The sequence below is a fragment of the Comamonas suwonensis genome (assembly GCF_012844455.2).
GTDB classification, from domain to species: domain Bacteria; phylum Pseudomonadota; class Gammaproteobacteria; order Burkholderiales; family Burkholderiaceae_C; genus Comamonas; species Comamonas suwonensis.
The window spans coordinates 1-57,671 of sequence record NZ_JABBCQ020000010.1 but is presented as its reverse complement, the minus strand read 5'-3'; the positions used below and the strand labels follow the sequence as shown (position 1 = coordinate 57,671).

Genomic DNA, 57,671 nt, shown 5'->3' with positions numbered 1-57,671 from the left:
AGGCTGCCAAGGCAGGCATTGTCTGGCGCGGTGCTTCGGCGCTAATGGGGCCTTGGGGCATTGCGGTCGCCGCGCTTACGCCCGAGATCCTGGGTTTGGGCAGTGCCTTGGGCGAGCAGGCTGCCAAGTGGATGGGCTACGGCAAGGCGATCGAGGAGGCAGAGCGCCAGATGCGTGTGGCCGATGAGGCTGCCAAGGTGCGCGCCGAAAGTGTCCGCAGAAACAATGCCTTGATGGAGGAGGCGCGCAGCCGTCAATTTGACCTGGGTAAGGAATCTAGGGGCTTGGCCTCCAAGTTTGACCAGCTGCGTCAAAGCGGCGACAGCGCTGCTGATGCCATTGCCAAGATCGGCAAGGATTTTGATCTGTCCAATGCGGCGGGCATCCGTTCGGCTACGGCAGTACTCGACAAGCTGGCCGCTGACGGCAAGCTCTCGGCCAGCGAGCTGCAGACGGCATGGGCGCAGGCTCTGGACGGTAAGGACCTCGCCAAGTTCGAGATCCTTGCGCGTCAGGCCTTTGCCAGTGCTGGGCAGGAGGCGAGCAAGCTGCGTGTGCAGATCGAGGAGGCTATCAGCAAGGGTGCGTCTCCCGAGGTTATCAAGGCGATGCAGGATCGCCTGGAGGGCGCGATGGCCGCAGCGGGCCGCGAGACTGAGCGCGTCGCCCAGATGATGGATCAGACCCTGCGTGAGGCTGTGCGCCGCACGGGCCTAGATTTCACGGATCTGCAAGGGCGCATGACCACGGCGTCGCGCTCGGTCCTCAACGACCTCGATGTCGTCATCAATGGCCTGGGCAGGCTCAAGGACCAGGGCGTCGACACGGGACGCGTGCTGGAGGCCAGCTTTGTCAAGGCGCTCGACACTGCGGACAGTCAACAGGCCGTGGAAGAGGTCACGCACCGGATCGAGGAGCTGCGCGGCAAGCTGGGTGAGCGTGTGGCTGATGGCCTGCTGGACCAGGCCAAGACCAAGATCGATGCGCTCAAGGACGCGGCAGACAAAGCCAAGCCGGGTATCAACAGCCTCAAGGAAGCCCTGGCTCAGCTGGGCGTGAAGACCGATCAATCCTTCAAGGACGTCGCTGCCAAGTCCAAGGAGGCCTTTGACATCGTTGCCGGCAGCGGTACGGCCAGCGCCCGCGAGCTGGGCGATGCGTTCAAGAAGGCTGCCGACGACGCGATCGCCGCGAATAAAGGCGTGGCACCCGAGTGGGTCAAATCGCAAGCCACCGTGCGTGGCTGGCGTGTGGAGGTCGACCAGGCTGGCAAAGCCACGCTGGTGAGCGTGAACGACTCCAAGCGTGCCCTGGATGACTTGAACGGCAGCACCCACAACGTCGGGCGCGGCTTTGCGGGCATGAAAGAGCAGGCTGTCTCGGCGTTGCAATCCATGGGCATCGAGGCTGAGCGAGTTTCAGAGAAGGTCCAGAAGCTCGTGCAGGACGGGCAGATGCTGGCTGCCGCTTTCCAGCAGCGCCAGGACAACTGGAATGCGGAGCTGGAAGGCTCGAAGTACATGAACCGGGGCAAGACCAATCCCGTTGATGCTGTGCCCTCATTCAGCAGCAGGGAAGAGGGCGAGGCCTGGTGGGCGGCCTGGCAGCAGCAGTACGCCAAGGACAACCCGTTTTCTGTGAAAAGCGGTGGTCAGCTCGGCAATTACATGCACGACATGACCAAGTTTGAGTTTGATGCAGAGATGCGCCAGGTCGAGCAGCGCGAGGCCATGGAAAAGGCGCGCAAGAAAGCCGAATCCAGTCAGCCCAGCGGCGGTGGATCTGGAGGCGGCACGGGTGGTACTGGCGGTGCAGGTGGCGGTACAGGGTCTGGTGGCGGTTCTAACGGTGGTGCATCTGGCGGCTCCAGCGGAGGGCAGCAGATCGATCGCATCGTCAATCTGTACTTCGGCAGCGCGCCGGCCAATCCGGTGCCGACCAATCAGACCGGCCAAAACTCGCTGGAGGCCATGGGCCGCGAGTGGGTGCGGATCATGGAGCAACAACGGAGCCAGACCGGCAACTGACTATGAGCGATCGAATCATTTTGACATCGGGCGGTGTGGCTTTGGACCTGCCGCCCGATTTGATTTGGGTGGACGAACTGACGGCCTCCAATGTGGTCCAGCGCAGCAAGCGCAGCGCTTTTGGCACGCTGATCATCAGCGCCATGCAGTTGCAAGGCGGCCAGCGCAGCAAGCGCAGCGCTTTTGGCACGCTGATCATCAGCGCCATGCAGTTGCAAGGCGGCCAGCGCATCACCCTGCAGGGCGAGGGCGGCAGCGCCTGGATAGAGCGCCGCGCTCTCAAACAGATCAAGCAATGGGGCAATGTGCCCGGCTTGCGTCTGGAGCTGGATATCCGGGGTGAAACCTTCAGCGTGGTCTTTGACCATGGTGATGCCGACGAGACGCGAGCGCTCGGCATGCAATCCGTCATTGACTTCAGCGACAAGCAGGACGACGACTATTACGGCAGCCTGGTGCTGCGCTTTCTGGAAGCAGGCGAACAATGAGTATCAAACAAGGCGACATCCAGCTGCATGCCAGCCGAGTCATGGACGATGTACCTGAGGGCGGCGGCGGGCCGTCCACGGTCGTGATCGAGTCCGGTCAAGAGAACGCCATCATGCCGGACATCTCCGAGATGGACCGCGCCCTGGGTCGCGCCAACATGCGTCAACTGTCTGTAGGCGTGGACACCGACGACCGCGACACCTACCAGGGCAGCAATGTCATCGTGGCAAAGCCTCCCGAAGATCCCAATATCTCCATCACCCTGTTTGCCACGGGCGGCGTCTATGACACCCGCGCCCAGGCGCAGGCCCGGCTGGAGGCTTACCTCAACAAAGGGCCGGAGTGGGCGGGCTACCTCTATGAGGATCACATCCAGGGCCAACGCGTCATTCAGATCTTCCAGCGCCCCGGCACCGAGCTTCCCGCCGTGGGCAAGACCCTGGTGCTGGTGGGCAATGAGGGGCTGGTCAACGAGCAGATTCAATATGTCCGCGCCATTCGCGTGACCAGCGTGGAGCGCTCCTTCACCTATGACACGGACAAAGACTACAAGGCAGTGATTGTCTCTGTCGAGATCTCGGATGCGCTGCGTTACGGCTTCATCGGTTCCCCGGCCAGCCGCCAGTTCACGCGCCAGGCCAACAGCGTCCGCTTGCGCGACACGGTGGTGGCAGATGCGGGCAGCTATGTGGGCGTCGCGCCTTTGAAGAAGGCTGCCGCCCTGGGCGATTTCACCATCATCGCCAAGACGATCATGACCCAGATCGTGCCCTCGGCCCAGAGTGAGACGCCTATCCCCGCGACCATTCCTTATGCAGCGGCAGGCTTTCCGATTTCTGCGGCTGAGGCCGTGACCTTTAGCACCGCTCAGACCTGGAACACCACCACCAGCCTGGCTCTGCCCGGTGGCTGCCTGCCGGGGTCTCTCTCCATCGTGGTGGGCGGAGTGACCTTGACCGACAAGGGTGGCATTCTGATGTCGGGCACCCAGCAGATCGGTCTGGTCGACTACGCCAACGGCGTCATTACTTCCAGCTCGGGCAACTATGACGGCAGCAAGACCATCAGCTACCGCCCGGCTGCTTACATGCAGCGCATGCCGCAGTCCAGCGAGATCCGCATCACGGCGGAGAACCGCAGCCAGAGCTATACGGGGTTTATCACGCCGCTGCCGGCTCGCGGCACGCTGAGCTTCAGCTATCGGGCGCAGGGCCGCTGGTATGTGCTCTCGGATGCCGGCGACGGCGCACTTCGTGGCACTGACTCTAGCTATGGCGCTGGCACCTATAGCGCTGAGACCGGTGGCTTTGTCATCACCCTGGGTGCTTTGCCCGATGTGGGCAGCTCCATCGTCCAGCACTGGGGCGTGCCCACGCAGGAAACCGTCCAGCCTGCCGCCGACCTGCTGATCAGCCAGACCATTGCGCTGGCTCTGCCTGCGGGCCAGGCGCTGTATCCGGGCGCCTTCTCCATCGCATGGATGGACGGCCAGACCCAGCGAACGGCTACAGCCACCGCAGCCTGGCAGCTGCAAGGCGATGCTACGGGAGAGGTGCGTGTCGGTCGCTCCGAAGTGCTGTTTGCGCCCAAGCTGCTGCCTGCCGTGGGCACGGTGCTCGATGTCACTGTCGACACGGCCCCTGCGGTCGAGGTCAACCTGCAGCACCCGTCCCGCAACGGCCAGGGCCGCCTGGCAGTCTCGGCGGGCCAGGGGGCATTGGTTCCCTATACGGTCGAGGTGGAGTGGAACACCCTGACCGATCAGGCCGTGCTGGGCCTTTATACCCGTGAGCAACTGAGAGAAATGGGCGTGACGCTGGTCGACCCCACCCAGATCGCTCGCGATGACGGCGCTGGCAAGCTGATGCTCAATGGCTTACAGGTCGGTACTGTGACCTATGCGACGGGCGCGGTGGACTTCAATCCCGATGTGGTCATCAAGATCCCGAAGCCGGTCTATTCGTCCAGCCAGGTCAGCGGTGGCGGCTTCTCGGGCGAGGTCGCCAAGTACCGCCTGAACTATGAGGGCATCGAGTACCTGAGCGCTCCCTCGATCTATCCCAACGATGAGAGCGGCTACGTCAAGATCCGGTTTCGCACCACGGGCAGCTCCACACGCCGCACGCTGCAGGTCACGTTTGCACCTGAGTTTGACCTGGTCACGGGCGTGCAGGCTCCAGTGGTTCCTGGCTCCGTGCTGCTCATGCCCGCCAGCGGTCAGCCATGGAGTGATGACGGCAGGGGTCTGATGCGGGTGCTGACGTCAGCCGGGTTTGTGACACGCGGCAGCATCAACTACGCCACGGGCCGCGTGGGCCTGACCTCGTGGACGCCTGGCAATGCCAACCAGCTGCGTCGAGCGGGGTGCACCACCACTTTGGGCGATGCCATTTCCAGCGCCTATGTGTTTCGCACGGCAGCAGCTCCTCTGCGTCCTGGTTCCCTTACGGTGCAGGTGCCCAGAGCTTCGGGTGGCTCGCAGAACGTCAGCGCAGGCATTGACGGCACCATCACGGCTCCCGGCGTGGTCGGTACGGTGGACTACGAAACTGGCCTGGTGCGTCTGGGCTTCGGTAGCTTGGTCGTGGCGGTGGGCAATGAAGCTGAGCCTTGGTATGACGCGGCCAATGTCCAGCCCGACGGCAAGATCTTTAAACCCCAGCCGGTGGTTGCGAGTGCTTTGCGCTATGCGGCGGTGGCCTATGCCTATCTGCCCATGAATGCCGACATCATTGGCATTGACCCAGTGCGCCTGCCCAGCGATGGCAAGGTGCCGATCTTTCGCTCAGGCTCGCTGTGCGTTGTGGGTCACACCAAGACAAGCAGCCAGCTGGTGGTGAGCAATGGCCAGATCATCAATCTGGCCCGTGTGCGCCTGTCCCGCGTGGTGGTGAGGGATGCGAACGGTAAGACCCTGAATACCGGCTACTCCGTCGACCTGGAGGCTGGGCTGCTCACCTTTACCGACGTGTCCGCCATAACCATGCCGGTGACGATTGAGGATCGCATTGAGGACATGGCCACGGCCACAGATGTGCAGATCTCGGGCGAGATCACCTTCAACCGGGCCTTGACCCACGACTACCCCAAGGACGGCAGCTATGTGTCCAGCGCGCTGCAGGCCAGCGACCGCCGAGCCCGTGTGAGCCTGGCATTTGCGCAAAAGACTTGGATCGACAACGCATGGTCTGACGCGCTTATGGGGCAAGAACCGCCCGCTAAGTACGACCAGGGCGTCTCGCCCATTGAGATCACCAACGGAGGCGGCAGTACCGAGCGCTGGGTGCTGGAGTTCACCTCGACCAGCCAATTCAGGGTGATTGGCGAGCATGTGGGCGTGATTGCTACAGGCGACATCAATGCGGTCTGCTCGCCGCTCAACCCGGCCACGGGCAAGCCTTATTTCACGATCGATCCGCTTGGCTGGGGCAGCGGCTGGGCGATCGGAAACATCCTGCGCATGAACACCGTGGGCGCGCTGTACCCATTCTGGGTTGTGCGCACGATCCAGCCAGGTCCAGAAAGCGGCATCGAGCACAACTTCTCAATTCTTGCGCGCGGCGATGTGAACCGCCCGCAGTCCAACTGATATTGAAATCTGGAGAGAGATATGGCATCTGTAGTCGATACCAGCGTCAAGCACGCATACAGCAGAATGACAGGCGCGCCTGCAATCAGTGCTACCGCAGGCGCTTTGCTTGGCGTGCTGCGCGCTTTCTTGGTCACGGGGTGGGGCCTGAAAGCTGTGGATTCAGCCATGATCAGTAATGGAGTCTGTCGACTGAATTTTGCTAGTGGCAAGAGCGCTGCAGAGTTTCACTCCGTGATTCTTATTGCTGGTGCTTCGCCCGCTGCGCTCAACGGCGAGCAGCGTATCACTGCAGTGGCGAGCGGTTGGGTGGAATTTAAAACGGATCTGCCAGATGGGTCGGTTACAGGCGCAATCAACTTCAAGATGGCCCCGCTGGGCTTTGAAGAAGCGTTCCCCGGCACGACAACAAAAGCAGTCTTTCGCTCGAAAGATGTTTCGGGAACCAGGGCATTCTTCCGAGTCGATGACTCCAATCCAACTGCAGCGCGGGTGCAGATGTACGAGTCCATGACAGACATCGACACGGGACTTGCTGTATCGCCGCTGACAGTCGCCGGCGGCTACTACTGGACGAAATCCCCGGTAGCTGCGTCAACCCCGCGCAACTGGCTGCTGATCGGGGATTCGCGTGGTTTCTATTTCGTAAATACACCATACAACGATTCGAGTATTACGGCGGTTACATGTGGTGGTTATGGTCTTGTTAGTCGGTACTTTGGCGACATCAAGAGTCATCGAAGTGGGGATGCATGGTGCGGTTTTCTGAGTGGTGCTTCAGTCGACACTTGGAACAGTATTCAAGGTTGCATCTTTCAAGATGACAGCTCTGCTGGTTCATCGCTGCAGCGTGCGTCAACAGGTCTGGGCGCGGGGCAGCAAACATCGCGCAATGTGCTGAGTGGTGGTATCTCGGGTTACCAAGGTCCGTTTGGCGCATTTCCAGCGCGCGCAAATAACGGCTTGCATCTGTCAGAAATTCCAATCTCGGACGCTGGCTGGTCTAGCGGTCCCCGAGGTGTGATGCCAGGCGCATATCACTGCCTACAAAGCGGTGTAGCGGCAGCCCTCGGTTTTGACATACGGTTTACAGATGGCCAGGGTGAGTTTTTGGGGAAGCAACTGTTGTCGATCAGCATTGGCTCTCCTTCCTCCATGAATAACGGCCTCGCATTTTTTGATGCAACAGATCCATGGAGGGTCGAATGAGCTACCGCATTCGATTGCAGGGTTTTGAAATCGAAGGCACTGGAGACTTGCACCTAGCCGCGTTGCAGTTGTTTGATGAGACTCTGGGCCGCATTGACCTCAATGCCAGCTTTTCCTGCAGCCACGCGCCCGTGGTCGGAGCACTCGCAAATCTACAGAATGAAGACCTTGCTCAAACCTGTGCGTTTGCAAGGGCAGATGTGCTGTCACCGGGTTTCTACATCGAGTATCTGTTTGCTGATGCAGTGCAGATTGGCGGAATCAAGTTGGGTCTGCTTGCGCCTGCTACATCGCCATGCAGGGTCACGATATACGGTGCGGGTGATCCGACCTGGAATATCAACGGAATCGATGTGTCGACTGAAGGTCTTGGGCCGCTGCTGGAGCGTGGTGATCCGTTCATAGAAATAGTGCCGGTACTGCTGTGGTCGGACGGCTCGGGCATTAGAGAGCGTAGCCCGTCAGCTGTTCGCACTTGGGTTGCGCAGGGGGCAGTGTCTGAGGTGGCGAGTGCTGACGCTGTCGATGGTCGCACGTTTCGATTCGCAGAAACAGGTTCATATCTCACAACCGCTGGCACCCCTGATCTGAATCTGTCGGGTAAAAACTGGACGATTGAGATGCGCTTTAAGACCAGTAAATTGGGCGAAATTGTCTTGATTGACAAATACCAAAGCTCTGGGACCTGGCAGTTGTCGCTTGTTGACGGGCTTCTCAAGTGGTACTTCGAGGGCTACTACGTCCTAGGTTCGAGAAACCTCGCGGACGGGAAATATCACGACATATTGGTTGAACGTCGTGGTAATGAGCTGGTGGCGTTTGTGGATGAAGATGCTCCGATCATTGCTTCATTTAGTCGCGTACTTGCAGACAACACGACTGCGTTGTCTATCGGAGCCCAGGTCGCAAGCCGTAATGGTGCTTATGACTTTATTGGCGATATCGACTATGTGCGCATTACCAACGGTGCAGCACGGGTGAGCCAAGCATTTGAGCCGCTCAGAAAAATTCCGCTTACAGGTGGAGGTCGTTTACGGCGTCCGCGAATTGGCACGCATGTCTCGCGCTCGCGGGTGGCATTGCAGAGCGAGGTGGTGCGAGGTTCGATGCAGGTGCATAACTACCGCGCCCTCAATCTGCTGGATGCTGAGTTCGGGGGGCGTGGCCGTATTTACGGCACGGTGTCACGCAAAACCACGTCCGCAAATGTGGCCGTAGCGCGCCGCGTGCGCCTGCATCGCAGCGTGGATGGCTACTTGGCCCGCGAGACCTGGAGCAAGGCCGATGGCTCCTATGAGTTTCGGGAAATCAACGCGCGCTACGAGTGGGATGTGATCGCCTGGGACCATGAGCTGCAGGAGTTCTCCACGGTGGCCAACAACCAGATGGCAGAGGTCATGCCATGAGCAATCTGCCCGAATTCGAGATCTCCGCAGCCCACGCTCTGGCCCGCCTGCAGGCCACACTGGCCTTTGCCGACTCCGGCCCAGACGCATCGCGCATTGCACTCTATGACGCCGCCGAGCAGCTGCTGGTGACACTGACCCTGACAAAGCCCTGCGGGCAGATCACCGAGCCGGGCCACCTGCTGCTGACCCAGGCCAATGGCGGCGGCGACATGATTCTGGTTAGCGGTCAGGCCGCCTCGGGCATCTGGAGCACCAGCGACGGCCAGCTCATCGGTCGCGGCCTGGTTACGGACGAGGCAGGAGCTGGGCACTTCAAGCTGCTGGGCAGCAACGGCACCCAGCTCTATGCGGGTGGCAAGGCCATCCTGGGCGAGACAAGGGTCGACTGATGGCCGCCGTCGACCTGATCTTTAACCGCGCCTTCAAGACCGGCAACCCGGTCGAGCTGGTGTTTGGCGATGATGGCGGCGGGCAGGTGCCCAATGCGGCCTTGGTCGTTGCCGCGCGCATGCCGGGTCTGCGGGTCCGGTCTTTGGTGCATGTACGCAAGGATCTGGTCGTAACTGGCCGTATGCCGGGTGTGCGCTGCAGTGCGGTCGTGCACTACAACACCGACACGCCCCGGCCTGTGGTGGCCGAGGTCGCCGCTCCAGCACAGCAGGCGCAGCCTGTGGTGCAGGGCTGGACGACGGGCTGGCAGGAAACCGATGCAATGCCTGCAGGCTGGATGTCGACCGCGCAGGACGCCAAGCCCTTGCAAGAGCAGTTCGGTGTTGCCTGGCAGGACGGCCAGCGGCAAGGGATGGCCATGCAGGGAAGGTTTCAGCAGGCGCGGCCTCTGCCTGGTGCAGCAACCCAGGCCCGCTGGCAAGAGGCTCAAGGCGTGCGCTTGGCTCTACAGGCTTCGGCCCAGGATGCCGCGCCCGTCCGGGCCGGTTGGGCAGTGCGGTTTCAGGAAAGCCTGCGCGATCGTCGCCGCATGCTGGAGGCAACGGCACAGGATGCGATGGGCCTGCAGTACCAGCTCACCACGAGTGCAGGCCCATCGGTGCCGCTGTATCGGGGATTTGAGGGGCGCTATCAGCAGGCCATGAGGCCGCCGGCGGGCAAGTCGCAGACCCAACCGCCCGAGCCGGAAAACCCAGGCTGTTATGAGCAGCTGGTGGGCGGCCCGATCAAGCTGGTGTTCTGTAAGTCCTGGTCTGCTTCGGCAGACCTTGTTTTTTACTGCTGCCAGTCCACGCCGGAGCCGGGTTCGCAGTTTGTCATTCCCCTATTGAAGGTCTACATGCTTGTCTATCAATCCAATGCAGTACTGCTGCCCTCCGGCGCTCCGGTGCCGCTGACGGGTGTGCGTATCGAGAGCGGTGATGATGGCTTCGGCTGGACGCTGTCTGCCTCTGGCCCTGTTGACCTGGTAGAACTTCTGGCTCCGCAGGGTGGGGTGCCCAAGCAGATCCGGCTCACCATCAACGGTATCGATTGGGTGTTCGCGGTCAAGCGGCCTGTGCGCTCGCGCAGCTTTGACGGCTGGCAGGCCTCCGTATCCGGCCAGAGCGTTACGTCCCTGATCGGTGAGAGCTTCTGGCGCTCCAAGGCCTGGAGCATCAGCAGCCAGATGTCTGTGCAGCAGATTGCCAGCGAGGCGCTGCAGAACACAGGCATTACGCTTGATTGGGCCGCTGAAGACTGGCAAGTGCCGGCTGCTGCCTGGTCGCACACGGGCACGCCACTGTCGGTCATCAAGCGCATTGCCGAGGCAGCCGGTGCCGTGGTTCGCAGTCATCGCACCGAGCCGGTGCTGCAGCTGGTGCCTGAGTACAAAGCACTGCCCTGGAGCTGGGCCACGGTGGTGCCGGATGTGGTCATGCCAGGGCAGATCATCGTGCAGGACACGCTGACGGATCTGGAGCAGGAGCTGCGCAATGCCGTCTATGTGTCTGGCTCCGCTGCGGGCGGCGTGGTGGGCCAGATTGTGCGCGCCGGCACCGCTGGCGATCTGCTGGCTGCCCAGATCACAGATCCGCTGATGACCGACGTGATCGCCGTGCGCCAGCGCGGCATCGTGCCGCTGGCCGACTCTGCATTGCGCTGGCGGCAGGAAGTCAGCGTGCCCCTGATCACGGGCGGCACGGCTCCGGGCTTGATCCTGCCTGGTTACTTGATTGAAGTGCAGGAGCCTGGCGAGACATGGCGCGGCCTGGTGCGCCATCTATCCCTGGACGAAAACATGCCCGAATTCACCCAAACCCTGACCGTGGACCGCTTTCAATGACTCCCATCAATCTGTATCTGCGCCTGCAGGCCCTGCAGCGGCAGTCTCCCAAGCTGTTTGCCACGGTCAAGGCCCTGGTCGGCAACCAGGCCCAGATCGAGTACCCCGGTGGTGTGCGGGTGATGGTCAGCAACCCTATCGCAGCCCCTGTCGACCAGGCGGTGTTTGTACGCGACGCGGAGATCGTGGAGCGCGCACCCAATCTCACCTATGTGAGGGCTGAGATCTAGCCGCATCGTTTTCGAGTTTTTAAGTGCCTGCCCGTGGCAACACCGGCAGGCTTTTTTGTGTCCGTAGAAGAGAGGAGGGGTTATGAACCCGATCAAGCGTTGGCGTTGGTGGGCAGTCCTGGTGCTGCCCGTGGTGGTGATTGTGCTCAATGCCATGGGACCGAATGGCTGGCGTGAGCCGGTGGTGCGGCTTCTGTGGTTGTCCTGGACGGCGGTTGCCGTGTCGATCGCGCTCTCGGCCAGCAAGGCCATGGCGGACTACGCCAACGGGCGTGAGGCCTGGCAGAAGTCGCTGGAGCATCCGATTGGTGCTGGGCTTTCCTTCCTGGCGCTGTGCCTGCTGCGCTCTGCCATGGTGATTGCGATCGTGTGGGCCAGCATGACGCAGTTTGCCAATGCGGCGGAGCCTGCCGGCATCCAGCGCGCCCGTGCGCTGGCCCCGATGGTGGTCAGCGAGATCGAGCAGCACTGGGCCGACATGCCCCGGCGCAGCTACTTGGGGGCGCTGATCGAGCAGGAGAGCTGCCCGAGCCTGTCGCATCGCATGTGCTGGAGCACCACGGCCCAGCTCAAGACCTCGCGCGAGGAGGGCGGTGGTCTGACCCAGTTCACGCGGGCCTGGACGGCTGCCGGCGCACTGCGCTTTGATGCGCTGGCCGAGGTGAAGCTCTTGGCCCCGAAGGCGCTGGAAGAATTGAGTTGGGAGACGGTTTACCAGCGCGCGGACCTTAATGTGCGTGCTGCGATCGTCAAGCTGCGCAACTGTGATGCAAACCTGACCAGGTTGACCCCTGGCCTTGATGATCTCACCCGCGTGGCGATGTGCGGCGCTGCCTACAACGGCGGCTGGGCGCATTTGCAGCAAGACCGCAAGCTCTGCGGCATGACACCTGGCTGCAACCCCAATAAATGGTTTGGTCATGTGGAGATGCACAGCGTCAAGAGCCGCGAGAAATGGCAGGGCTACGGTCAAAGCGCCTATGACGTGAACCGTGGTCATGTTCGCAACACGGTCCCGTTGCAGTCGCGGCGAGCCAAATACGTCGAGATGCTGGGGGTGTGATGCGCAACTACCTCAAGGCCAACGGCCTGCGCTGGCTGTGTTACGTGCTGGTGGGGCTGCTGGCCTGGCAGACCCTGCGCCTGCATTCTGAGCAGCGCGCTCATCAGGTGCTGCAGCTGGCCGTCGCCAATGCGGCCAAAGACCAGGCTCAGACAGGCCTCAAATCCGAAAAAGAAACTGGAAACCGAGAGCGGCAGCATGCCGCCGACACCCAGAAAGCAAGCGATGAATTCACGCAAAAACAACCTGGCCGCGATGCTCAGCTGCGCGCTGATCTCGATCGCGCTGAGCGCCTGCGGCTCGATGCCGAGCGACGGGCCGCAACCTATCGCGCGCAAGCCCAAGCCAACGCCGCTGCCGGCAGCGATCTTGCAGATCGACTTGAAGCCTACGACCGCCACATTGTCGAGGGCGTCGAAGTGGTTGCAAGACTCCGAGGCGATCTTGCAAGGCGAGACGACGAAGTAGTGCTGCTCAGCCGGCAAGTGCAGATCGAGCGCTCATTGACCGCCGACTGAAAAAAAGAACGGAGCGTCAGCGGAGGTGCGCTAACACCACCACTGACACCGAACCCACAGATCGCGCCTGTGTGCCCAGCCAAGGCCCCGTCCACCTGTACAGGCGGGGCGCAGTGTATCAACTCTGGAGCCCATCATGGCAAGCCCTATCATTCCGTGGATCGGCGGCAAGCGTCGCTTGGCAGACTTCATCATTCCTAGGTTTCCTGCTCACAAATGTTATTGCGAAGTGTTCGCTGGCGGTGCAGCCCTTTATTTCATGCGGCCCCTGCTGAGGTGGAAGTGATCAACGATGTCAATGGTGACCTGGTCAACCTCTACCGAGTGGTGCAGAAACACCTTGAGGAGTTTGTCCGACAATTTAAGTGGGCTTTGTCCAGCCGTGAGGTTTTCAAGTGGCTGCAGATCACCAGGCCGGAGACCTTGACGGACATCGAGCGCGCGGCTCGGTTCTACTATCTGCAGCAACAGTGCTTTGGAGGAAAAGTACAGGGCCAGTCTTGGGGGACGGCAACCACTACGGCGGCCCCGACGGTCAACCTGCTGCGGTTAGAGGAAGACCTTAGCGCCGCTCATCTTCGCCTGCATGGTGCGTACATCGAGCGCCTAGATTGGAAAGAGGTGATCAGGCGCTACGACCGCCCACACACTTTGTTCTATCTCGATCCGCCGTACTGGGAAACTGAAGGCTACGGCGTCCCGTTCGAGTGGGAGGAGTATCTGGCAATGGCAGAGATATTGCGGAATCTGCAAGGCAAAGCCGTCCTGAGCATCAACGACCATCCTGCAATCCGGGAATGCTTCAAAGACTTTCACGTTGAGGAGGTGCCGATCAACTATACGGTTGCCGGAGGAGGGAAGGCAGCGGCGCGTATGGAGTTGGTTTACAGCAGCTGGGATGTGAGTGCAGAGCCAGTGGGTTTGTTCTAAGCGCAGTCTAGATTGAGCGAAAGCCTAAAAGGTCTCCCTGGTGTTTGGGCACCGAGGAGGCCTTTTTTGTTGATGTACCCAAACCTAGGGTTCGCAATCCTCAGTGAGCCATAGCCTCATTTCTAGATATGGCGAGTAGTTGGAGAAATCAAAGACCTCGGGGGGGGGTCTTCAGGTACTCATCGAAAAGATGCATGGCCGCTCCTAGGATTGAAGTTGTTTTTTAGCGTTAAAGTGATTGATTTAGTTGAGAAAAAGGAGAAGTAAGGATGTCATCGATGGCTACGAGTCACGCGTGTCCGTTATTAGCGATAGATCGAAGGCTGGCAGCAGTTCATCGCTATTGGCATGAAGCGGAGAGTCATTACTTTGACCCAGACTTATTTCGCTCATCAATCCAGACTGCGATTCAAACTCTACGCACAGTCACGTTCCTAATACAAAGCCACAAACGGTTGTTTCAAAATTTCGACATTTGGTATGGGGCATGGCAAGAAAAACTTCGGCAAGACCCCTTAATGCGTTGGATGGTGGATGCTCGCAATATGATCGAGAAGCAAGGGGACTTAGAGACATTCAGCGTTATTAAGGCTGAAATTCTTGCGTCTTATTACGACGAAGGGCCAAGCTGGCAAGTACCCGCAGAGCTATTTGAAAGCAAGGGAATGTTGTTGCAAACCTCACTTACGACTGCAGAGGCGAGTCATGTGGGGAAACATGGAGTTCTACGTATTCAGCGTCGTTGGGTTGAGAACAGTTTGCCAGAACACGAGTTGCTTGATGCGCTAGCTATTGCCTACGGCCGTATAGATGGTTTGGTAAAGGATGCTCATGCAGTTTTGGGCCTTGATCCTTTCCACTTCAGCCATGCGACTATGCACTGCCAAGAACCTTTGCCGACTAACAGTGGTTGTTTATCCTGCATGCTCGCTTCAAGCCAAGTTCGCACACTTCATCTGCATATCGAGTCTGGAAGCCCGATGAAGTTCGGCTCCGTCAAAGTAGAAGCAACCCAAGAAGAATTGCAAGTTGCAGCGGATAAGTATGGGATTGATAAAGTCGCTTTTGAAGCTTTATCCAAAGGAAGTCTTGAGAACAAATTGGTGCAATTATTTGAAATAGCTAAAAAGATGATTGTTATCGATGGGCATCACGTACCAATGGTTATCTTCCTTAAAGATGGGGATGTGATTTATACAACGGAGCTTGCCTTCTCGAATAAAGCTTCTAAATATGTGCTGATGCGCCAGCTTGGCACAGACGCAGCCAAAATTAGTGCCGATGGCGTGATCATGATCTCAGAAGTTTGGTCTTACAAACGTGAGAAAGGGGCGCTTTGGAGTGATCCTTTGAATGATCCAAATAGAAAAGAACATCTGACAGCTAGTTTGATAACTAAATATGAGGACCCAGTGCGGTTGAGTGCTGAAATTCATCGTCAAGATGAGGAGGTTCATCTAGGTAAAACAGAGATTACCCGTAATGAAGTCCTTCCTTCATTTGCACCGTTTTATATCGCATGGGGTAGAGAGATACCTACTAAATGGATTGAAGCAACGCATGCATTCAAGGAGTAGTTACAAGATGAATTTATATTTTCTTTCATCGGAAAGGCTTATTTGTCGATGACAGCCACCCAGATAAAAGCTGTCTTCCATACCTCGATCTTGAAGAGAGCCAATCGCTGCACAGCAAGCATAAATTCTTATAGCTTCGACGAAAGTAATGGATCGCTCTTTGTGGCCCATGTTAGGCATTGACGTATACATGAAATCTCAGCGACCTGTCCTGTGAGCTGGGGTCTGCATTCCACGACGGGGTTTGCTCTGAAAGATTCTGAATAGTATTTCAGTCAAAGATAAGCCCCGATGCCTTGCGGTGTAGGGGCTTGTTTGCCGTTTACGGCTCAGTTCGCAGAGGCGTTTTCAGCTTGTGCTGTCCGTCCGATCAGTGGCTGGAAAGGTTAATTTACTGATGTAGTCCTACGATAGTGCTACGGATGACAGTAAATTTAAATTTATATTTTATTAATCAATAACTTGCAACTTTATAAAACCCATCCATCATTGGCGCCACGCTCATGCGCCACATGTTTGTAATTTGTTGATTTACTTGGATATTCGTGTTGCTCATAGCATGAAAATTGTGCTTTGGTGCCTTGATTGAGGCCTTCGTTTTGCCTGATTCTGCCTATAAGTGCCGCTCTCGGTGCTACATTGAGGCACCACGAATTTCAGGGTGCCTTGCATGGGAACAATCACTCAGCGTAAGAGAGCAGATGGCTCGATTTCATGCCGTGCACAGGTCCGTGTGCGGCAGGGCAGTGAATATCTTCATGGTGAGTCCAAGACCTTCACGAAGCGGGCTCTGGCGCAAGAGTGGATCCGTCGACGCGAGTTCGAGCTAGAGAAAGCAACGGCTAGCGGGGATCCAATCAAGGGCTACGTCACTCTCAAGCAGATACTGGAGGATTATGTCAGCGATGCAAAAGGCATCGTGGCATGGGGGCGGTCCAAGACGGCCGATATCGCCCGACTGCAGAAGGCCAAGCTGGCGCACCGGGATGCCCGGCATCTGCGTGCCATTGACTTTGTCGAGTATGCAAGGTGGCGACGTACCGAAGAGGAAGCCGGGCCGGCCACCGTACTCAATGACATCGTCTGGCTGCGCCAGGCCTGCCTGGGGTCTGTCACTCGCTATGGCATGAGCAAACTGGTGCAGGAACTGGATGCCGCCAAACAAGAGTTGCTGCGGCTGAAGGTCATTGCCAAGCCACGCTGGCGCATACGCCGCCTGAAGCCCGAGGAAGAGGCTGCGCTCAGTGAGTACTTTGGCAAGCAGGAGGCTCGCGCTTTTCCTATAACCATCGCAGTATCAGCTCAAGCTTCACGAGGGCTTGCAAGCTTTTGAACATCCCGGATCTGCGGCATGAAGCCATCAGTCGTTTGTTTGAGCGTGGCTACAGCATTGAGCAGGTGGCGCAGTTTTCGCTGCATGAGTCTTGGGCTTCTTTGAAGATCTACACGCACCTCGATCCAGCAGATGTCCCTGAGCTGACTTGAAGCGGTGAGGATGAAAAACATTAGCTGGTCATTGATGGCCGGTAATTTCCAAACAACTGCGTCTTGTTTGCGATCGTCGCTTCTCGACCCATTGTTGTCGTTCGTGCCTCGGTGGCCAATGTCTGCTGCACAGCGATAGCTGTCCGTCTTCATGCAACCGCTGAGGAAACAGTGGCTTTTTCGTGGGTTGAATGGCCGAACAAGGCTACGAGAGACGCGGCCATGAAAAAGATGATGGAAGACCCGCGAATGGATCCATCTAACCTTGGTAACCCGCCAATGCCATTCGATGGCAAACGTATGATCTTTGGGGGGTGAACATTAAGGCTTGAGCCGGATGTGTGGGGTAGGCGTCATTGACGCGCTGCAGCAATGCATTTACGGATTGAAGTAGAAAAATTGTGTTGTTGGCTACTCATGCTTAATTATTTAATGTAACTTACATAAATTAATTAGAGCGTCTCAAATCTTATTTGAAGCGCTCTCAGATCGATTTCCGGGACCACATCGCACATGGCTGGCGTCAGCCAGTAGATGTGACGATGACTTCTTTAATGCGGCCTTTGATGCGAGTGCGGCAGTTTTCATCAGGCCAATTGTCATTCGCACGTTGGCGCTGATGGCTGTACGCGAGCGTCCGCCAACTGGAATTACTAAGGTTCGGCAACAAGTTTGCTTAAAGCCATCGGTATCCAAGAGGACGAGCCAGAGGTGCTTGCCTCCATTTGAAAAAGGGAACGCTTTTCGGTCGCAGAGGGTACGCCAGTCTTTTCTTAACTGCCACCTCAAACAACTCGTGCTTATTTAGGCTAGACATCAACGTTTCCTGCACCTTGGAGCACACACGCTCGTAGATACGTGGAGCGGAGATCAAAACATTTCAAATCTTGAGAAGACAGTGCCACAGATCCTGCGCATGCAACTCAGGAACCGCCAGGGCCAAATAGCGCTCAAAGCTCTTTTAAATGCTTGGAGCAGTAGCGAAACACCTGAGTCCGCCAGAATATAGACATGGCTTTCAACGTTATCGCCTGGTCGATGAATATGGATTAGGTCGCTATATGGCAGCTCCCGCACCTTGAGGCAGGCTGGATGCGCCAAGTGCCCGGCTCCAGTGGGCTCGCGAGCAGCCGTATCAGTCCGTGTCAAGCTTTTTCAGTGGATCTCCCGTTTAATCAGTCAGACTGAGTGCATCGCTCACACTTTGATGATTTATTCGCTTAAGCCTCAGAAGGAGGCCGCTTACTGCTTCGTGAATGATAGCGTTCTACAAAAATGAAATAATGTCCGATTAGCGTTGCTTAATTAACAGCGTTGAGTGGAATATCAACCCGCTGATAGCAAACGGCAATGTAGTGATGCAGGCGCTGCTGTTCGTCACGTACTGCGGTTAAGGAAATCTGGTGACTATGGCTATCATGGCGCATGGTACAAGAGCCTTGCCAGTGACCGTTACGGCCAATTGCGGTCCAGATTTCACGCCACTGCCTGTCTTCCTCATCCTGAATAAACAGACTGACGAATTCCTTGTTCTTGGCACTTTTGCGGCTAAGACCGCTAATGCGTTCAAAAGCCGGGTTGATATCGACCACTTTGCGGTTGGCATCTAGCACCACCATACCTTCATAAGAATGGTCAAAAACAGTGGAAGCAATATGCAACTGGCGCTCTGTTCTTTTGCTATCAGACAAGTCAGTTAGCAGACCCACATAAATACGCTGTCCGCGTGCTTCGGCCTGACTTAATGCCAGACGCAGTGGAACCAAGGTGCCTTGCTTGTTCTGACCAAGTACTTCAGAAATTTTGTTTTTCAGAGGCTGAGCAGCATTGCGCTGACCTGCTTCATGCCGATCAAGATAATGATCATGCTGGCTGGAAAGTGCCCCAGGCATGAGCATTTTCACATTTTTCCCCAACACTTCCTCTGCAGTCCAACCGAAAATGGCTTCAGCCGCTGGGTTGTAATCGGTAACTCGGCCGTTGCTGTCAATGCAGATAATACCGTCAGCAGCCATATTGACCAAGGCGCTCAGGCGGGCCTCATTCATGTCCACTTTTTGCCAGTGCGTGCGGTAATGAATCAAAGCGTTTGCCTGTGCAATCAGGGCGCCAATCGCCAGAGTGATCAGGGCAATGGTCAGCGAAAGAATCAGTTTGTCATTGGTGGGGGGGATGCTGTGATTGCCGTGATCGGCAGTAACCCGCAGCGCCAGCATGGCGATGTAATGCATGCCTGCAATAGCGCCGCCCATGATGAGAGCTGCCAGTGTTTTTCTCAGCGTGGCGTGCTTGACGCTGAAACGCAGCAAGCCAAAATGCACCCAGAGTGCCAACGTAGCCAGCGCCACGCCCACCACCAGTGAAACGGCAAACCAGAAGGGGGAATATTGATATGGCGACTGCATGCGCATGGCTGCCATGCCGCTGTAATGCATGGTGGCAATTCCACCGCCCACAATTAATCCGCCAAGCATCAACTGTTTGGAGCTAAGTTCATTGCGTGACAGCAAGGTGAGGGCAACCGCTGAGGCCGCGATGCCGGGCAGTATGGAGAGAACTGTCAATAAAAGCTCGTAATGAACAAGGCCATGCAAAGAATAGGCCAGCATGCCAATGAAATGCATGGCCCAGATTCCGGTGCCCAGCGCCAGCGAGCCTCCCGCAATGGACCAGTAGCGTAGCTGCGGTGTAACGGCCAGACGTGCAAATGCCGCAAGGCGTAATGCTTGACCCGAAGCAATACAGCAAACAGCCAGGGAAAGCAAAACTAGAAAGGGATCGTGCTCGCCTTGTTGCAAGTGAGCATCAGAAGATGGAGTCCAAAAAAATTGTGCCTGCATGAATAGTCTTCTTGAAAGAATGAAAGCACATTCAGTTACTTTCCCTAGGATCGCACAAATTAGGTAATCCGATTTATTTAATTTGTAGGATTAATCCTAGACTGCCTTCAAAAACGTCTGCCAAAGACGATTGTTCACGAATAGAGGCGCACAAGCCGTTGCCTCATTTAAATCGCAGCTTCCAGGCCATTGGAAAAATGCTGCTTTACCGCGTTCATGGCAACTTGTGGCTTGCGTTGTATCAGCGCCAGCATGATGGCATCGTGCTCGGCCAGAGAATCTTCAATACGGCCTTGCTTAAATAGCGATTTGTGGCGGTTGAGTTTCATCACTTTTCGCAGGTCGGCCACGAGCTGATTGCGCCAGCGATTGTTGGCAATATCCAGAATCTGCATATGAAAGCTTTCGTTGAGTGCGAAAAAGCGTTCAGCGTTAGCCGTATGCAGTTTGAGTTCTTCGTGGGTTTGCTGCAGGCGCTGCAGCTCTTCGTCAGTGGCCTTGCCAGCGACTTCTGAGGCGGCATCCGCCTCCAGCAGGCTCAGCAGGTGGTAGACGTCCGAGATGTCCTTGCGCGAAACCTCCGTCACATAGGCACCGCGGCGCAATTTCATGGTCACCAGACCTTCAGCGGCAAGGACCTTCAGTGCTTCACGCAGGGGAGTGCGACTGATGCCGTATTCCTCGGCAATCTTGAGTTCGTCAATCCATGCGCCAGGTTCCAGTTCTTGCTGAAAGATGCGTTGGCGCAGCTGCTCAGCGACCTGTTCATATAGCGCGAGGGGTGTAAGCATTTTGGTCGTCATTACGGGCAATTATATGCGTAAGAATTTTGAATTTATAATTATGAATCATGTACACTTGCTGCAAATAGGTAGTTCACCGCAATCCCAACCTTCACTGCGCGCACCGCAGACGAGAGACAACATGAGCCAAGAGAACGCGAAACAGGGGCAACAAGAATTTGCAGCAGCAGATCTGCAAGCCTGGAACAAGGCTGCGAACAAGGTATCGCCAGGCGGTGATATCAACAACCTGAACTGGGTCACGCCTGACGGCATCACCGTCAAGCCCCTGTACACGGCTGAAGACACCGCAGACCTGCAGCACACCAACACGCTGCCGGGCTTTGCCCCCTACATTCGTGGACCACAGGCCACCATGTATGCAGGCCGCCCCTGGACGATTCGCCAGTACGCAGGCTTCTCGACCGCCGAAGAATCCAACGCCTTCTACCGCAAGGCGCTGGCTGCCGGTGGCCAAGGCGTATCCGTCGCTTTTGATCTGGCCACGCACCGTGGCTACGACTCTGACCATCCCCGCGTGACGGGCGACGTGGGCAAGGCGGGCGTCGCTATTGACTCGGTCGAAGACATGAAGATCTTGTTTGACCAGATTCCTCTGGACAAGGTTTCGGTCTCCATGACCATGAACGGCGCCGTGCTGCCCGTGCTGGCTGGCTACGTGGTGGCGGCGGAAGAGCAGGGCGTGTCGCAGGACCAACTGGCAGGAACGATTCAGAACGACATTCTGAAAGAGTTCATGGTGCGCAACACTTATATCTACCCGCCCAAGCCGTCGATGAAGATCATTGGCGACATCATCGAGTACACGAGCGCGAACATGCCCAAGTTCAACTCGATCTCGATTTCGGGCTACCACATGCAAGAAGCCGGCGCCAACCAGGCGCTCGAGCTGGCTTTCACGCTGGCCGATGGCAAAGAGTATGTGAAGACGGCCGTGGAAAAAGGCATGGATGTGGACGCATTCGCGGGCCGTCTGTCTTTCTTCTGGGCGATTGGCATGAACTTCTACCTGGAGATCGCCAAAATGCGCGCCGCCCGCCTTCTGTGGTGCCGCATCATGAAGGAAACCGGCGCCAAGAACCCCAAGAGCCTGATGCTGCGCACGCACTGCCAGACTTCGGGCTGGTCGCTGACCGAACAAGATCCCTACAACAACGTGGTGCGCACCACCATCGAAGCCATGGCCGCCGTGTTTGGCGGCACTCAGTCGCTGCACACCAATGCGCTCGATGAAGCCATTGCACTGCCCACCGAATTCTCGGCCCGCATTGCGCGCAACACCCAGCTCATCATTCAGGAAGAAACCCACATCACCAATGTGATCGACCCCTGGGCCGGTTCCTACATGATGGAAAAGCTGACCCAGGACATGGCCGACGCCGCGTGGAAGATCATTGAAGAAGTGGATGCCATGGGCGGCATGACGGCCGCCGTGGACAGCGGCTGGGCCAAGCTCAAGATCGAAGCCGCCGCTGCTGAAAAGCAGGCACGCATTGACTCCGGCAAGGAAGTCATTGTTGGCGTCAACAAGTACAAGCTGGCCAAGGAAGACGCTATCGAAATTCTGGATGTGGACAACGTCAAAGTCCGTGACAGCCAGATTGCCCGTTTGAATAGCATCAAGGCAAAACGCGATACAGCCCAAGTGGAACAAGCGCTGGCAGCTATCACTTCTGCAGCAGAGTCCGGTGAGGGCAATCTGCTGGATCTGGCCATCAAGGCCGTGCGCCTGCGCGCCACGGTGGGTGAAGTCTCCGATGCGATGGAAAAGGCCTTTGGCCGCCACCGCGCTGATACGCAAAAGGTGACCGGTGTGTACGCTGCCGCTTATGACTCCGCCGAAGGCTGGGACAAGCTCAAGGAAGAAATCAACGCCGCGGCTGAAACGCTGGGCCGTCGCCCCCGTGTGATGGTCGCCAAGCTGGGCCAGGACGGTCATGACCGTGGTGCCAAGGTGGTGGCCACCGCTTTTGCCGATCTGGGCTACGACGTGGACATGGGCCCGTTGTTCCAGACACCCGAAGAATGTGCTCGTCAGGCCATTGAAAATGACGTGCACGCCGTGGGTGTCTCCACACTGGCTGCGGGTCACAAGACTCTGGTGCCTGCCATCATTGCCGAGCTGAAGGCTCAGGGCGCGGACGACATCATCGTCTTCGTCGGTGGCGTGATTCCTGCGCAGGACTATGACTTCCTGTACAGCGCAGGCGTCAAGGGCGTCTACGGCCCCGGCACCCCCATTCCTGCCAGCGCCAAGGATGTGCTGGAGCAAATCAAGAAGGCCAACGGCATTTAAGCCCCGGCGTACTGATAGCAAAGGCGAACACGAAGTGACACCTGAGCAAATGCAAGACGGCATCCTGCACGGCAACGCTGCCGTGCAGCGCCGGGCGATGGCCAAGGCCATCACCTTGCTGGAATCCTCCCGCGCTGACCACCGTGAGCAGGCAGATGGCTTGCTCACGGCCCTGCTGCCGCACACGGGCAAGGCATTTCGCCTTGGCATCAGCGGCGTGCCGGGCGTTGGTAAATCGACGTTTATTGAAGCTCTGGGCCTGTACCTGATTGGCAAGGGCCTGCGCGTTGCGGTGCTGGCGATTGACCCATCGTCCTCGGTCTCTGGCGGCTCTATTCTTGGTGACAAGACCCGTATGGAGCACCTGTCCATGCGTATGGAAGCCTATATCCGCCCCAGTCCGTCCAGCGGGACTCTGGGCGGTGTGGCCGAGAAAACGCGTGAAGCCATGCTGGTCTGCGAAGCCGCAGGCTATGACGTGGTCATCATCGAGACCGTGGGCGTGGGCCAGAGCGAAATTGCCGTGCATGGCATGGCCGATATGTTCTGCGTGCTGCAGCTACCCAACGCAGGCGACGATCTGCAGGCCATCAAAAAAGGCGTGATGGAGCTGGCTGACCTGGTGGTCATCAACAAGGCCGACATCGATCCCAAAGCTGCCATGCGTGCGCAGGCACAAATTACCTCGAGCCTGCGTTTGCTGGGTATGCATGGCAACCCGGACCACGCCACGCATGGCGCGCTCTGGCAGCCACGTGTGATTCAGATCAGCGCCTTGCTGGGTAACGGGGTGGATGATTTCTGGGCGGCAGTGAGCAGCTTCAGAGACATGCAGACCGCCAACGGCCGCCTGCAACTGCGCCGCGAAAAGCAGTCGCTGGCCTGGATGTGGGAGCGCATTGACTTCGGCCTCAAGCAGGCGTTTCGCCAGCACCCGCAGGTCAAGGCCATGCTCCCCGTCCTTCAGGACGATGTGGCCGCTGGCCGTATTGCGGCTAGTACCGCAGCAAGAAATCTACTTCTAGCCCAAATGCAGTAGGCGCTAGTAGCTCTTATTACCATAGCATCGCACTACTACTTGCGAGACAAGCAACCCAAATCACGATAGAGGACAAGCATGCAAGACGATATCCTGAAGCAGCTAGAAGCCAAGCGAGAACTCGCGCGGCTGGGTGGGGGACAAAAGCGCATCGACGCACAGCACAAAAAGGGCAAGCTCACTGCGCGCGAACGCATTGAACTGCTGCTGGACGACGGCACGTTTGAAGAGTGGGACATGTTCGTGGAGCACCGCTGCACGGACTTCGGCATGGAAGAGACCAAAATTCCCGGCGACGGCGTAGTCACCGGCTACGGCATGATCAATGGCCGCCTGGTCTTTGTGTTCAGCCAGGACTTCACGGTGTTTGGTGGTGCCTTGTCCGAAACCCATGCCGAAAAAATCTGCAAGGTGATGGACCAGGCCATGAAGGTTGGCGCTCCTGTCATCGGTCTGAACGACTCCGGCGGTGCGCGTATTCAGGAAGGTGTGGCCTCTCTGGGCGGCTATGCTGACGTGTTCCAGAAGAACGTGCTGGCTTCGGGTGTGGTGCCACAAATCTCCATGATCATGGGCCCGTCAGCGGGTGGTGCGGTGTACTCGCCCGCCATGACCGACTTCATTTTCATGGTCAAGGACTCGAGCTACATGTTCGTGACCGGCCCTGAAGTCGTGAAGACCGTGACCCATGAAGAAGTCACGGCCGAAGAGCTGGGCGGTGCCATCACCCACACCACCAAGAGCGGTGTGGCCGACATGGCGTTCGACAACGACGTGGAAGCACTGATGATGCTGCGTCGCCTGTACAACTACCTGCCACTGAACAACAAGGAAAAGGCACCCGTGCGCGTGTCCACCGATCCGGTGAACCGTGCCGACATGTCGCTGGACACGCTGGTGCCCGACAACGCCAACAAGCCTTACGACATGAAGGAGCTGATCGCCAAGACCGTGGACGATGGCGACTTCTTCGAGCTGCAGCCCGAATACGCCAAGAACATCATCATCGGTTTTGCCCGCATGGCTGGCCAGACTGTGGGTATCGTGGCCAACCAGCCCCTGGTGCTGGCTGGTTGCCTGGACATCAAGTCTTCTATCAAGGCGGCGCGCTTTGTGCGCTTCTGCGATGCGTTCAACATCCCTGTGGTCACTTTTGTCGATGTGCCCGGCTTCATGCCCGGTACCAGCCAGGAGTACGGCGGCATCATCAAGCACGGCGCCAAGCTGCTGTATGCGTACGCGGAAGCCACGGTGCCGAAAATCACCGTCATTACTCGCAAGGCCTACGGCGGCGCGTACGACGTGATGGCTTCCAAGCATTTGCGCGGTGATGTGAATCTGGCGTGGCCTCACGCTGAAATCGCCGTGATGGGAGCCAAGGGCGCAGTGGAAATTATCTTCCGTGAAGATAAGAACGATCCTGTCAAGCTGGCCGCCCGCGAAGCGGAGTACAAAGAACGCTTTGCTAACCCCTTTGTTGCCGGCGCGCGTGGCTTTATCGACGACGTGATCCAGCCACATGAAACGCGCAAGCGTATCTGCCGCAGCCTTGAGATGCTGAAGAACAAGCAGCTCGAGAATCCGTGGCGCAAGCACGGCAACATCCCTTTGTGAAAGCGATGTAACTATGCGCCCGAACCTGCTTTTTCTGTTTGACCTGCGCAAGGATCAGCAGGAGCCATCCGTCATTGACGAGACGGTGCGTTCGGGCGCGCAATTTGGCGGCACCAACTTGTGGGTGCTGTTCTTCGCCATCCTGATCGCTTCGGTGGGGCTCAATACGAACTCCACTGCCGTGATCATCGGTGCCATGCTGATCTCGCCGCTGATGGGACCCATTGTGGGCATGGGCTACGGTGCGGCCGTGCAAGACCTGGGCTTGATCCGCATGGCGGGCAAGAACCTGGCCATCTTCGTGGTTCTGAGTTTGCTGACTTCGGTGCTGTACTTCACGCTCAGCCCGCTGGAGCAGCCCCAGTCCGAGCTGATGGCCCGCACTTTTCCCACGCTGTGGGATGTGCTAATTGCCGCTTTCGGCGGCGCGGCTGGCATGGTGGCGGTTACACGCCGCGGCTATTCCAACGTCGTGCCGGGCGTGGCGATTGCCACCGCGCTCATGCCCCCACTGTGCACCGCAGGCTTTGGCATTGCCCATGGCCGCTGGGACATGTTTGGCGGCGCCTTCTACCTGTTCATCATCAACAGCATGTTCATTGGCGCGTCCACCCTCGCGGTGGCCAAGCTGCTGCGTCTGCCGCGCCAGGGTGAACTTGACGAAGTGACGCGCAAGCGCCATCGGCTCATCATCGCGCTGGGCCTGACGGTGGTGCTGGTACCCAGCGTGTGGATGGGCTATCGCCTGGTGCAGCAAGAGGTGTTTGCCAGTGCCGCAGTCCGCGTGGCACGGGATCTGGAAGCAGAACCCAACAGCCATGTACTGATGCATGAGGTAGATGCGGGGGCACGTACGCTGCGCCTGATCGTGGTGGGCCGGACTGACGAAGCCCAGCTGCGCGAGCAGGTACAGCGCCGCATGCTCCGCGACGGGCAGGCCGATGTGACGGTGCTGGTGCGTGATGCCGGAGACGACTCCCTCAATGTCGAAAAGCTGCGCAGCGAGCTGGAGGAAGGCGTGAACAAGACGCTGGTCGAGCAGGTCAAGTCCATGGACGCGCAGCTCAAGGCCTTGCAGCAGGATGTGGCGGAAGCCAAGGCCTTGGACGAAAAACCGCCGGTCAAGGCGGTCGATGCCCTGGCGCTGCTTCAGGAAGTGCAAGCCCAGCAGCCGCTGGTCTGCGCGCTGACCCTGGCGCAAGGCGAGCGCTCGGACAATGCCAGCAATGCAGCCCAGCCAAGCACGGTGGTGGTATTGGATGTCGCCAACAACTTAAACACGCACGACAGGGACAGCCTGAGCCGCTGGCTTGGCGTGCGACTAGAAAAAACTGAAGTGCAGTTGATCGAGCGACTGGATTCCCGCTCGCTCAACGCTAGAGACAAAAACCGAAGGAAGCAGACAACATGTTCACCAAAATCCTGATTGCCAACCGCGGCGAAATCGCCTGCCGCGTGATCGCCACTGCCCGCAAGATGGGCATCAAGACCGTGGCCGTGTATTCGGACGCTGACAAGGATGCGCGCCATGTGAAGCTGGCCGACGAGGCCGTGCACATTGGTGCCGCTCCCAGCCGCGAGTCCTACCTAGTGGCGGACCGCATCATTGCGGCTGCCAAGAGCACGGGTGCACAAGCCATTCACCCAGGCTATGGCTTCCTCTCTGAAAACGAAGCTTTTGCCAAGCGCTGCGAAGACGAAGGCATTGCCTTCATCGGCCCCAAGGCCCACTCCATTGCCGCCATGGGCGACAAAATCGCGTCCAAGAAGCTGGCCAATGAAGCCCAGGTCAACACCATTCCCGGCTACAACGACGCCATCGCTGGCCCCGAGCAAGCGGTGGAAATCGCCAAGGGCATTGGCTACCCCGTGATGATCAAGGCTTCGGCCGGCGGCGGCGGCAAGGGCCTGCGGGTGGCGTTCAACGACAAGGAAGCCTTTGAAGGCTTTGCTTCTTGCCAGAACGAGGCGCGCAACAGCTTTGGCGACGACCGCATCTTTATTGAGAAGTTCGTCCAGGAGCCCCGCCACATTGAAATCCAGATTCTGGGCGACAGCCACGGCAACGTGGTGTACCTGAACGAGCGTGAGTGCTCCATTCAGCGTCGTCACCAGAAGGTGATCGAAGAGGCACCAAGCCCCTTCATCAGCGACGAAACCCGCAAAGCCATGGGCGAACAAGCGGTGCAACTGGCCAAGGCCGTGAAGTACCAGTCCGCCGGTACTGTGGAATTTGTGGTCGGCAAGGATCAGGACTTCTACTTCCTCGAAATGAACACGCGTCTGCAGGTGGAACATCCTGTGACCGAGTGCATTACCGGTCTGGATCTGGTCGAGCAGATGATCCGCGTGGCGGCCGGCGAAAAGCTGGCTTTTGGCCAGGCTGATGTGAAGCGTGACGGCTGGGCCATTGAGTGCCGTATCAACGCCGAAGACCCGTTCCGCAACTTCCTGCCTTCCACCGGTCGCCTGGTGCGCTTCCAGCCGCCAGAGCAGACCATGTGGCAAGGCGACACAGAGCATCTGCAAGGCGTGCGTGTGGATACCGGCGTCTATGACGGCGGCGAGATCCCCATGTTCTACGACTCGATGATCGCCAAGCTCATTGTGCACGGCAAGGATCGCAACGAGGCCATTGCCAAGGCGCGTGAAGCCCTGAATGGTTTTGCCATTCGCGGTATCAGCTCCAACATTCCCTTCCAGGCAGCGCTGCTGGCCCACCCCAAGTTTGTGACGGGTGAGTTCAACACGGGCTTCATCGCTGAGCACTACGCCCACGGTTTTCACGCCGAAGACGTGCCGCACGCCGATCCGGACTTCCTGGTCGCTCTGGCCATGTTCCGCAACCGTCGCTACCGTGCGCGTGCATCGACGATTACCGGTCAGATGCAAGGCCACCAGCTCCAAGTCGGTCAGCAGTACACCGCTGTGGTGCTGGGTGCCGAAGGCAACAACCAGTACGTGAGCGGCGAAGTCACCGACTTTGACGCGGAAGCCCGTGCGTGCAAGGTTGTTATCAATGGCAAGACCTATGAATTCCGCAGCAATGCCGACATTCGGGATCTGGTCGTGCGCGGCGTGTGCAATGGCAAGGATTTCACCTGCCAGATCGAGCGTGGCACGGCAAAGAACCCGCTGCTGTTGCGCATCATCCACAACGGCACGCAAGCCGATGTCATGGTGCTGTCGCCCAAGGGTGCCGAGATGCACAAGCTGATGCCTTACAAGGCTCCGCCGGATCTGTCCAAGTTCCTGCTCTCGCCCATGCCCGGCCTGTTGGTCGACGTGGCAGTGCAGCCTGGCCAGAAGGTGCAAGCTGGCGAAAAGCTGGCCGTGATTGAAGCCATGAAGATGGAAAACATCTTGTTCGCCGCGCAAGACGGCATCGTGGGCAAGATCAGCGCGACCAAGGGTGACTCGCTGGCGGTGGACGACATCATTCTGGAATTTGAATGATGCAAGGATTTCAGGGCCGATGGCCTGCGCCAGCAGGGCTGAACGCGCAGACGCTCATGCTCTGAAATGAAAGAGCCCGCATGGCTTTGGCTTTGCGGGCTTTTGTAATTCTTCAAGCCATATTGGCTTCAACCCTATATTCATCAATCGCTGGTAGCTATGACTTTGAAAGCAGATATCCTGGGTTACCCACCCCGCCGATTCATCCGCACGGTATTGGCGGTGGTGGGCGTGCTGCTGCTGGTCGATGCGCTGGTGCTGATGGCCATGGGTCACTTCAACATGGGTGTGGTACTGCCCGCCATCTTTGGTTCAACCGCTTTGTGGCTGAGCTGGAAATGGCAGTCAGTGCAAGTCTGGCGAGCCAGGAGACCCATGCATGCGCGCTTGTGGACTCTGGCCTGGACCGGTTTTGCCATCTGGCTGCTGAGTCTGCTGTGGTTCTGGAGCCGGCTTTTCACACTGGGGCTGGAGCCACAGCAGGTGCCGCCCGTTCAATCCATCGTGGTCTTGGGCAGCGGAACCTTGAACGGTCACCCCCGTCCCGTTCTGGCCGCGCGACTGGATACGGCTGCTGAGCTGGCAAAGCTGCAACCCACAGCCTTCATCGCCGTCTGCGGCGGTGTGGACTGGGGCGAGAAAGAGTCTGAAGCCGAGATCATGGCCCGCTATCTGCAGCAGCGCCACGGCATTGCGGCAGACCGGATGGTGCTGGAAAAACTCAGCACCAGCACCGAACTCAATATCCAGCTAAGCCGCCCCATGCTGGCAGAGCGCGGCGTGCCGGCAGATGCGCCCGTGGCCGTGGTCAGCAGTGACTTTCATCTGATGCGCGCCATGAATATCGCCAGTCGGCAGCATCTGCTTGAGGTCTACCCCGTGGCCGCACCCACACCGAGGGCAAGCCAGGATACGGCCAGTTTTGACTCATAAGCCTTTTGGTTATTAAAGGGCTGTCATTTATTCCTTCTTTTATCGCCAGAAGCCTGCTTATTTAACCTCTGGCGCTTCACCACCACGCTTTTTACGAGAAGATTTCTGCGTCGGTCTGAACTGCTCCACCAGTTCACGCAAGGTGCCAGCTTCGGCCTTGTGCTGTGCAACTGCCTGCAGGGGACCTCTCAGAAAACGGAAAATAAAGCACGTTAAGCCCATTGCAGACGCTAGATATTGACGAGCACGTCGGGGTTTGACTTATCTCTTGTTTGAGTTGCCTCTTGTGCTAAGATAGTAATCAATTACTATCTTACAAGGAGTGCTAGTGGACACCCATCCAAAGCATCTGCCGGCCGATGAACGTCGTGCCGTAACTGTCGAGTCCGTCGTGGCGCTTGCCGGTTCGCAAAACCCAAGCGAGATCACCACTGCGGCTATCGCTAAACACATGAACTTGACCCAGGGTGCGCTGTTTCGGCACTTCCCGAACAAGGAAGCCATTTGGCAGGCGGTCATGGAGTGGGTAGCAGAGCGCCTATTAGCCAGAATCGATCAATCCGCACAAGGAATCGAGTCGCCCTTGGCAGCCATGGAGGCGATGTTCATGAGCCATATCGAATTTGTTGCTGACCACCCAGGTGTACCAAGAATGATGTTTGGTGAGCTTCAGCGTGCCGAATCGACACCGGCCAAGCGCATGGTGCAAACCTTGATTCAGCGCTACGGCGAACGTTTGCATCGTCTCATCGAGAAAGGCAAGGCCAGCGGCGAGTTGTCTCCCTCGCTTGACAACGAGGCAGCGGCAACGCTGTTCATTGGCACGATCCAGGGCTTGGTCATGCAATCGCTGTTGGCGGGTGATGTAGAACGTATGCATCGCGATGCGCCGCGCGTCTTTGCAATTTATCGGCGTGGCATAAGGAGTACGCAATGAAAAAGTTGCCCTTGCAAGGCCGCACCCTGGCGTTGCTTGCCGTCATCATTCCTTTGCTGGTGCTCTTTGTTTATGTCGGTCTGCGATCAGGGCCGCTCGCCCCTGTCGCTGTGACGGTAACAAGCGTCGAGTCACGGGCTATCACGCCGGCGCTGTTCGGCATCGGCACGGTGGAGGCGCGTTACACCTACAAGATCGGCCCGACGTTTGCCGGGCGCGTCAAACGTCTGGATGTACATGTGGGAGACCAAGTCAAGGCCGGGCAGGTACTAGGTGAAATGGACCCGGTCGACCTCGATGATCGGGTGCGGTCACAGGAATCGGCATTCAAGCGTGCGGAAGCGGCTTTGCGCGAGGCTGAAGCCCGGCAAGCCTACGCGCAAACCCAGGCGCGCCGCTATGAGCAATTGTTTGCGGTGCGCTCGACCAGCGAGGAAATCGTCACCACCAAGCGGCAGGAACTGCAGATCGCCGATGCCGCCCTATCCGCCGCTCGGGAAGATATTGCCCGGGCACGCTCCGACCGCGAAGGACTCGTCGCGCAGCGGAGCAATCTGCGCCTGATCGCGCCGGTCGACGGTGTAGTCGCCGTGCGCGATGCCGATCCCGGCACGACCATCGTCGCAGGCCAGGCCGTGGTGGAAGTGATCGACCCCAAGAGTTTGTGGATCAATGTGCGCTTCGACCAGATCAGCGCATCGGGGCTGGCTGGGGGGCTGCCGGCTCGTATCGTCCTGCGTTCGCGTGGCGGCCAGACGTTGAATGGTCGCGTGCTGCGGGTGGAACCCAAGGCCGACGCGGTAACCGAGGAAACGCTCGCCAAGGTGACATTCGATAACAAACCAGAACCTTTGCCACCGGTGGGTGAACTGGGCGAAGTCACGGTTGACTTGCCGGCGCTCCCGGCCGCTCCACTGATCCCCAACTCTGCCGTCCAGCGTGAGGGCGACAAAGTCGGGGTCTGGCAAATCGTGGATGGTGATCTGCGTTTCTCCCCGGTCAAGCTCGGCACTTCCGACCTCAATGGTTACGTGCAGGTGCGCGAAGGGCTCAAGAATGGGGACCAGGTTGTGACCTATAGCGAAAAGGCACTGACGGCGCGCAGCCGCATCCATGTGGTCGACCACATCCCAGGAGTGTCACGATGATCAGCCTGGCCGGCCGCGACATTCTCCATGCCTGGGGAAAGTTCGTCTTCACTGGCATCGGTCTGGGTCTGCTGATCGGCGTCACCCTGGTCATGGCCGGGGTGTACCGGGGCATGGTGGACGACGGCAAGGCGCTGCTCGACAACAGTGGCGCCGACCTTTGGGTGGTGCAAAAGGACACTCTGGGTCCTTATGCGGAGTCGTCCAGCCTCAACGATGACGTGTATCGCGCCATCCTCGCCATGCCGGGAGTCGCCCAGGCAGCGAACGTGACCTACCTGACCATGCAGGTACGCAAGGGCGAGAGTGATGTACGCACCATGGTGGTCGGCATCGCGCCCGGCGCGTTGGGGGCTACACCCGGATGGCCTCCTTATCTCGTCGCTGGACGCCAGATCACGCGCAGTCACTACGAGGCGGTGGCCGACATCGCCACCGGCTTCAAACTGGGAGATCGTCTTGCCATTCGCCGAAATCATTACACCGTCGTTGGGCTTACACGGCGCATGGTGTCGTCCAGCGGCGACCCGATGGTATTCATTCCGCTCAAGGATGCCCAAGAGGCTCAGTTCCTCAAGGACAACGACGCCATTTGGCAAAGCCGGCGTCGCACCGAAGCCAACCCGGCTTTCAATCGACCCGGTGTTCCAGGTTTGCTGGATGCCGTGATTGCTTCACAGAGCACCAACGCGTTCGTCAATGCAGTACTGGTCACACTGAAACCTGGCCATACGCCGGACGAGGTTGCCGAATCCATCCGGCGCTGGAAGCGTTTGACGGTCTACACCCGGGCACAGATGGAAGACATCCTCGTCGGCAAGTTGATCGCCACCTCGGCCAAGCAGATCGGCATGTTCTTAGTGATTCTGGCCATCGTTAGCGCGGCCATCGTTGCCTTCATCATCTATTCGCTGACGATGGACAAAATCCGCGAGATCGCGGTGTTGAAGCTCATCGGCACACGCAACCGAACCATCGCCGCGATGATCATGCAGCAGGCGCTCGCCCTGGGCGTGATTGGTTTCGTGGTCGGCAAGATCACAGCCACTTTCTCAGCGCCCCTGTTTCCCAAGTACGTACTGTTGATGCCGTTCGACTCCATCGCCGGTTTTTTCGCCGTGCTCGTGATCTGCGTTCTAGCCAGCATCGTCGCCATTCGCATGGCACTCAAGGTCGATCCGGCCGAAGCCATTGGAGGTTGAGATGAGTGGCAAAGGCATTCGCATCGAAGGTTTGAGAAAACGTTATGGCGAGGGGGATACCGCGGTCGATGCCTTGAAAGGCGTGGACATGCAGGTGGCACCCGGCGAGGTGGTTGGCCTGATTGGCCCTTCCGGGTCCGGCAAGAGCACGCTGCTCAAATGTCTGGGCGCAGTGATTGATCCGACCGCAGGGCGCATGACGCTGGGTGATGAAGTGATCTACGACGATGGCTGGAAAGTCCGCGACTTGCGCGCCTTGCGGCGCGACAAGATCGGTTTCGTTTTCCAAGCACCATACCTGATTCCGTTTCTCGATGTCACCGACAACGTGGCGCTGCTGCCGATGCTTGCAGGCGTCGCGAATGGAGAGTCGCGCGCGAAGGCACTGGAATTGCTCACGGCGCTTGATGTGCAACACCGAGCTCGCGCGATGCCCTCGCAACTCTCCGGTGGCGAGCAGCAACGGGTTGCCATCGCGCGCGGATTGGTCAATCGTCCCCCGGTGATCCTGGCCGATGAACCCACTGCGCCGCTGGATTCCGAGCGCGCCATGGCTGTGATCCGCATCCTCAATGACATGGCTCGGAAGTTCGAGACCGCCATCATCGTCGTCACCCATGACGAAAAGATCATCCCCACTTTCAAGCGCATCTACCACATCCGCGACGGTGTGACCCATGAGGAAGCTGGCGAAGGGCGGGAGTTCGAATGAGAGAACGATTGAATTACAGGAGAATTTCATGACCCACCGCAAACACAGCCACGCATTTGGAACTATCACCCTGACCGTTACGGCCTGCCTGCTTTTATGGGGTTTTCAGTTGCCCGCTTGGGCTGGTGACGCTACCCAGATTGAGCCACTGGCGCTACGCAAGATCATGCAGGAACTCGGGCGCAACATGCCGGCTATTACCGGTGCGATTTCGCAGGAGGAATGGGTTCAGGTCGTTCAGCTCGCCCCAAAAGTTGCTGCACACCCCGAGCCACCGCTTACTGAAAAAATGCGCATCCTTGCTTACCTCGGCGCTGATGCGACCAAGTTCAGAAACTTTGACGCGCAGACTCACGAGGCGGCGCTGGCCATGAAGCTTGCTGCTGCGAGCAGCGACGGCAAGGCGGTGATCCAATCATTCGCCCACGTGCAGGACAGCTGCTTGGGCTGCCACCAAGCTTTCCGTAAACCTTTCGTGGAGCATTTTTATGGAGCACGCTAAAACATGCCAGCGCCCCATCAGCCTCGAAAGACGGCTTGCGGCAACTTACCTAGTAGCTGGTCTGGTCACCGCCGGTCTGGCCGGCTGCGCCGCCGGCCCTGATTTTCAGCGTCCCACCGCACCCGATGTGGCTCGCTACACTGCAACACCGGTAGCTGATAGAACCGCGTCCGCTCCCACGCAGTTCGGCGAAACACAACGTCTAGTCGAAGGGCTTCCGATCGAAACGCAATGGTGGCAAAGCTTGGGTTCATCCACACTCGACGGACTGATCAACGAAGCTTTCCATGTCAGCCCGACGCTGGCGAGCATCAGCGCCAATTTGCGACAGGCGCAGGAGCTTCTTGCCGCACAGGCGGGCTCGACGCAATATCCACAGGTAGATGTCGCACTGGGATCTCAGCGCCAGCAAATGAGTCCCAGTAGCCAAGGGTTGAGCGGAGACGCACGTCAATTCAGCCTCTACAACGCCAGCGTTGGCGTGCATTACAACCTCGATCTGGCTGGCGGCAACCGGCGCGCACTCGAAGCCTTGGCTGCTCGCGCCGACTACCGTCGCTTCGAACTGAATGCTGCGCGCCTGGCCCTTGCCGGCAACATGGCAACCGCTGCCATTACCCGAGCACGCCTCGCCGCGCAACTAGAAGCCACTACTGCCATTTTGCGCGTGCAGGATGAGCAACTGCGCCTAGCCCATGAACGCGTGCGTATCGGTCAGGCCTCACCTGATGAAGCGTTGAGCCTACAAGCTCAGGCGGAGCAAACGCGGGCAGAACTGCCTGCGCTGCGTAAACAACTGCAACAAACCGAACATCTACTGGCGGTGCTAGCCGGTCGTGCCCCAGGCACGGGTGGCATCCCAGCCTTCACTCTGGCCGATTTCACTCTGCCCGTCGAGATGCCGCTCGTCGTGCCCTCAGAACTGGTGCGCCGCCGACCGGATATCCAGGCGTCAGAGGCGCTGTTGCATGCGGCCAATGCAGACTATGGTGTGGCTATCGCCAAGCTCTACCCACAGATCAACCTGAGCGCCAACCTTGGCTCTCAAGCGCTGACCACCGGTGCCCTGTTCGGTGGTGGCTCGGCAGTGTTGGGCCTGGTTGCGCAGCTCACCCAGCCTCTTTTTAATCCAGGGCTACCCGCTGAAAAAAGAGCGGCGCTCGCCGCTTTTGATGCCGCCGCAGCCAATTACCAGAGCGTCGTGTTGGAGTCTTTGCGTAACGTCGCCGACACCCTGCGCGCGGTGGAAAGCGATGCACAAACTTTGACTGCCCTCGCTGCCGCTGATATGGCTGCACAGGCCTCCTTGCAGTCGGTCGAGCGGCAATACCGGCTGGGCGCGGCCAGCTACCTGCAACTGCTCATCGCGCAGCAACAGGCACAGTCAATCCGGATCAATATGGTTTCGGCCCAGGCACAACGCCTAGTCGATAGTGTTGCTTTATATCAGGCCCTGGGAGGTGGTGTCAGTTAAGGCTATACCCTAACCTGATGTCAGATGCTGGGCGCAAACTACGTCAGAATAGAATTACAGTTTGCATTTATTGACACAAGCTGCCAAGGGTAATAGATTTCATCCTGACACTTTCACCTTTGGAGGCATCTTGCAAGGTCAACGCATTGGCTATGTCCGCGTCAGCAGCTTCGACCAGAACCCTGATCGGCAACTGGAGCAAATCGATGTCGGTAAGGTCTTCACCGATAAGGCTTCCGGCAAGGACACGCAACGTCCCGAACTTGAAAGGCTGCTGGCCTTCGTCCGCGAGGGTGATACCGTGGTGGTGCACAGCATGGACAGGCTGGCACGCAACCTTGATGACCTGCGCCGCATCGTTCAGGGGCTGACACAACGAGGCGTGCGCATGGAGTTTGTTAAAGAAGGGCTGGCGTTCACCGGCGATGACTCACCGATGGCCAACCTGATGCTGTCGGTCATGGGGGCTTTTGCGGAGTTCGAGCGCGCACTGATCCGCGAACGCCAGCGCGAGGGGATCGCGCTTGCCAAACAGCGTGGCGCCTACCGGGGACGAAAGAAATCGCTAAACAGCGAACAGATTACCGAGTTGAAACGGCGAGTCGCGGCTGGCGATCAAAAAACCTTGGTGGCCCGTGACTTCGGCATCAGCCGCGAAACCCTGTACCAGTACCTGCGGGAGGACTGACCATGCCGCGCCGCTCAATCCTGTCCGCCACCGAACGCGAAAGCCTACTGGCACTGCCAGATGCCAAAGACGAACTGATCCGGCAGTACACGTTCAACGAGACTGATCTGTCGATCATCCGCCAGCACCGTGGCCCCGCAAATCGATTGGGCTTCGCTGTGCAACTTTGCTACTTACGATTTCCCGGCATCTTTTTGGGCATCGATGAGCTTCCGTTTCAGCCCTTGTTGCGCATGGTGGCCGCACAACTCAAGGTGCCAGTGGAAAGCTGGAACGAGTATGGTCAGCGCGAGCAGACACGGCGGGAGCACTTGGTTGAGTTGCAAACGGTGTTCGGATTCAAGCCCTTCACCATGAGCCACTACCGGCAAGCCGTCCATACATTGACCGAACTGGCCTTGCAGACCGACAAAGGCATTGTGCTGGCCAGCGCCCTTGTCGTAAACCTGCGGCGGCATAGCATCATCCTGCCCGCCATGAATGCCATCGAGCGCGCGAGCGCCGAGGCCATCACCCGTGCCAACCGGCGAATTTACGCGGCGTTGACCGATTCTTTGTTGTCGCACCACCGTCAGCGCCTAGATGAACTTCTCAAGCGCAAGGACGGCAGCAAATTGACGTGGCTGGCATGGCTGCGCCAGTCGCCCATCAAGCCGAACTCTCGGCATATGCTTGAACATATCGAGCGCCTCAAGGCTTGGCAGGCGCTTGACCTTCCCGCAGGCATCGAGCGACAAGTTCACCAGAACCGCCTGCTCAAGATCGCCCGAGAGGGCGGACAGATGACACCCGCCGACTTGGCCAAATTCGAGGTGCAACGACGCTATGCCACTCTGGTTTCGCTGGCCATTGAAGGCATAGCTACCGTCACCGACGAAATCATCGACCTGCACGACCGCATCATTGGCAAACTATTTAACGCCGCCAAAAACAAGCATCAGTAGCAGTTTCAGGCTTCCGGTAAGGCGATCAATGACAAGGTGCGGATGTATGGCCGCATCGGCCAAGCCTTGCTGGAAGCCAAACAGAGCGGCGGCGATCCGTTCGCCGCCATCGAGGCAGTAATGCCGTGGGATACCTTCGCAGCCAGCGTCACGGAGGCGCAAAAGCTCGCGCAACCGGAGAGTTTCGACTTTCTGCATCGCATCGGTGAAAGCTACGCTACGTTGCGCCGTTACGCGCCGCAGTTCCTGGACGTACTCAAGCTTCGGGCGGCGCCAGCCGCCAAGGGCGTACTCGATGCCATCGAGGTGCTTCGCGATATGAATAGCGACAACGCCCGCAAGGTGCCCGGCGACGCGCCGACCGTATTCATCAAACCGCGCTGGGCCAAATTGGTGCTCACGGACGATGGCATTGACCGGCGTTACTACGAGCTGTGCGCCCTGTCGGAGCTGAAGAACGCGCTGCGCTCAGGAGATGTCTGGGTGCAGGGTTCGCGGCAGTTCAAGGACTTCGATGAGTACCTAGTACCGGTCGAGAAATTCACCACCTTGAAGCTGGGCAACGAATTGCCGCTAGCAGTGGCCACCGATTGCGATCAGTATTTGCACGGCCGACTGGCATTGCTGGAACTGCAGCTTGCCACCGTCAACCGCATGGCTGCGGCCAATGATCTGCCGGATGCCATCATTACCGAGTCCGGCCTGAAGATCACGCCGCTGGACGCGGCAGTGCCGGAGACTGCACAAGCCATAATCGACCAGTCGGCGATGCTGCTGCCACACGTAAAAATTACCGAACTGCTGATGGAAGTTGATGAGTGGACAGGCTTCACCCGGCATTTCACGCACCTGAAGACCGGCGACACGGCCAAGGACAAAACCTTGCTGCTGACGACTATCCTGGCTGATGGCATCAATCTTGGACTCACCAAAATGGCTGAGTCCTGCCCTGGCACGACCTACGCCAAACTGTCGTGGCTGCAAGCTTGGCACATCCGGGATGAAACGTATTCGACGGCACTGGCCGAGCTGGTGAATGCGCAGTTTCGACAACCTTTCGCCGAAAACTGGGGCGATGGCACCACATCATCGTCAGATGGCCAGAATTTCAGAACTGGTCGCAAGGCCGAGAGCACGGGACACATCAACCCGAAATATGGCAGCAGCCCAGGACGGACTTTCTACACTCACATATCCGACCAATACGCGCCTTTCAGCGCCAAGGTGGTCAACGTCGGCTTGCGCGACTCGACCTATGTGCTCGATGGCCTGCTGTACCACGAGTCTGACTTGCGTATCGAGGAACACTACACCGACACAGCGGGCTTCACCGATCATGTGTTCGGCCTGATGCACTTTCTGGGATTCCGGTTCGCGCCGCGCATCCGCGACCTGGGCGACACCAAGCTGTTCATTCGCAAGGGCGATACTGCCTACGATGCACTCAAGCCGATGATTAGCAGCGACAGGCTGAACATCAAGGCTATTCGCGCTCATTGGGATGAAATCCTACGGCTGGCCACTTCGATCAAGCAGGGCACGGTGACGGCCTCGCTGATGCTGCGCAAGCTCGGCAGCTATCCGCGCCAAAACGGCTTGGCCGTCGCCCTGCGCGAGCTGGGGCGCATCGAGCGCACGCTGTTCATTCTGGATTGGCTGCAAAGCGTGGAGCTGCGCCGCCGCGTCCATGCGGGGCTGAATAAGGGCGAGGCGCGCAACGCGCTGGCCAGGGCCGTCTTTTTCTACCGATTGGGTGAAATCCGCGACCGCAGTTTTGAGCAGCAGCGCTACCGGGCCAGCGGCCTCAATCTGGTGACGGCGGCCATCGTGTTGTGGAACACGGTCTATCTGGAGCGTGCCACCAGTGCTTTGCGTGCCCACGGCAAGGCGCTGGACGACACGTTGCTGCAATATCTGTCACCGCTGGGGTGGGAGCATATCAACCTGACCGGCGATTACCTATGGCGCAGCAGTGCCAAGGTCGGTGCGGGGAAGTTCAGGCCATTGCGACCGCTGCCACCGGCTTAGCGTGCTTTATTTTCCGTTTTCTGAGACGACCCCATTAAAAAGATTCCCAGTCCCCATCTGCGCCTCCGGCCGCCTTAGGCTTGGCCGCACTGTTGAACGGCGCTTGGCGCACGGGCGCAGCCGCCTTGGGAGCGGACGCAGCCGCCATCTTGACCTTCAGCTCCTTGGCCAACTGAATTACGGCCGTACCCAATTTTTGGGACGCTTTGGAGAAGCCCGTGTTGTTCTCCAACTGTTTTTCGGCTTCTTCGTAAGCACCCTGGTTGATCAGGTGCGCCACCTTACCTGCTTCTTGGTGAAATTGACGATGCGATTCCAGCAGATTCACAAAGGATGGCTTGCCGCTGTATTTCGATCCACCGGCGCCATACAGCCACTCGCCAAGATCACAGCAATCGTCTTTAAAAAGAGTGTCAGCATCAAGAGTTTCTCTCTTAGCAACAGCGGTACGCAACCTGGCACGCCAGTTGGCATGGGACTGAATGGCGTTGTCCAGATTCACGCCCAAAGAGGTGCCGCCGTGCCCGCTATCATCTGCAATGCGACCAAAGGCCTTAGTTGCTGGTGCAGCCACGCGGGTCGGCGCAAAGTGCGCACGTGGTGCCGCAGCCTGTGCACGGCGGGCCTGCGCGCGTTGCTCATCGGCAGGTGACAACTTGAAGAACGCCACGGTGCTAACCAAGTCTTGCGCTTGGCCGTTAAGGCTGCCAGCCGCTGCGGCCATTTCTTCCACCAAGGCCGCGTTCTGCTGAGTGACTTGGTCCATCTGTGTCACAGCTTCGCCCACTTGGCTCACGCCCTGGCTTTGTTCGTTGCTGGCAGCACTGATCTCGCCCATGATATCGGTCACGCTACGGATGGCGGTGACGACTTCTGTCATGGTTGCCCCCCGCCTGATCAACGAGCACGGTGCCTTGTTCGACCCGCTCTACGCTGGCAGTGATGAGACTCTTGATTTCCTTGGCCGCGTCGGCTGATCGGCCTGCCAGATTGCGGACCTCACTGGCCACCACGGCAAAGCCGCGGCCTTGCTCACCCGCGCGAGCAGCTTCCACGGCGGCGTTCAGCGCAAGAATGTTGGTCTGGAAGGCAATGCCATCAATGACGCTATGATGTCGCTGATCTTGCGTGAGCTCTCATTGATACCCTTCATGGTTTCAACCACCTGGCCCACCACCTCGCCGCCATGCACGGCCACCGTAGAGGCGCTCATGGCCAATTGGTTGGCTTGGCGGGCGTTGTCCGGATTCTGGCGCACGGTGGAATTGAGTTGCTCCATGGATGCAGCGGTCTGCTGCAAGGCACTGGCTTGTTGCTCTGTGCGCGCACTCAGGTCGTTGTTGCCCTGGGCAATTTCTGACGAGGCCGTCTCCACGTTCTCAGAGCCTTCACGCACATGGCCCACGATGCGCGACAGGCTTTGCTGCATCTCCGCCAGGGCGTGCAGCAGGCGGGCAGGCTCGTCCTTACCCTGGGCGTCGATGTCGATCGACAAATTGCCCCGGCTGATTTCCTCTGCGGCCTCTACCGCGCGCTGCACCGGGGTGGTGATGGAACGCGTGGCCCACACGGCAAACAGCAGCCCCAGCAGCAAGGACACTCCTGCACCGACGCCCAGCGTCCACTGGCTTGTGACAGCTGCCGTCAGAACAGACTTCTCAAGCGCAATCAGTTCGTCATGGGTGTATTTAGTGACAGCTTCAAGTGCGTTAATGTAGTTCTGCGCCAGCGGGCGTAACTCGCTATCCACCTGTGCAAAAACGTCTTCTCCGGCTTTCTTGCGCTCCAGCAACTTGGCCCGTACAGCGAGGTAGGTCTTGCGAGCCGCCGCCACATTGGCCAACAACTCCTTGCTCTTGGCTCCCTCCATCAGCGCTTCCAACTTCTTTTGTCCTTCAGTCACCTCCTTGGTGGTGGCAGCCATCTCCGCGCCCAATGATGAGATGTACGCAGCATCCGATGTTTTGAGCGCCGCTGAGGCTCGTGCCCAGTTCAAATCAATGGCGGCCTTCCAATTCATGGCTAACTCATTGCGCTCAATTTCTATGGATGAAATGCGCACGGTGGCTTCTTTGAGGGTCGAAAGACGCCAAACGCCGAAAGTGGCAATCAAGGCCGTGATCAAAAGAAGGAGGCCAAATGCCAATCCCAAGCGAGTACCAATTTTGAGGTAGTTCATCGTGTCTCTCTATAAAAGGCTTATTGATGCAGCTATGCGGCCTTGCCGGATAGATGTCGCATGGGGCAATCAGGCGATCAATTCAGGCGCCAGTTCTGCGATAGCTTGATAGTGGGAAAGGAACACCTGCCCGCTGAGGCCATTCAGAAATTCGGTTTTTCTCAAACGGTCCATCACGGGGCCCTTGACTTCTGAGAGATGGAGCCGCACACCAGCCCCGCGTAAGCGCAGATCGATAGCTTCCAAGCTTTCCAGTGCACTCGCATCAATATCGTTGATGGCCGAGCACTGCAATATCACGTGCACCAACCCGTGGCGGCTGGCAACGGTGCTGTTGATGCGGTCTTCCAGCGCGCGTGAGTTGGCGAAGTACAGGCTTTCGTCCACTCGCAGGCTCAGCACCCGTGGGCTCACCGCCACTGCATGGCGCTGCACATTGCGGAAATGCTCGGAGCCGACGACAAGACCCACCTCGGCCATGTGCGGGCGACTGGTGCGGTAGAGATAGAGCGCCAGGGATACTCCTACCCCCAGAATCAGCCCAGTCTCAACGCCCACAGTGAGGGTGGCCACCAGCGTGGCCACAACTGCAGAAAAGTCGGACTTCGCGTAGTTCCAAGTCTTGCGAAGGATGCTGAAATCCACCAACGAGAGTACCGCTACCACGATGGTGGCGGCTAACGTAGCCTGTGGCAGGTAGTACAGTACGGGGGTAAGAAACATCGAGGCCAGTGTGATACCGGCTGCGGTGAATACGCCGGCAGCGGGTGTTTGCGCCCCAGCGTCAAAATTAACTACCGAGCGTGCAAAGCCACCCGTGACCGGGAAGCCACCGGTTAAGGCCGCCGAGAGGTTGCTCGACCCGAGTGCTACCAGCTCCTGGTCGGGCTCGATGCGCTGGCGCCGTTTGGCCGCTAGCGTCTGCCCGACCGATACCGACTCCACAAAGCCGACCACGCTGATGAGCAGCGCCGGCACTAGCAGCGCCTGCCACAGGCCTAGATCCCACAGAGGCAGCGTGAACGGCGGTAAACCCTGAGGCACGGCGCCCACGATCTTCACGCCTTGAACTTGCCAGTCCAGCGCCCAGGTGAGCAGCGTTGTCACGGCGATGGCAGCCACCGGCCCAGTCTTGGCCGCCACGTCGGCCGCGCGCGGCTTCATGCCCAATCGCTGCAGCAAAGGTTTGAGACCGCTGCGCACCCAGAACAAAAATGCGACGGTTACCGCTCCAATGGCCAGGGTCAGCACATGCACCTGGCCGAGCTGTGACATCAAGGACAGGCTCAGATCCAGGAAATTGTGCCCTTCGGCGCTCACACCCATCAACGTCTTGAGCTGGCTGGCCGCGATCAGGATGCCCGATGCCGAAATGAAGCCTGAGATGACCGGATGGCTGAGGAAGTTGGCAAGAAAGCCAAGACGTAGCAACCCCATGGACAGCAGCAGCAGGCCCGAAAGAAAAGCCAGCGTGATGGCTACTGCCCAGTATTCGGGTGTACCAGCCGGGGCATGTTGTCCGATGGCAGCAGCTGTCATGAGCGAGACCACCGCCACCGGCCCCACCGCAAGCACGCGGCTGGTACCGAACACCGCATATAGCAGTAGCGGCGCAACGCTGGCGTAAAGACCCACCTCGGGCGGCAAGCCCGCGAGCATGGCGTAGGCGAGGCTCTGAGGGATCAACATGATGGTGACGATGAGTGCAGCCACGCTATCACTCACCAGAGCCTCGCGGTTGTACGCTCGCCCCCATTGCAACACAGGCAGTGAAGGCAACATGCGGCGCCAGGATGGCATTGTGATCATCGAAAGATACCTGCGTAGGCGTTAAACATCACGACTTCGATGGCGGCACGGGTGGTACCAAACTGGTTAGGTTGAATCCGGCCTGGGCGGCCCGATGTACGAGATCTGGCCAGGGCGTTGAACCCACTTGCGAAAGCGCCCAAAGCAAGGCTGATCGTGTACCGTTGCGGCAGAAGGCCAGCACAGGGCCAGGCAACTGTGTCAGCAAGTCACCAAAATCGCGTCCGTCCTGCGCGCGAACGCTACCCGAGACGAAGGGCAGATAGGCCAGCTTCAGTCCAACTGCGTGTGCAGCCGTCGCAATATCCTGTGAGCTGAACTGCCCTGAGCTTTCACCATCAGGACGGTTACAGACTAGGGATTTGAAGCCGGCGGCAGCAATCGCCTGAAGGTCGTCCGGAGAGATTTGCCCAATGACCGACAAGATGTCGTATGGGGGTATGGCGTTGAAAGGCGTCACCTCACGCTCCCATACGTCGACTCGAGCATGCGCGCTCGGCGATTTCAAAAATTACCATGCCCAAGAGCATGGCCGCCACGAAAACCGCAGCCTTCAATTCGCCCGAGCCCATTGACACGATACCCGGACCAGGGCAGAAACCTGCCAGCCCCCAGCCCGCACCAAAAGTCAGGCCGCCGATGAGCAGGCGCTTGTCGATCTGCGTTGACTTCGGTAGGTGCAGGGCACCGCCCATGAAGTTGGTGGTTCGCTTGCGCGCCAGCGCAAAGGCGAAAAAGCCCACGGCAATCGCGCCTCCCATGACGAAGGCCAACGAAGGGTCCCAAATGCCGAATAGGTCGAGGAAGCCCAGCACTTTTGCCGGGTCGGTCATGCCGGAGAGCAGCAGGCCCAGGCCGAACAGTAGGCCCACAAAGAACTCGGTGATGCGGTGCATGTAGATGCTCCTTACAGAACGTGGCGAACCACGAATACCATGGTGAAACCCGCACCCATGAACGCGAGTGTGGCCACCAGTGAGCGGGGTGACAGGCGCGAAAGACCGCAGACGCCGTGCCCGCTGGTGCAGCCCGAGCCGTAGCGGGTGCCCAGACCCACCAGTAGTCCAGCGCCCACGATGGTAGGGAAACCGGCGTTGATGCGTGGCGCCTGCACAAAGTCGGCAGGCGCCAGCAAGCCGTACACGAGCGGTGCGGCCAGCATGCCCAGCAGGAAGGCGATTCGCCAGCCGGCGTCTCCCAGCTTAGGTGGTAACAGGCCACCCAGGATGCCGCTGATGCCTAGCACCCGGCCATTGACCAGGATGAAGAAGGCGGAGGCTACGCCCAGCAGGATGCCGCCGGACAGCGAAGCCCAGGGCGTGAAATTGACCCAATCAATCGTCATGACTCACTCCGTTTCACAAACACAAAATTGTTCGTACAGCACCTGCATCACGGCCAGCGCTTTGGGGCTGGTCAATGCGTAGTGGATGTTTTTGCCTTCACGGCGGGTGCTCACCAGTTCCTCATCGCGCAACACGGTTAGTTGCTGCGACAAGGTGGGCTGCACGATGCCCAGCAACTCTTCAAGCTCACCAACCCGGCGTTCGCCCTGCGAGAGTTGGCACAGGATGAGCAGCCGGTCTGGGTTGGCCAGCACCTTCATCACTCGGCAGGCCCTGTCCGCGGCCAACTGCATTTGTTCCAAGTCCATCACGGAGTTCTTCATCGGTGCTTCTTTCTGGGGTGTGGTGGCCTAAGACTTTTCATTCGATAGCAATAATATATTGACAAACAAACTATCTGTCAATATATTATCTTCAGCTTATTTAAAAAGGAGCCGCTCATGACAACCGCCCCGACATCAACCCCTCAGCCCCATGTGCATGGAATGTTCGACCCCGCCACCTGGACGGTGTCCTATGTTGTGCACAACGGCCCAGGCAGCGAAGCAGCGATCATCGATTCAGTGCTCGACTACGACCCGAAATCGGGCCGCACAACGCATACCTCTGCTGACAAGGTGATCGACTATGTGCGCACCCATCAGCTCAAGGTGCGATGGATCCTAGAAACTCACGCACACGCTGATCACCTTTCGGCCGCACCGTACTTGCGGGCGCAGCTCGGCGGCCAAATCGGCATTGGTGGCAACATCACTGCAGTTCAAAAGGTGTTCAAGGGCGTTTTCAATCTGGAGCCGAGTTTCAAACAGGATGGCTCGCAGTTCGACCATCTTTTCCAGGAGGGAGAAAGCATCCCATTGGGCATGTTGTCTGGTGAGGTGATGTTCGTGCCAGGTCACACGCCAGCCTGCGCTGCCTATCGCTTTGGTGATGCGGTGTTTGTGGGCGACACCCTCTTCATGCCAGACGTGGGCACTGCGCGTTGCGACTTCCCAGGCGGCGACGCCCGCGCGCTTTACGCATCCACCCGCAAGCTGCTGAGCCTGCCACCAGAAACACGACTCTTCATGTGCCACGACTACCCTCCCAACGACCGACCGGTGGCTTTCGAGACGACGGTGGCGGAACAGCGCGCTAAAAACATCCACGTGCATGATGGCGTGAGCGAAGACGAATTCGTGACCATGCGTACGAAGCGCGATGCCACCCTGGAGATGCCCACCTTGATCCTTCCATCGGTTCAAGTGAACATCCGCGCTGGCGAGCTGCCGCCCAAAGAAGACAACGGCGTCGCGTACCTGAAGATCCCCTTGAACGCACTTTGATCAAGTGCGCACATGGCTATTTAGCCATCCATTTTTACTTTTGGAGAATTACCATGACCAAGAACGTCGGCGGCATTGATCGCACATTGCGCATCCTCATCGGGCTGGCCTTGATTGCGGGTGCGGCTACCAACACCATCGGCATGTGGGGCTACCTGGGTGTCGTGCCCTTACTCACTGGCCTGATCGGCTGGTGTCCACCCTATGCCATCTTCGGCTTCAACACCTGCTCACTGAAGAAGTGAGTTGTAAGGAGGGCTGAGTCCGATCTGCCCATCAGGGTGAATGCCCCTTGAGCACATTCGCCCAAACTGCATGTTCGCGCTTCCCAAGCTTCGATCACTTCCTTTCTCGATCGCCCTGGTGCGAGATGCCAATGAAGTGACCCAGATCGCCGATCTACCCCGCTAGCCAGGTGCAGCCACCTTGCTACGACTTGAAGATGGCCGCATTACGCGCCTCGATGCGGTACGCAATTCCACCGAACTTCGCTTGGCGTTGGGGCTTCCCGCAGCGATTCAGGCACCTTGAAATCAGCTTCACGTGCCCGCACCACACCGTTGAATTCGCACTTCGTCTCTTTTTTCCCCGCGTTTGTTTTTCCAACCCACTGGAGTTCCACACCATGAAGAAGTCTTTCCTGATCACCACCATCCTTATGTCAACAGCCCTCGTGGCGCAGGCCGACGAGTTGTTTGTATCCATACATTCGGGCGCAGCCATGGCACAGGGCGCAGGTCTCGTCCTTGCCGGACAAGCGCTAGAACAGAAGGTCGACGTGCGCGTGCTGCTGTGTGACGCAGCCGGTGATATCGCGGTCAATGGCCAGACCATGCCCAGCCTCAAACCGCGCAACGTCACACCGCAACAAATGCTTCAAGGCTTAATCAAAGCCGGAGCTAAGGTAGAGGTGTGTGCGCTTTACTTGCCAAACACGGGTCGTCAGCCCGCCGACTTGCTCACAGGTGTGACCCCGGCAAAACCCGCCGAAGTCGCTGCCCATCTCCTCAAACCTGGCGTGCGAACCCTCGCTTTCTGAAAGCGTATCGAGGGAAATCGTTTGACTGATCCCCTTCGAGGCTACGTTCAGTGCTTTCTACACGATCCACACTTTGTCCGTCTCAACCTATTCTCATTGCAAACCTATGAAAACAGCACACGATCTCGTCCTCGCCGCGAAGGCTCAATGCACCGAGGTAGCCGTCGAGCATGCTCAAGATGCTCTTCGCTCAGTTGAAGTAATCATCGACGTTCGTGAGGCGGATGAATACGCAGCGGGGCATTTGGCTGGATCCATCAACATTCCGCGGGGTTTGCTCGAGTTCAAGTTGTCAGGGACGCCGGAATTGGAGCGACGAGACATTAGCGCATTGCTGTACTGCAAGACGGGCGGACGTTCCGCGCTTGCCGCAGCCACCATGCAAAGCATGGGATACCTTCATGTAGTTTCAATGGCAGGTGGCTATGACGCCTGGGTTGCGGGGGGTGGCGCGGTTATTAAGGCGTCTCAGCCGACTTTTGACTGATAAGTTCGCACGGCATTGATTTCCACGCAAGCCTAACTGTCTTGTGTGGGGGTCAACACCGGTTGTCGACGATGTTGCTCTCGACTTAATCTCAAATTCGCTTATTCCCAGGGGCGAGAGATTCGATCAACATGGTAACGCCTGCCACATTGTTACCTGTAAGGACGGCAGGGCTACTTCCGCGGCCAAATTCAGCTATGAAACTGCACAAGCAAGCGTGACTATCTTGCGGGCCATGGGCGGCGATTGCAGGGTTAACACCGTAACCTTCGATCGGACACTACAGCGCAGCACCAATCTTTGGACAATAGCAGCGCCAACGTATGTCACGCCAAAATTCAAACCCCTGACGGGTACCGCTCAGTCCAACACCGATGTTTGCGCAGCTACCGGGCGACATCGGATAGGCTGTGTTCCCAGACCAACCCTGCCTTGCGGGAGCTCCGTGCTATGGCGAGCATTGAACGTACTGCGTACCCTCGATTTCCTCGAACGCTGACACTCAAGGATCTCCAGGCCTCCTTCACCCCGAGACCTGAAGAAATCGAATGGGCCCACCAACACTCGCGCACTCCAGAACGCCGCCTGGCCATCCTCGTGCTGCTCAAATGCTTCGAATTCCTGCGGCACTTCCCAGCGCTCGAAGCGATTCCAGCCGAGGTTATCGAGCATGTTTCTGCAACGCTCGGTCTGACACCAACTGACAAGATCGAATTCGCTTCGCTCGCCACGCTGTATCGCCACCACAAAGCGATTCGAGAACTGCTCGGCGTGAAGCCCTACACAGACGGACAAACACGAACGCTGGCTATCCAGATAGCCCAGCAGGTTGCCAGTGTCGTGGAGACCCGCGTTGACATCATCAACATCACTATCGAAGAGTTGGTGCGGCTGGGTTACGAGCTTCCGGTGTTTCGCACGCTCGACGAAATCTCCGAACAAGCCCACTCGGCTGCGGAAGCCTCGTTGCACGAGCGAATCAACCAGCGCTTGAATTCGGCCCAGCGAGCATGGCTTGACCGGTTGTTAGAGTCCGAATTGCCGGTACGGCGAACTCTGTACAACCAGATCAAGAAATCGGCCAAAAAAGCCTCGCGTAAGCATCTCGATTTGCTACTCGACCAATTGACCTGGCTTGAGTCCCTGCCTGACAGCGATGCGTTGCTCGATGGCGTTCCGGTCACCAAGCTGAACTACATGGCAGGCATGGCATCGGCGCTCGATGCGGGCGACATGAAGGACTTGCTGCCCGCCAAGCGCTACACATTGATCCTGGCATTGATCCGACAGATGCGCGTGAGGGCCCGCGACGATGTGGCCGAAATGTTCATTCGCCGCATCGGAGCCATCCACAAGACCGCCAGAGAAGAACTGCAGGTCATTCAGTCTCGCCAACGTGAGCTGAGCGAAGAACTCGTTGCCACGCTGGAGCAGGTGCTGGAGATCCTCGCAGAAAACCTGGATGACGCGAGTACCGGGCAGCGCGTTCGAGATCTGCTTGCCCCGCACGGCAGCCTGGATCAACTGACGATGGACTGTGAGGCCATCCGTGTGTGGAGCGGCGGCAATCATCTGCCGCTGGTCTGGAAGGCATTCAGCAGTTGGCGAGCGGCGATGTTCCGGATGGCCAAGGCGTTGCGCTTTGAGGCTGCTACTCAGGACCGCAGTCTGCTGGATGCCCTGCAGGTCGTGCTGGCCAATGAACATCGCAAAGTGGAGTGGATCGAGGATGACTTGGCGCTTTCGTTCGCCTCCGAACGCTGGCGCAAGCTGGTGCGCCGTTCTCATGGGCTGGGGCACCCGACTAACCATCGCTATCTCGAAGTTTGCGTGTTCAGCTATTTGAGCGGTGATCTTCGTTCTGGCGATGTGTGCATCGAAGGCTCAGAGTCATTTGCCGACTACCGCTTGCAATTGCTGCCTTGGAATGAGTGCGAAGCGCAGCTGCCAACCTATTGCGACCGGATTGGGATACCCGCCACTGCGGGTGATTTCGTAGACGGGCTCAAGCAATTGCTCACCGAGACGGCCAAGAAAATCGATGATGAGTTTCCGCAACATGCTGGAGACGTGGTGATCGGTGCCAACGGTGAGCCGACGCTGCGGCGTGTTGTTGCCCGGGAGGTGCCGGCCTCGGCCATCGCACTACATGCCGCTATCGAAAATCGCACAGCCCCTCGCAACCTGCTGGATGTTCTCGCCAACATCGAGCACTGGACAGGATTCACCCGTAACTTTGGGCCGCAGTCCGGCGACGATCCCAAACTTCGCAACCCACGCGAGCGATACTTGCTCACAGTGTTCGCCATGGGCTGCAACCTGGGACCCAACCAGGCAGCGCGTCATCTTTCCAACGGTGTGACACCACATCAACTGTCCTATGCCAACCAGCGGCACATGAGCCTGGACCAATTGGACAACGCCTGCCGGGATCTGACCGAACTGTATCTGCGGCTTGAGTTGCCCAAGCTGTGGGGCGACGGCAAAAAGGTTGCGGCAGATGGCACCCAGCACGACTTCTACGACCAGAACCTGCTGGTGGGCATGCATTTCCGGTATCGGCGCATGGGGGCTGTGGCCTATCGGCATGTCGCCGACAACTACATCGCGGTTTTTCGCCACTTCATACCACCAGGGGTACTGGAAGCTGTCTACGTTATCGAGGGCCTGATGAAGGCAGGCTTGAGCGTTCAGGCCGATACCGTGTACTCGGACACCCATGGCCAGTCGGAAACGGTGTTCGCCTTCACGCACCTGGCGGGTATCCAACTGATGCCGCGCATCCGAAACTGGAAGGATCTGCGTTTCTATCGCCCCGAGAAGGGGATGCGGTTCCGGCATATCGACCGCCTATTCAGCGACGTCGTGGACTGGAAGCTCATCCGCGACCATTGGCGAGATCTGATGCAGGTATCGATATCGATCCAGGCCGGAAAAATCGCCTCACCGATGCTGTTGCGTAAGCTCAGCCAAGAAGGGCGTCACAACCGACTGTTTGCTGCGGCACGCGAACTTGGCCGCGTGCTGCGCACGGTCTACCTGCTGCGTTGGATTTCCAGCAAGGAAATGCGACAGGAGGTGAGCGCAACGACCAACAAGATCGAGTCATACCATGCCTTCACAAAATGGCTGGACTTCGGCGGCGACGTGATCAATGAGAACGATCCGAACGAGCAACAAAAGCGGGTGCGCTTCATCGATCTCGTTGCCTCATCGGTGATCCTGCAAAACACGGTGGACATGATGCGGGTGTTGCAGGAAATGTACGCAGATGGGGAGCTGGTTTCTGCGGCCGACGTTGAGTACCTGAGTCCCTACATGACCTCGGGTATCAAGCGGTTTGGCAACTATCACCTCGACCTGAAGCGGCCCCCGGAGCCCTGGGTCAAGGAATCACAGTTTCGTGAGGCGGCTAGGCGTGCACGAGCTGCTGCAGCTGCAGTGGCAGCGGAGGGGCAGCGAGCCGGCCAAAAGGGAGCTGGAGCATGAGTGATCCAGAAACCACCGCCCTCACGGCCTATGGTCGGCTGGACAAGGCAGCGCTGACACGGCTACAGAGCACTTACGACACCTCAAAACTGCTGCGTGCAGTTGAACAGCTAGACAGAATTGTGGGAAACGCACGAGGCCAGGACGGTCTTCGGGACGTACTACTACGGCTTCACGGAATGGCGCACGTGGTGGTCAACGGGGCCGGTTTGTCAGGCTCTGCGGAAGAGAGCTTGCCCGAACTGGCTTTAGAAGCATCTTCAGAGATCCGTCAAACAATCGCTACGCTGCAGGAATGGGTGAAGCTGATTGAACCGCTGGAAACACTACACGTGACCAATTGAGCTTCTAGTTTGAATAAAGAAACGATTTCACATAACCAAAAGGCTTATGAGTCAAAACTGGCTTTATCCCGGCTTACCCTCACACCCTTGGCGACGCGCTTTAACGCGTGGCTGAGAGAGTACTTCGCCATGGCTAGCAGCTGGCTGCTGGGTGAGGTTTAAAAATTGAGTAAAACCGGCTGCAATGCTTAATTAACAAGTGCTTGCAGCTATCAATCGAGGAGTCTTCTATGAGCAATCGTCCTTTCAAGGTTCTGGGCATTCAGCAAGTCGCCATCGGCGGCACCGACAAGGGCCGCATGAAAAAGCTGTGGGTAGACATGCTGGGTCTGGAGCAGACCGGCACCTTCCAAAGCGAGCGCGAAAATGTCGATGAAGACATCCTGGCCATGGGCAAGGGCGCGATGAAGGTGGAGGTCGACATCATGCAGCCCATGGACATCGACAAAAAGCCTGCCGTGCATGCCACGCCGCTCAACCACATCGGTCTGTGGATCGACGATCTGCCCAAAGCCGTGGAATGGCTGAGCGCCAACGGCGTGCGCTTTGCCCCCGGTGGCATTCGCAAGGGCGCGGCGGGTTATGACATCACTTTTCTGCACCCCAAGAGCAATGATGAATTTCCGATCGCAGGCGAGGGCGTGCTGATTGAGCTGGTGCAGGCGCCCGCCGATGTGATTGCGGCACTGAGCTAAGCCGGTCTTTGCGCTCAACGGACAAAGGGTTCAGGCGTTGCTGCCTGAACCCTTTGTGTATTTGGGGAGGTGCTTTTTAAAAAGCGTAGTCCAGGGTGACGCCAAACACCTTGACCGCGCTGTCTCCAAATCTGGCGATGGTTCGATTGGCAATCGAAATATCAGCGGCGCCCAGGCACTGGTAGCTGATCCATGGCGTGAGTTTGAAGTCTTGCCCCTGGTAGTTGACACCCAGCATATAGCCCGTGCGCCCGTTGGTGGGTCGCAAGGCGGAGAGGGCGTTGGTATGGTTCTTGCGATCGTAGGACACGGCGGCAAACCCCGTCCATTGCGAAGACAGCTTCTGCCCCAGACCCAGTGAGTAGGTCGTCGTGTCTTCCAGGTCGGCCAGGCTGCCGCCACCGGTCTGCGACGCAAACACCAGGGGGCTGAGCCTGAACTTGCTCCACTGCGTCCAGCGAATCTGTCCAAACAGCAGCGTATTGGAGGCAATCGCCACCTGCGCATCGAGGTTGAAGCTCTGGGGCGAGGTCGATGAGGTGGAGGTCGTCATCGGCAGCACGTTCTCAAGCGTGCTCATCTTGTGGTGGATGGCCGAGTAATAGGTGCCGGCAATGCGCAAGGCAATATCGGGGCGCTCATAGCTCAGACCCAGCAGGTAGCCCGGCTCGGTGCTGGGACGAAAATCCACGTGGTAGCCACTGGCGCCGCCAAAGATTCGCCCTCCAAACCCCACCTTCCCTTCGGAGCGCTGCATTCGCAGGCCGCCATGCACGCCCCATTGCTCGTTCCAGCGGTAGCGCAGCGCGCCCAGCAGCTCATGCGTGTTGACGCGGGCTTCGGTGCCGCCCAGCAGCGGAGACTGATGGCGGTCATAGCCAATATCCAGTCCGAAGGGGTGAGTCAGCATGATCAGCATCGAGGTTTGCGGGTTCAAGTCTTGCTTGTAGGCAAAGCCCCATTGCGTGTACGCGTCCGCCACTTGCCCCGTGGATCGCCCCAGCGCATCGCGGCCCTCGATGTCCGGTCGGGCGCGGTGAACGTCAATGCTGATGACATTGCCCTGGCTAAACAAGGCCGAAAGATTCTGTCCGGTTCTATCCAGTCCGCCTGCCTGTGCAGCGCTGCCCAATGCCAGGGCTGCGCAGCCAGCTGCTATTCTTGTACTGCCCAACTTTTGTCTCCTAATCACGGCGTCGCTCGGGCCGCAAGATGTAATTTTAAGTATCTTGATGTCAGAAAGTGCTGCACCAATAAATGTCGTGGCCTGACTGCGCTATTGCTGTGGTTTTTCGGCTGTTGAGCGACGACAGAAGAGGGTGCCATCCTTGCCGTCGGCTCCGTAGAGTTATCTCAGACCTCGCGCAGCGCCACATCCTGCATAAGAACCATGCCATGACATCCTTCGAGGACGCACAAACCTATTTCGACCGCCAATACAACGCTCGTGCCAGCGTTCAGGATCCGCTGGCCTATATGGAGCGCTATGCCCAAGACAGCCAGGCCGCCTTTGCGCTGCCCAATGCCATTCGCAACCAGCGTTACAGCCCCAGAGCATCCGATGTTTTAGATGTTTATCTGCCGCAAGCCCAGGCGGGTCAAGCGCAGGCCGCTCCTGTTTTCATATTCATTCACGGCGGTTACTGGAAGGCCTTGAGCAAGAATGACTCGGCATTCATGGCCCCAGCGTTGACGCAGGCAGGAGCCATCGTCGTCGTGCCCGACTACGATCTGGTGCCAGTCGTCACGCTGGACCATATCGTGGACCAGGTGCGCCAGGCTTATGCCTGGGTGGTTCGGAATATTGCGATCTATGGCGGCGATGCGCGCAATATCTGTGTCTGCGGCAGCTCTGCAGGTGGGCACCTAGTGGGAATGCTGCTGGCCAAGGGCTGGCAGGAAGACCATGACCTGCCAGCTGCGGCCACGCCAGCATCCGCTTTCGCCTTGAGCGGACTGTTTGATCTGCAGCCGCTGCTGAACACCCATGTGAACACATGGATGCGGCTGGACGATGCCAGCGCCATGCGCAACAGCCCGCGTTTTCAGTTGCCCGACACCAGTACGCATGGACAATGCCAGTTGCGTGTGAGCTGCGGCGAGCATGAAACCACGGAATTCAAGCGCCAGTCGCGCGAGTATCTGGCTGCATGGCAGGCACGCTGTTTACCGGGTCAGTGGGTGGAGGCGCCCGGAACGAATCACTTTGATCTGCCGCTCCTGCTGGCAGATCCTCAGTCCATCGTGCATCAAACGGCCTTGGAATTGATGGGATTGAGCCCGAACAGATAGCTCTGGGCAAGAGCTGCGGACAACACCGAAGGCGGAGGCTTTGACTTGCACTGGGCGAAGCCGCAGGCAGTTCTGAAGTGCCCTGGCTAAGTCATGACATATCAATGGCCGCGCTGGCGAATCTCAAGCGCTATTCGGCGGCTTGCTTTTTCGAGGGAACTTCCGCATCCAGCAAATTCGCTGCGCGGTTCTGCAAGGCGGTGTCAGCCCGGTAGTAGCCCAGCACGGTGTTGACGCTGTGGTGCCCCGTCAGCGCCATGGTGTCCGGCAGCGGCACATTCTGGCGCCCCGCCTCGGTAACAAAGCCGGAGCGCAGCGAGTGCGCAGAAAAATCGCCTTCTACACCCGCCAGCGCGCAGCGCTCTTTGACGATATTGCGCACGGCAGCCGGGCTCAAAGGCTCGGCCACATGGCCCCCCTTGCGAATGCGCCGAAAAATCGCGCCTTCTGTGATTTGTGCAGCATTCAGCCAGGCCTTGAGCGCTGAGGCGGCGCGCCCGGTCACGGGCTTGTGATTCTCGGGCGCATCTGTGCCGCTCTGGTTGGTCTTGCTGTGCACCAGCGTGTATATAAATGCGCTGTCACTTACGGCCCGCAAATAGCGCATATCGGCACCTGCCACTTCAGAGCGACGGCGGCCGCCGCTGGCCCAGGCAAACAGCAAAAGCGCCCGGTCGCGCAGTCCGCGCAGGCTGTCGTCGCAGGTGTCCAGCAGCTCTTGCAGTACATCACGCGTCAGAGCCTCTTTTTTCTGAGGTAGCTCGCCGCGGCGAGCGTAGGCCTTGCGAGTGCGCGACATCAGCTCTTTGACTGCACCATCCTGGCAAGGGTTGGGCAGGGCATGCACCTGATGCGCTTTGGAGAGCACAGCCATGCGATGCACCAGGGTGTTGTGCGAAGGCGGGCCTTTTTTCCCCTTGTAGCCAGAGGCAACCAAGGCCTCATCCACTGATTCCGGCATCTCGCTTTGCAGGCCCAGAGCGGTTTGGCGCTGAGCATGGTCAATCACAAACTGCAGCACGCACGCCACGCTTAGCGGCAACTGCATGGGCTGACTCAGACGCAGCACATGCCAGGCCGCCCAGTAGCGCATGGCGCTTTGGTAGCTGCTGCGGGTGTTGGCAGATTCGCCTTCATGCATCAATTCCTTGATGGCTTGATGCGCCTGGAGTGCTAGCGGCGATGTCATTGCATCAGACGCAGGCGGGCCATCAGAGTGAAAAGCCACAGGGGCTGGGAAGGGTGAGCGCTTGCGGGAATTCATATCGGTATTTTCACCGCGCGAGCATCTTGGTAGAGGAGTTTGTGCAGCCTCGGCTTCACATTGCTCTTCAAGCGCCGCACCTCTGGTTCTTGGCTTGCTCAGCGCAACGCATGGAGCACCTTTATTGAGCGCGACATTGAGAAACGCCGAAAAATTTTCCCATCTAAAAGACTAAAACAGCCGCAGTGGCTGTATTCATGGATACAAAACGCTGTAATGTACGTTTTCATCTGTATGAAAATTTCATATGTAATATTTAACACATAACATGTAATGTGCATTACATGTTATGTGTTATAAATCACGATAACAATCACTTATCGTTAGTAATATTGAGTATTGGTATGAATACAGCAAAAACAACGTCGCGAGGCGTGCAAGAGTCCGATGTCTGGGCTGCGGCAGACGCTTTGATCGCCCAAGGCCTGCGCCCGACCATTGAGCGCGTGCGCCAGCACATAGGACGCGGCTCTCCCAATACGGTCAGCCCGATGCTGGAGACCTGGTTTGCAACGCTGGGACACAGATTGGGGGTTGCTGGCGAGCAAGACCCATCCGTGCTGAAGTCCGTGCCAGACCCAGTTCAGCGCTTGGCGCAGGAGTTGTGGGACAGCGCTCAGGAAGAGGCGAAAAAGTCAGCCGCCATGGCATTAGCCCAGCGCGAAGCTGAATTGAAAGCGCAAGAGCAAGAATTTGTGGCTCAGCAAGAACAGCTGGTACAACGCGAAGCCACTATGCAGGCGCAGAAAGAGGCCATGAATCAGGCATTGCAAGCTGCGCAAAACCAAGCGCAAGACCTGGCTCGCCGACTGGATGAAATGCAGCAGCAACTGCAAGACCGTGATCAGCGTCTGGAAGAGTTCCGCGAAGAACTCAGCAGCGCTGTGCGTCAGCGTGATCTGCAGCAGCAAAAGCACAGTGAAGAAATCCAGTCCGCTGCCGCAGAGCGTCAGCGCATGGCTGAGCAATACGCAGGCAACGAGCGCCACATGCTCAACGAAGTAGATCGCGCCCGCCAGGAACTAACCGCTGCCCGCAAAGTTCAGCAAGAACAAGAGCGCAAGGCGGAGTCCAGGTATCAGGAGCTGCAAAACCGTTTCGAACAATCCGAGCAGGAAATTTTGAACTTACACACACAACTGCAAACCACACAAAACACAGCTGCACTTGCCCAAGAACGTGCGGCTGACCTTAAGAGTTTGCTGGAGGCGCAGCAACGTTTGTCCAGTGCTCCTGCTGCAATGGACCCCAATACAGCTCAAGTAGCTAGTCGTCGCAGCAATTTGGCGGCAACACGCCGGTCGATCAACCGCCGTACGTTGCGATAGAAGGCAGAGCGCGGAGCAAGCCAACACAACCGAAGACGGCTAAAGTTTTATTGGTTTTTTCAAGTACTCAGTCTTCTAGATACGATGTATATTTTCTGACACATATTACGTGTAGTAACGCTATATTTGCTTGACTTTTCAGTGTCGGCAAGGATGCATCGAAGTTCGTCTTGTCACGGTCTGCCTGGCTGTTCCTAAGACTGGATCTCTACCCGCAGCGAGCATGAACAAATCACTTCGTTGGATGGATCAACAACCATTCAACGAGGAATTTCAATGTTCACAATCACTGTTCTGGCTTCCAAGGGCGGAGTCGGCAAGACCACCACAGTCGCGAATCTGGGCGGCCTGCTGCACGATATCGGTTTCCGTGTGCTGCTTATCGACGGGGACATCCAGCCGTCGCTCTCGCGTTATTACGAGCTTTCTCACAAGGCTCCTTTTGGGCTCACCCAGTTGGTGCAGTCTGGTGCACTGACCCAGGACTGCATCTCGCATTGCCAACTGCCACCGACTTCCTATCAAGGCAAGCTTGACAAGGCACCGAAGAGCGAGGGCGGTTGCCTGCATATCGTTCGCTCTGATGCCAAGGACTCCTCTTTGCAGGTCTGGATGGCCAATCGCAATCCAGTGAGCATGCAGTTCAGTTTTAAGAAC

45 protein-coding genes and 6 pseudogenes (1 of these 51 running past the window's edge) are annotated in these 57,671 nt (G+C 58.1%); 40 read left to right on the top strand and 11 right to left on the bottom strand.

From position 1 onward, the window contains the following. The 15 genes and pseudogenes from HF327_RS12710 to HF327_RS12645 all read left to right on the top strand — a co-directional run. Positions 1–2,027 carry the 3' portion of a tape measure protein gene (locus HF327_RS12710; RefSeq protein ID WP_198460519.1) on the top strand. The gene continues 1,921 nt to the left of window position 1, outside the view, so 2,027 of the gene's 3,948 nt are visible here — the last part of the coding sequence; its start codon lies off the left edge, out of view; its stop codon occupies positions 2,025–2,027. 2 nt (positions 2,028–2,029) lie between these two features. Then, positions 2,030–2,515 (top strand): hypothetical protein, encoded by a 486-nt coding sequence (locus tag HF327_RS12705; protein ID WP_198460518.1) that lies wholly within the window; start codon positions 2,030–2,032, stop codon positions 2,513–2,515. Then, positions 2,512–6,105, top strand: a complete 3,594-nt coding sequence (locus HF327_RS12700; RefSeq protein WP_198460517.1) for a hypothetical protein — start codon at positions 2,512–2,514, stop codon at positions 6,103–6,105. The genes HF327_RS12705 and HF327_RS12700 overlap by 4 nt, the downstream gene beginning before the upstream one ends. A 21-nt stretch (positions 6,106–6,126) precedes the next feature. Then, positions 6,127–7,314: a hypothetical protein gene (locus HF327_RS12695; RefSeq protein WP_198460516.1), complete on the top strand. Its 1,188-nt coding sequence runs from the start codon at positions 6,127–6,129 to the stop codon at positions 7,312–7,314. Further along, a complete protein-coding gene (locus HF327_RS12690; RefSeq protein WP_198460515.1) occupies positions 7,311–8,720 on the top strand; it encodes a LamG-like jellyroll fold domain-containing protein in 1,410 nt (469 codons plus the stop codon). The genes HF327_RS12695 and HF327_RS12690 overlap by 4 nt, the downstream gene beginning before the upstream one ends. Further along, positions 8,717–9,112, top strand: a complete 396-nt coding sequence (locus tag HF327_RS12685; protein ID WP_198460514.1) for a hypothetical protein — start codon at positions 8,717–8,719, stop codon at positions 9,110–9,112. Before HF327_RS12690 ends, HF327_RS12685 begins: the two co-directional genes overlap by 4 nt. Further along, complete coding sequence (locus tag HF327_RS12680) at positions 9,112–10,998, top strand: hypothetical protein (RefSeq protein ID WP_198460513.1); 1,887 nt, start codon at positions 9,112–9,114, stop codon at positions 10,996–10,998. Before HF327_RS12685 ends, HF327_RS12680 begins: the two co-directional genes overlap by 1 nt. Next, positions 10,995–11,228 (top strand): hypothetical protein, encoded by a 234-nt coding sequence (locus HF327_RS12675; RefSeq protein ID WP_198460512.1) that lies wholly within the window; start codon positions 10,995–10,997, stop codon positions 11,226–11,228. The genes HF327_RS12680 and HF327_RS12675 overlap by 4 nt, the downstream gene beginning before the upstream one ends. Before the next feature lie 82 nt (positions 11,229–11,310). Next, positions 11,311–12,291 carry a lysozyme family protein gene (locus tag HF327_RS12670; RefSeq protein WP_198460511.1) on the top strand — a complete coding sequence of 327 codons (981 nt, stop codon included), beginning with the start codon at positions 11,311–11,313 and terminating at the stop codon, positions 12,289–12,291. Then, entirely contained in the window at positions 12,291–12,809 is a 519-nt protein-coding gene (locus HF327_RS12665) for a hypothetical protein (RefSeq protein ID WP_198460510.1), read from the top strand. Before HF327_RS12670 ends, HF327_RS12665 begins: the two co-directional genes overlap by 1 nt. A 136-nt stretch (positions 12,810–12,945) precedes the next feature. Then, positions 12,946–13,739 (top strand): annotated as a pseudogene (locus HF327_RS12660) (DNA adenine methylase). A 278-nt stretch (positions 13,740–14,017) separates the two neighbouring features. Then, entirely contained in the window at positions 14,018–15,316 is a 1,299-nt protein-coding gene (locus HF327_RS12655) for a hypothetical protein (protein ID WP_198460509.1), read from the top strand. 670 nt (positions 15,317–15,986) lie between these two features. Beyond that, a complete protein-coding gene (locus HF327_RS12650; protein ID WP_236024173.1) occupies positions 15,987–16,649 on the top strand; it encodes a hypothetical protein in 663 nt (220 codons plus the stop codon). Beyond that, entirely contained in the window at positions 16,646–16,801 is a 156-nt protein-coding gene (locus tag HF327_RS22095; protein ID WP_236024172.1) for a tyrosine-type recombinase/integrase, read from the top strand. The genes HF327_RS12650 and HF327_RS22095 overlap by 4 nt, the downstream gene beginning before the upstream one ends. 147 nt (positions 16,802–16,948) lie before the next feature. Beyond that, positions 16,949–17,119, top strand: a pseudogene (locus HF327_RS12645) (DUF1428 family protein); the annotation flags it as partial. Between the two features lie 983 nt (positions 17,120–18,102). On the opposite strand, the gene HF327_RS12640 reads toward HF327_RS12645, so the two are convergent. Further along, complete coding sequence (locus tag HF327_RS12640; protein ID WP_198460508.1) at positions 18,103–19,641, bottom strand: MHYT domain-containing protein; 1,539 nt, start codon at positions 19,639–19,641, stop codon at positions 18,103–18,105. 167 nt (positions 19,642–19,808) lie between these two features. Next, positions 19,809–20,444: a GntR family transcriptional regulator gene (locus tag HF327_RS12635; protein WP_198460507.1), complete on the bottom strand. Its 636-nt coding sequence runs from the start codon at positions 20,442–20,444 to the stop codon at positions 19,809–19,811. A gap of 121 nt (positions 20,445–20,565) precedes the next feature. Between HF327_RS12635 and scpA the strand changes: the two genes are divergently transcribed. The 14 genes and pseudogenes from scpA (at position 20,566) to HF327_RS12565 (ending at position 39,417) form a co-directional block, all read left to right on the top strand. Next, positions 20,566–22,740, top strand: a complete 2,175-nt coding sequence (gene scpA / locus HF327_RS12630) for a methylmalonyl-CoA mutase (protein WP_198460506.1) — start codon at positions 20,566–20,568, stop codon at positions 22,738–22,740. A gap of 34 nt (positions 22,741–22,774) precedes the next feature. Continuing rightward, entirely contained in the window at positions 22,775–23,779 is a 1,005-nt protein-coding gene (gene meaB, locus HF327_RS12625) for a methylmalonyl Co-A mutase-associated GTPase MeaB (RefSeq protein WP_198460505.1), read from the top strand. A 78-nt stretch (positions 23,780–23,857) separates the two neighbouring features. Continuing rightward, on the top strand, positions 23,858–25,393 hold the full coding sequence (locus HF327_RS12620) for an acyl-CoA carboxylase subunit beta (protein ID WP_198460504.1): 1,536 nt from the start codon (positions 23,858–23,860) through the stop codon (positions 25,391–25,393). A gap of 13 nt (positions 25,394–25,406) precedes the next feature. Continuing rightward, positions 25,407–26,819, top strand: a complete 1,413-nt coding sequence (locus HF327_RS12615) for a DUF389 domain-containing protein (protein ID WP_198460503.1) — start codon at positions 25,407–25,409, stop codon at positions 26,817–26,819. Continuing rightward, on the top strand, positions 26,801–28,849 hold the full coding sequence (locus HF327_RS12610; RefSeq protein ID WP_099736860.1) for an acetyl-CoA carboxylase biotin carboxylase subunit: 2,049 nt from the start codon (positions 26,801–26,803) through the stop codon (positions 28,847–28,849). The genes HF327_RS12615 and HF327_RS12610 overlap by 19 nt, the downstream gene beginning before the upstream one ends. A gap of 159 nt (positions 28,850–29,008) precedes the next feature. Next, the gene (locus HF327_RS12605; protein WP_198460502.1) at positions 29,009–29,782 is read left to right on the top strand and encodes a YdcF family protein; all 774 of its coding nucleotides are present in this window, start codon (positions 29,009–29,011) and stop codon (positions 29,780–29,782) included. 328 nt (positions 29,783–30,110) lie between these two features. Then, complete coding sequence (locus tag HF327_RS12600; protein ID WP_198460501.1) at positions 30,111–30,719, top strand: TetR/AcrR family transcriptional regulator; 609 nt, start codon at positions 30,111–30,113, stop codon at positions 30,717–30,719. Further along, complete coding sequence (locus HF327_RS12595) at positions 30,716–31,867, top strand: efflux RND transporter periplasmic adaptor subunit (RefSeq protein WP_198460500.1); 1,152 nt, start codon at positions 30,716–30,718, stop codon at positions 31,865–31,867. The genes HF327_RS12600 and HF327_RS12595 overlap by 4 nt, the downstream gene beginning before the upstream one ends. Next, positions 31,864–33,069, top strand: a complete 1,206-nt coding sequence (locus HF327_RS12590; protein ID WP_198460499.1) for an ABC transporter permease — start codon at positions 31,864–31,866, stop codon at positions 33,067–33,069. The genes HF327_RS12595 and HF327_RS12590 overlap by 4 nt, the downstream gene beginning before the upstream one ends. A gap of 1 nt (position 33,070) precedes the next feature. Next, entirely contained in the window at positions 33,071–33,781 is a 711-nt protein-coding gene (locus HF327_RS12585; RefSeq protein WP_011733938.1) for an ABC transporter ATP-binding protein, read from the top strand. 28 nt (positions 33,782–33,809) lie between these two features. Next, positions 33,810–34,283 (top strand): cytochrome c, encoded by a 474-nt coding sequence (locus HF327_RS12580; RefSeq protein WP_198460498.1) that lies wholly within the window; start codon positions 33,810–33,812, stop codon positions 34,281–34,283. Further along, positions 34,270–35,757, top strand: coding sequence for an efflux transporter outer membrane subunit (locus tag HF327_RS12575; RefSeq protein WP_198460497.1), 1,488 nt, complete (start codon positions 34,270–34,272; stop codon positions 35,755–35,757). Before HF327_RS12580 ends, HF327_RS12575 begins: the two co-directional genes overlap by 14 nt. Positions 35,758–35,887: 130 nt before the next feature. Beyond that, complete coding sequence (locus tag HF327_RS12570; protein WP_034377874.1) at positions 35,888–36,445, top strand: recombinase family protein; 558 nt, start codon at positions 35,888–35,890, stop codon at positions 36,443–36,445. A gap of 2 nt (positions 36,446–36,447) precedes the next feature. Then, positions 36,448–39,417, top strand: a pseudogene (locus HF327_RS12565) (Tn3 family transposase). 34 nt (positions 39,418–39,451) lie between these two features. On the opposite strand, the pseudogene HF327_RS22090 reads toward HF327_RS12565, so the two are convergent. The 7 genes and pseudogenes from HF327_RS22090 to HF327_RS12535 form a co-directional block, all read right to left on the bottom strand. Further along, positions 39,452–39,880 (bottom strand): annotated as a pseudogene (locus tag HF327_RS22090) (CZB domain-containing protein); the annotation flags it as partial. A 93-nt stretch (positions 39,881–39,973) separates the two neighbouring features. Then, a pseudogene (locus HF327_RS12560) lies at positions 39,974–41,596 on the bottom strand (methyl-accepting chemotaxis protein); the annotation flags it as partial. Positions 41,597–41,665: 69 nt separating this feature from the next. After that, positions 41,666–43,378 (bottom strand): SulP family inorganic anion transporter, encoded by a 1,713-nt coding sequence (locus tag HF327_RS12555; RefSeq protein ID WP_236024171.1) that lies wholly within the window; start codon positions 43,376–43,378, stop codon positions 41,666–41,668. A gap of 55 nt (positions 43,379–43,433) precedes the next feature. Beyond that, positions 43,434–43,865 (bottom strand): TIGR01244 family sulfur transferase, encoded by a 432-nt coding sequence (locus HF327_RS12550; RefSeq protein WP_240939623.1) that lies wholly within the window; start codon positions 43,863–43,865, stop codon positions 43,434–43,436. A 1-nt stretch (position 43,866) separates the two neighbouring features. Next, the gene (locus tag HF327_RS12545; protein WP_198460495.1) at positions 43,867–44,301 is read right to left on the bottom strand and encodes a YeeE/YedE family protein; all 435 of its coding nucleotides are present in this window, start codon (positions 44,299–44,301) and stop codon (positions 43,867–43,869) included. An 11-nt stretch (positions 44,302–44,312) separates the two neighbouring features. Next, complete coding sequence (locus HF327_RS12540) at positions 44,313–44,750, bottom strand: YeeE/YedE family protein (RefSeq protein ID WP_166312334.1); 438 nt, start codon at positions 44,748–44,750, stop codon at positions 44,313–44,315. Positions 44,751–44,753: 3 nt separating this feature from the next. Beyond that, entirely contained in the window at positions 44,754–45,074 is a 321-nt protein-coding gene (locus HF327_RS12535; RefSeq protein WP_008903065.1) for an ArsR/SmtB family transcription factor, read from the bottom strand. A 117-nt stretch (positions 45,075–45,191) separates the two neighbouring features. Between HF327_RS12535 and HF327_RS12530 the strand changes: the two genes are divergently transcribed. The 8 genes and pseudogenes from HF327_RS12530 (at position 45,192) to HF327_RS12500 (ending at position 52,130) form a co-directional block, all read left to right on the top strand. After that, complete coding sequence (locus tag HF327_RS12530) at positions 45,192–46,076, top strand: MBL fold metallo-hydrolase (protein ID WP_166312333.1); 885 nt, start codon at positions 45,192–45,194, stop codon at positions 46,074–46,076. A gap of 53 nt (positions 46,077–46,129) precedes the next feature. Then, positions 46,130–46,321: a YgaP family membrane protein gene (locus tag HF327_RS12525; protein ID WP_028600946.1), complete on the top strand. Its 192-nt coding sequence runs from the start codon at positions 46,130–46,132 to the stop codon at positions 46,319–46,321. Positions 46,322–46,701: 380 nt separating this feature from the next. After that, positions 46,702–47,115, top strand: a complete 414-nt coding sequence (locus tag HF327_RS12520) for a DsrE family protein (RefSeq protein WP_028600961.1) — start codon at positions 46,702–46,704, stop codon at positions 47,113–47,115. A 106-nt stretch (positions 47,116–47,221) separates the two neighbouring features. Next, positions 47,222–47,602, top strand: a complete 381-nt coding sequence (locus HF327_RS12515; protein WP_198460494.1) for a rhodanese-like domain-containing protein — start codon at positions 47,222–47,224, stop codon at positions 47,600–47,602. A gap of 450 nt (positions 47,603–48,052) precedes the next feature. Further along, entirely contained in the window at positions 48,053–51,091 is a 3,039-nt protein-coding gene (locus HF327_RS12510) for a Tn3 family transposase (RefSeq protein ID WP_198460493.1), read from the top strand. Next, positions 51,088–51,435, top strand: a complete 348-nt coding sequence (gene tnpC, locus HF327_RS12505) for a Tn3 family transposase post-transcriptional regulator TnpC (protein ID WP_198460492.1) — start codon at positions 51,088–51,090, stop codon at positions 51,433–51,435. The genes HF327_RS12510 and tnpC overlap by 4 nt, the downstream gene beginning before the upstream one ends. Before the next feature lie 81 nt (positions 51,436–51,516). Then, a pseudogene (locus tag HF327_RS22415) lies at positions 51,517–51,597 on the top strand (YdcF family protein); the annotation flags it as partial. Between the two features lie 68 nt (positions 51,598–51,665). Beyond that, positions 51,666–52,130: a VOC family protein gene (locus HF327_RS12500; RefSeq protein ID WP_198460491.1), complete on the top strand. Its 465-nt coding sequence runs from the start codon at positions 51,666–51,668 to the stop codon at positions 52,128–52,130. Positions 52,131–52,206: 76 nt separating this feature from the next. On the opposite strand, the gene HF327_RS12495 is transcribed toward HF327_RS12500, so the two are convergent. After that, a complete protein-coding gene (locus HF327_RS12495) occupies positions 52,207–53,304 on the bottom strand; it encodes an OmpP1/FadL family transporter (protein WP_236024170.1) in 1,098 nt (365 codons plus the stop codon). Positions 53,305–53,525: 221 nt separating this feature from the next. On the opposite strand from HF327_RS12495, the gene HF327_RS12490 reads away from it, so the two are divergent. Continuing rightward, positions 53,526–54,422, top strand: coding sequence for an alpha/beta hydrolase (locus HF327_RS12490; protein WP_198460490.1), 897 nt, complete (start codon positions 53,526–53,528; stop codon positions 54,420–54,422). A gap of 130 nt (positions 54,423–54,552) precedes the next feature. On the opposite strand, the gene HF327_RS12485 is transcribed toward HF327_RS12490, so the two are convergent. Next, a complete protein-coding gene (locus tag HF327_RS12485) occupies positions 54,553–55,686 on the bottom strand; it encodes a site-specific integrase (protein WP_198460489.1) in 1,134 nt (377 codons plus the stop codon). A gap of 344 nt (positions 55,687–56,030) precedes the next feature. Here HF327_RS12485 and HF327_RS12480 point away from each other — a divergent pair, with 344 nt between their 5' ends. Together HF327_RS12480 and HF327_RS12475 are read left to right on the top strand one after the other, a co-directional pair. Next, positions 56,031–57,014 carry a DNA-binding protein gene (locus HF327_RS12480; RefSeq protein WP_198460488.1) on the top strand — a complete coding sequence of 328 codons (984 nt, stop codon included), beginning with the start codon at positions 56,031–56,033 and terminating at the stop codon, positions 57,012–57,014. 276 nt (positions 57,015–57,290) lie between these two features. Further along, positions 57,291–57,671, top strand: a 381-nt coding sequence (locus tag HF327_RS12475; RefSeq protein ID WP_198460487.1) for a ParA family protein, incomplete at its 3' end; no start/stop codon positions are given.

Excerpts from the sequence above, each read along its gene's own strand:
- HF327_RS12705 (WP_198460518.1), top strand. The coding sequence starts at position 2,030 with ATGAGCGATCGAATCATTTTGACATCGGGCGGTGTGGCTTTGGACCTG.
- HF327_RS12700 (WP_198460517.1), top strand. The coding sequence starts at position 2,512 with ATGAGTATCAAACAAGGCGACATCCAGCTGCATGCCAGCCGAGTCATG.
- HF327_RS12695 (WP_198460516.1), top strand. The coding sequence starts at position 6,127 with ATGGCATCTGTAGTCGATACCAGCGTCAAGCACGCATACAGCAGAATG.
- HF327_RS12690 (WP_198460515.1), top strand. The coding sequence starts at position 7,311 with ATGAGCTACCGCATTCGATTGCAGGGTTTTGAAATCGAAGGCACTGGA.
- HF327_RS12685 (WP_198460514.1), top strand. The coding sequence starts at position 8,717 with ATGAGCAATCTGCCCGAATTCGAGATCTCCGCAGCCCACGCTCTGGCC.
- HF327_RS12680 (WP_198460513.1), top strand. The coding sequence starts at position 9,112 with ATGGCCGCCGTCGACCTGATCTTTAACCGCGCCTTCAAGACCGGCAAC.
- HF327_RS12675 (WP_198460512.1), top strand. The coding sequence starts at position 10,995 with ATGACTCCCATCAATCTGTATCTGCGCCTGCAGGCCCTGCAGCGGCAG.
- HF327_RS12670 (WP_198460511.1), top strand. The coding sequence starts at position 11,311 with ATGAACCCGATCAAGCGTTGGCGTTGGTGGGCAGTCCTGGTGCTGCCC.
- HF327_RS12665 (WP_198460510.1), top strand. The coding sequence starts at position 12,291 with ATGCGCAACTACCTCAAGGCCAACGGCCTGCGCTGGCTGTGTTACGTG.
- HF327_RS12655 (WP_198460509.1), top strand. The coding sequence starts at position 14,018 with ATGGCTACGAGTCACGCGTGTCCGTTATTAGCGATAGATCGAAGGCTG.
- HF327_RS12650 (WP_236024173.1), top strand. The coding sequence starts at position 15,987 with ATGGGAACAATCACTCAGCGTAAGAGAGCAGATGGCTCGATTTCATGC.
- HF327_RS12640 (WP_198460508.1), bottom strand. The coding sequence starts at position 19,641 with ATGCAGGCACAATTTTTTTGGACTCCATCTTCTGATGCTCACTTGCAA.
- HF327_RS12635 (WP_198460507.1), bottom strand. The coding sequence starts at position 20,444 with ATGACGACCAAAATGCTTACACCCCTCGCGCTATATGAACAGGTCGCT.
- scpA (WP_198460506.1), top strand. The coding sequence starts at position 20,566 with ATGAGCCAAGAGAACGCGAAACAGGGGCAACAAGAATTTGCAGCAGCA.
- HF327_RS12620 (WP_198460504.1), top strand. The coding sequence starts at position 23,858 with ATGCAAGACGATATCCTGAAGCAGCTAGAAGCCAAGCGAGAACTCGCG.
- HF327_RS12615 (WP_198460503.1), top strand. The coding sequence starts at position 25,407 with ATGCGCCCGAACCTGCTTTTTCTGTTTGACCTGCGCAAGGATCAGCAG.
- HF327_RS12610 (WP_099736860.1), top strand. The coding sequence starts at position 26,801 with ATGTTCACCAAAATCCTGATTGCCAACCGCGGCGAAATCGCCTGCCGC.
- HF327_RS12605 (WP_198460502.1), top strand. The coding sequence starts at position 29,009 with ATGACTTTGAAAGCAGATATCCTGGGTTACCCACCCCGCCGATTCATC.
- HF327_RS12595 (WP_198460500.1), top strand. The coding sequence starts at position 30,716 with ATGAAAAAGTTGCCCTTGCAAGGCCGCACCCTGGCGTTGCTTGCCGTC.
- HF327_RS12590 (WP_198460499.1), top strand. The coding sequence starts at position 31,864 with ATGATCAGCCTGGCCGGCCGCGACATTCTCCATGCCTGGGGAAAGTTC.
- HF327_RS12585 (WP_011733938.1), top strand. The coding sequence starts at position 33,071 with ATGAGTGGCAAAGGCATTCGCATCGAAGGTTTGAGAAAACGTTATGGC.
- HF327_RS12580 (WP_198460498.1), top strand. The coding sequence starts at position 33,810 with ATGACCCACCGCAAACACAGCCACGCATTTGGAACTATCACCCTGACC.
- HF327_RS12575 (WP_198460497.1), top strand. The coding sequence starts at position 34,270 with ATGGAGCACGCTAAAACATGCCAGCGCCCCATCAGCCTCGAAAGACGG.
- HF327_RS12555 (WP_236024171.1), bottom strand. The coding sequence starts at position 43,378 with ATGTTGCCTTCACTGCCTGTGTTGCAATGGGGGCGAGCGTACAACCGC.
- HF327_RS12545 (WP_198460495.1), bottom strand. The coding sequence starts at position 44,301 with ATGCACCGCATCACCGAGTTCTTTGTGGGCCTACTGTTCGGCCTGGGC.
- HF327_RS12540 (WP_166312334.1), bottom strand. The coding sequence starts at position 44,750 with ATGACGATTGATTGGGTCAATTTCACGCCCTGGGCTTCGCTGTCCGGC.
- HF327_RS12535 (WP_008903065.1), bottom strand. The coding sequence starts at position 45,074 with ATGAAGAACTCCGTGATGGACTTGGAACAAATGCAGTTGGCCGCGGAC.
- HF327_RS12530 (WP_166312333.1), top strand. The coding sequence starts at position 45,192 with ATGACAACCGCCCCGACATCAACCCCTCAGCCCCATGTGCATGGAATG.
- HF327_RS12525 (WP_028600946.1), top strand. The coding sequence starts at position 46,130 with ATGACCAAGAACGTCGGCGGCATTGATCGCACATTGCGCATCCTCATC.
- HF327_RS12520 (WP_028600961.1), top strand. The coding sequence starts at position 46,702 with ATGAAGAAGTCTTTCCTGATCACCACCATCCTTATGTCAACAGCCCTC.
- HF327_RS12515 (WP_198460494.1), top strand. The coding sequence starts at position 47,222 with ATGAAAACAGCACACGATCTCGTCCTCGCCGCGAAGGCTCAATGCACC.
- HF327_RS12510 (WP_198460493.1), top strand. The coding sequence starts at position 48,053 with ATGGCGAGCATTGAACGTACTGCGTACCCTCGATTTCCTCGAACGCTG.
- tnpC (WP_198460492.1), top strand. The coding sequence starts at position 51,088 with ATGAGTGATCCAGAAACCACCGCCCTCACGGCCTATGGTCGGCTGGAC.
- HF327_RS12500 (WP_198460491.1), top strand. The coding sequence starts at position 51,666 with ATGAGCAATCGTCCTTTCAAGGTTCTGGGCATTCAGCAAGTCGCCATC.
- HF327_RS12490 (WP_198460490.1), top strand. The coding sequence starts at position 53,526 with ATGACATCCTTCGAGGACGCACAAACCTATTTCGACCGCCAATACAAC.
- HF327_RS12485 (WP_198460489.1), bottom strand. The coding sequence starts at position 55,686 with ATGAATTCCCGCAAGCGCTCACCCTTCCCAGCCCCTGTGGCTTTTCAC.
- HF327_RS12480 (WP_198460488.1), top strand. The coding sequence starts at position 56,031 with ATGAATACAGCAAAAACAACGTCGCGAGGCGTGCAAGAGTCCGATGTC.